The 57671-nt window shown below is 72.7% G+C and carries 45 protein-coding genes and 2 pseudogenes (1 of these 47 only partly in view); 22 read left to right on the top strand and 25 right to left on the bottom strand.

Annotated features, from left to right (window positions below):
• Nucleotides 1-31: 31 nt before the first annotated feature.
• The 6 genes from DRB89_RS43265 to hutU form a co-directional block, all read right to left on the bottom strand.
• Nucleotides 32-481 carry a hypothetical protein gene (locus DRB89_RS43265; protein WP_162688798.1) on the bottom strand — a complete coding sequence of 150 codons (450 nt, stop codon included), beginning with the start codon at nt 479-481 and terminating at the stop codon, nt 32-34.
• Between the two features lie 263 nt (nt 482-744).
• On the bottom strand, nt 745-1422 hold the full coding sequence (locus DRB89_RS30830; protein ID WP_112451614.1) for an LPXTG cell wall anchor domain-containing protein: 678 nt from the start codon (nt 1420-1422) through the stop codon (nt 745-747).
• Between the two features lie 154 nt (nt 1423-1576).
• Nucleotides 1577-2755, bottom strand: a complete 1179-nt coding sequence (gene hutI, locus DRB89_RS30825; protein ID WP_112451613.1) for an imidazolonepropionase — start codon at nt 2753-2755, stop codon at nt 1577-1579.
• Between the two features lie 40 nt (nt 2756-2795).
• Complete coding sequence (locus tag DRB89_RS30820; RefSeq protein WP_112451612.1) at nt 2796-4172, bottom strand: formimidoylglutamate deiminase; 1377 nt, start codon at nt 4170-4172, stop codon at nt 2796-2798.
• Complete coding sequence (locus DRB89_RS30815) at nt 4163-5368, bottom strand: allantoate amidohydrolase (RefSeq protein ID WP_112453956.1); 1206 nt, start codon at nt 5366-5368, stop codon at nt 4163-4165. Before DRB89_RS30815 ends, DRB89_RS30820 begins: the two co-directional genes overlap by 10 nt.
• A 35-nt stretch (nt 5369-5403) precedes the next feature.
• Entirely contained in the window at nt 5404-7089 is a 1686-nt protein-coding gene (gene hutU, locus DRB89_RS30810) for a urocanate hydratase (RefSeq protein WP_112453954.1), read from the bottom strand.
• Nucleotides 7090-7193: 104 nt separating this feature from the next.
• On the opposite strand from hutU, the gene DRB89_RS30805 reads away from it, so the two are divergent.
• Entirely contained in the window at nt 7194-8585 is a 1392-nt protein-coding gene (locus DRB89_RS30805; RefSeq protein ID WP_112453952.1) for a diaminopimelate decarboxylase, read from the top strand.
• A gap of 245 nt (nt 8586-8830) precedes the next feature.
• Here DRB89_RS30805 and DRB89_RS30800 read toward each other — a convergent pair whose 3' ends face one another.
• Entirely contained in the window at nt 8831-9673 is an 843-nt protein-coding gene (locus tag DRB89_RS30800; protein WP_112453949.1) for a MurR/RpiR family transcriptional regulator, read from the bottom strand.
• Nucleotides 9674-10069: 396 nt separating this feature from the next.
• On the opposite strand from DRB89_RS30800, the gene DRB89_RS30790 reads away from it, so the two are divergent.
• Complete coding sequence (locus DRB89_RS30790; protein WP_112451610.1) at nt 10070-10459, top strand: hypothetical protein; 390 nt, start codon at nt 10070-10072, stop codon at nt 10457-10459.
• A 361-nt stretch (nt 10460-10820) separates the two neighbouring features.
• Here DRB89_RS30790 and DRB89_RS30785 read toward each other — a convergent pair whose 3' ends face one another.
• Entirely contained in the window at nt 10821-12206 is a 1386-nt protein-coding gene (locus tag DRB89_RS30785) for a cystathionine beta-synthase (protein ID WP_112453947.1), read from the bottom strand.
• Between the two features lie 434 nt (nt 12207-12640).
• Here DRB89_RS30785 and DRB89_RS30780 point away from each other — a divergent pair, with 434 nt between their 5' ends.
• Nucleotides 12641-13852 carry an alpha/beta fold hydrolase gene (locus tag DRB89_RS30780; RefSeq protein ID WP_162688797.1) on the top strand — a complete coding sequence of 404 codons (1212 nt, stop codon included), beginning with the start codon at nt 12641-12643 and terminating at the stop codon, nt 13850-13852.
• On the opposite strand, the gene DRB89_RS43260 is transcribed toward DRB89_RS30780, so the two are convergent.
• The gene (locus DRB89_RS43260; protein WP_162688796.1) at nt 13849-14022 is read right to left on the bottom strand and encodes a hypothetical protein; all 174 of its coding nucleotides are present in this window, start codon (nt 14020-14022) and stop codon (nt 13849-13851) included. The two genes, DRB89_RS30780 and DRB89_RS43260, sit on opposite strands and share 4 nt — an antisense overlap.
• A gap of 114 nt (nt 14023-14136) precedes the next feature.
• Entirely contained in the window at nt 14137-16587 is a 2451-nt protein-coding gene (locus DRB89_RS30775; protein ID WP_112453356.1) for an XRE family transcriptional regulator, read from the bottom strand.
• Between the two features lie 193 nt (nt 16588-16780).
• Between DRB89_RS30775 and DRB89_RS30770 the strand changes: the two genes are divergently transcribed.
• Nucleotides 16781-17236 carry a carboxymuconolactone decarboxylase family protein gene (locus DRB89_RS30770; protein WP_112448440.1) on the top strand — a complete coding sequence of 152 codons (456 nt, stop codon included), beginning with the start codon at nt 16781-16783 and terminating at the stop codon, nt 17234-17236.
• Nucleotides 17237-17307: 71 nt separating this feature from the next.
• A complete protein-coding gene (locus DRB89_RS30765) occupies nt 17308-17799 on the top strand; it encodes a DUF1801 domain-containing protein (RefSeq protein WP_112448441.1) in 492 nt (163 codons plus the stop codon).
• A gap of 94 nt (nt 17800-17893) precedes the next feature.
• Here DRB89_RS30765 and DRB89_RS30760 read toward each other — a convergent pair whose 3' ends face one another.
• The 6 genes from DRB89_RS30760 to DRB89_RS30735 form a co-directional block, all read right to left on the bottom strand.
• Nucleotides 17894-18895: a TIGR03842 family LLM class F420-dependent oxidoreductase gene (locus tag DRB89_RS30760; RefSeq protein WP_112448442.1), complete on the bottom strand. Its 1002-nt coding sequence runs from the start codon at nt 18893-18895 to the stop codon at nt 17894-17896.
• A 13-nt stretch (nt 18896-18908) separates the two neighbouring features.
• A complete protein-coding gene (hydA, locus tag DRB89_RS30755) occupies nt 18909-20309 on the bottom strand; it encodes a dihydropyrimidinase (RefSeq protein ID WP_112448443.1) in 1401 nt (466 codons plus the stop codon).
• Nucleotides 20310-20327: 18 nt separating this feature from the next.
• Nucleotides 20328-21623 (bottom strand): aspartate aminotransferase family protein, encoded by a 1296-nt coding sequence (locus DRB89_RS30750; protein ID WP_239516406.1) that lies wholly within the window; start codon nt 21621-21623, stop codon nt 20328-20330.
• The gene (locus DRB89_RS30745; protein ID WP_112448444.1) at nt 21620-22462 is read right to left on the bottom strand and encodes a nitrilase-related carbon-nitrogen hydrolase; all 843 of its coding nucleotides are present in this window, start codon (nt 22460-22462) and stop codon (nt 21620-21622) included. Before DRB89_RS30745 ends, DRB89_RS30750 begins: the two co-directional genes overlap by 4 nt.
• A 173-nt stretch (nt 22463-22635) precedes the next feature.
• Nucleotides 22636-24309 carry a hypothetical protein gene (locus DRB89_RS30740; RefSeq protein ID WP_162689062.1) on the bottom strand — a complete coding sequence of 558 codons (1674 nt, stop codon included), beginning with the start codon at nt 24307-24309 and terminating at the stop codon, nt 22636-22638.
• A 45-nt stretch (nt 24310-24354) separates the two neighbouring features.
• On the bottom strand, nt 24355-24756 hold the full coding sequence (locus DRB89_RS30735) for a PPOX class F420-dependent oxidoreductase (RefSeq protein ID WP_112448446.1): 402 nt from the start codon (nt 24754-24756) through the stop codon (nt 24355-24357).
• 233 nt (nt 24757-24989) lie between these two features.
• On the opposite strand from DRB89_RS30735, the pseudogene DRB89_RS43860 reads away from it, so the two are divergent.
• A pseudogene (locus DRB89_RS43860) lies at nt 24990-25193 on the top strand (N-acetyltransferase); the annotation flags it as partial.
• A 38-nt stretch (nt 25194-25231) separates the two neighbouring features.
• Here the strand turns inward: DRB89_RS43860 and DRB89_RS30725 are convergent.
• Nucleotides 25232-26128 carry a dihydrodipicolinate synthase family protein gene (locus DRB89_RS30725; protein WP_112453039.1) on the bottom strand — a complete coding sequence of 299 codons (897 nt, stop codon included), beginning with the start codon at nt 26126-26128 and terminating at the stop codon, nt 25232-25234.
• A gap of 70 nt (nt 26129-26198) precedes the next feature.
• On the opposite strand from DRB89_RS30725, the pseudogene DRB89_RS30720 reads away from it, so the two are divergent.
• From DRB89_RS30720 to ilvD, 3 genes and pseudogenes are all read left to right on the top strand, one after another.
• Nucleotides 26199-26699 (top strand): annotated as a pseudogene (locus DRB89_RS30720) (LysR family transcriptional regulator); the annotation flags it as partial.
• Nucleotides 26696-27322, top strand: a complete 627-nt coding sequence (locus tag DRB89_RS30715) for a TetR family transcriptional regulator (RefSeq protein WP_112463499.1) — start codon at nt 26696-26698, stop codon at nt 27320-27322. The pseudogene DRB89_RS30720 and the gene DRB89_RS30715, both read left to right, overlap by 4 nt.
• A gap of 137 nt (nt 27323-27459) precedes the next feature.
• Nucleotides 27460-29310 carry a dihydroxy-acid dehydratase gene (gene ilvD, locus DRB89_RS30710; RefSeq protein WP_112452819.1) on the top strand — a complete coding sequence of 617 codons (1851 nt, stop codon included), beginning with the start codon at nt 27460-27462 and terminating at the stop codon, nt 29308-29310.
• A gap of 88 nt (nt 29311-29398) precedes the next feature.
• Here ilvD and DRB89_RS30705 read toward each other — a convergent pair whose 3' ends face one another.
• A complete protein-coding gene (locus tag DRB89_RS30705; protein ID WP_239516405.1) occupies nt 29399-31627 on the bottom strand; it encodes a serine/threonine-protein kinase in 2229 nt (742 codons plus the stop codon).
• Between the two features lie 107 nt (nt 31628-31734).
• Here DRB89_RS30705 and DRB89_RS30700 point away from each other — a divergent pair, with 107 nt between their 5' ends.
• The 5 genes from DRB89_RS30700 to proC all read left to right on the top strand — a co-directional run bounded on the left by DRB89_RS30700 (nt 31735) and on the right by proC (nt 35299).
• Nucleotides 31735-32037: an SH3 domain-containing protein gene (locus DRB89_RS30700; protein ID WP_112452473.1), complete on the top strand. Its 303-nt coding sequence runs from the start codon at nt 31735-31737 to the stop codon at nt 32035-32037.
• A gap of 225 nt (nt 32038-32262) precedes the next feature.
• Nucleotides 32263-32739: a hypothetical protein gene (locus DRB89_RS30695; protein WP_112454251.1), complete on the top strand. Its 477-nt coding sequence runs from the start codon at nt 32263-32265 to the stop codon at nt 32737-32739.
• Between the two features lie 54 nt (nt 32740-32793).
• Entirely contained in the window at nt 32794-33642 is an 849-nt protein-coding gene (locus DRB89_RS30690; RefSeq protein WP_112452472.1) for an ABC transporter ATP-binding protein, read from the top strand.
• Nucleotides 33639-34376: an ABC transporter permease gene (locus DRB89_RS30685; protein ID WP_112452471.1), complete on the top strand. Its 738-nt coding sequence runs from the start codon at nt 33639-33641 to the stop codon at nt 34374-34376. Before DRB89_RS30690 ends, DRB89_RS30685 begins: the two co-directional genes overlap by 4 nt.
• 113 nt (nt 34377-34489) lie before the next feature.
• Entirely contained in the window at nt 34490-35299 is an 810-nt protein-coding gene (gene proC / locus DRB89_RS30680) for a pyrroline-5-carboxylate reductase (protein WP_112452470.1), read from the top strand.
• Between the two features lie 65 nt (nt 35300-35364).
• On the opposite strand, the gene trpS is transcribed toward proC, so the two are convergent.
• Entirely contained in the window at nt 35365-36363 is a 999-nt protein-coding gene (gene trpS / locus DRB89_RS30675) for a tryptophan--tRNA ligase (protein WP_112452469.1), read from the bottom strand.
• A 930-nt stretch (nt 36364-37293) separates the two neighbouring features.
• On the opposite strand from trpS, the gene DRB89_RS30665 reads away from it, so the two are divergent.
• From DRB89_RS30665 to DRB89_RS30655, 3 genes are read left to right on the top strand one after another with little or no spacing between them, the layout of a single operon-like run.
• Nucleotides 37294-37686 (top strand): hypothetical protein, encoded by a 393-nt coding sequence (locus DRB89_RS30665; protein ID WP_162688794.1) that lies wholly within the window; start codon nt 37294-37296, stop codon nt 37684-37686.
• 31 nt (nt 37687-37717) lie between these two features.
• Nucleotides 37718-40879: a DUF87 domain-containing protein gene (locus tag DRB89_RS30660; protein WP_112463497.1), complete on the top strand. Its 3162-nt coding sequence runs from the start codon at nt 37718-37720 to the stop codon at nt 40877-40879.
• Nucleotides 40876-42045, top strand: coding sequence for a hypothetical protein (locus DRB89_RS30655; protein WP_112450460.1), 1170 nt, complete (start codon nt 40876-40878; stop codon nt 42043-42045). Before DRB89_RS30660 ends, DRB89_RS30655 begins: the two co-directional genes overlap by 4 nt.
• A gap of 248 nt (nt 42046-42293) precedes the next feature.
• On the opposite strand, the gene DRB89_RS30650 is transcribed toward DRB89_RS30655, so the two are convergent.
• A complete protein-coding gene (locus DRB89_RS30650; protein WP_112450459.1) occupies nt 42294-42896 on the bottom strand; it encodes a hypothetical protein in 603 nt (200 codons plus the stop codon).
• A 242-nt stretch (nt 42897-43138) separates the two neighbouring features.
• Nucleotides 43139-43531, bottom strand: a complete 393-nt coding sequence (locus DRB89_RS30645) for a hypothetical protein (RefSeq protein ID WP_162688793.1) — start codon at nt 43529-43531, stop codon at nt 43139-43141.
• 891 nt (nt 43532-44422) lie between these two features.
• Here DRB89_RS30645 and DRB89_RS30635 point away from each other — a divergent pair.
• The gene (locus DRB89_RS30635; protein ID WP_112453689.1) at nt 44423-45004 is read left to right on the top strand and encodes a dihydrofolate reductase family protein; all 582 of its coding nucleotides are present in this window, start codon (nt 44423-44425) and stop codon (nt 45002-45004) included.
• Nucleotides 45005-45403: 399 nt separating this feature from the next.
• Complete coding sequence (locus tag DRB89_RS30630; protein ID WP_112450457.1) at nt 45404-46258, top strand: DUF4132 domain-containing protein; 855 nt, start codon at nt 45404-45406, stop codon at nt 46256-46258.
• A gap of 3054 nt (nt 46259-49312) precedes the next feature.
• Here the strand turns inward: DRB89_RS30630 and DRB89_RS30620 are convergent.
• Nucleotides 49313-51229, bottom strand: a complete 1917-nt coding sequence (locus DRB89_RS30620; RefSeq protein ID WP_239516404.1) for a PucR family transcriptional regulator ligand-binding domain-containing protein — start codon at nt 51227-51229, stop codon at nt 49313-49315.
• Between the two features lie 199 nt (nt 51230-51428).
• Here DRB89_RS30620 and DRB89_RS30615 point away from each other — a divergent pair, with 199 nt between their 5' ends.
• Nucleotides 51429-52325, top strand: a complete 897-nt coding sequence (locus DRB89_RS30615) for a xanthine dehydrogenase family protein subunit M (RefSeq protein ID WP_112452602.1) — start codon at nt 51429-51431, stop codon at nt 52323-52325.
• Between the two features lie 217 nt (nt 52326-52542).
• Here DRB89_RS30615 and DRB89_RS30610 read toward each other — a convergent pair whose 3' ends face one another.
• The 3 genes from DRB89_RS30610 to DRB89_RS30595 all read right to left on the bottom strand — a co-directional run bounded on the left by DRB89_RS30610 (nt 52543) and on the right by DRB89_RS30595 (nt 55556).
• Complete coding sequence (locus tag DRB89_RS30610; RefSeq protein WP_112452601.1) at nt 52543-53022, bottom strand: RidA family protein; 480 nt, start codon at nt 53020-53022, stop codon at nt 52543-52545.
• Nucleotides 53023-53110: 88 nt separating this feature from the next.
• On the bottom strand, nt 53111-53992 hold the full coding sequence (locus tag DRB89_RS30605) for a zinc-binding dehydrogenase (protein ID WP_112452600.1): 882 nt from the start codon (nt 53990-53992) through the stop codon (nt 53111-53113).
• Between the two features lie 283 nt (nt 53993-54275).
• Nucleotides 54276-55556 carry a M6 family metalloprotease domain-containing protein gene (locus DRB89_RS30595; RefSeq protein ID WP_112452599.1) on the bottom strand — a complete coding sequence of 427 codons (1281 nt, stop codon included), beginning with the start codon at nt 55554-55556 and terminating at the stop codon, nt 54276-54278.
• 471 nt (nt 55557-56027) lie between these two features.
• Between DRB89_RS30595 and DRB89_RS30590 the strand changes: the two genes are divergently transcribed.
• Both DRB89_RS30590 and DRB89_RS30585 read left to right on the top strand, forming a co-directional pair.
• Complete coding sequence (locus DRB89_RS30590; RefSeq protein ID WP_239516888.1) at nt 56028-56648, top strand: TetR/AcrR family transcriptional regulator; 621 nt, start codon at nt 56028-56030, stop codon at nt 56646-56648.
• A 92-nt stretch (nt 56649-56740) separates the two neighbouring features.
• Nucleotides 56741-57671: the 5' portion of an MFS transporter gene (locus DRB89_RS30585; RefSeq protein WP_112450829.1), read on the top strand. The gene runs 608 nt beyond the window's last position; the window shows 931 of its 1539 coding nt (coding positions 1-931); it begins with the start codon at nt 56741-56743; the stop codon falls past the right edge of the window.

Here is a 57671-nt window from a genome sequence, read left to right as displayed (position 1 = left end):
GCTCTCGGAGCGAGCACCCTCGGCGGCAACATCATCCAGATCGGAACCGAGTCCTACCGCCTCGCTGCGACCAAAGCCCAGGCAGAGCGCGCAGCCGGCTGAGCGGCCGAGGAACTGAGTCCTGAGGCGCTGACAGGGATTCAGCTTCGATTTCCCGCAGCAGTTCCCCGTCATCGCCATAGAGCTCAAGACTGAACGGCAGACCGAACTGGGTCAGCAGCTCTGCCAGATCCTCGAACCGCTGAGGATCAACGACTCCGTTCAGAAGCGTGTCACCCTCGGTCGAGTCGACCTCGATGCGACACCAGCCAGTTTCGACCTCATACGACTCCCACGAAGCCGATCTGGAACTCCAGCCTGCCCCGATGAACTTCCCGGCTATCAACGAGGCACTCGGGGACCTTGCCAGGCCGCCACACACGTTGTTGTTGATCTCAAACCAGACGGGATCGAGCGGCTGGCCCTCATCGGATATGTCCACAGCTGGATTATGAAGCAGACCGAGACCTTCGACCGCACACGCTTTCGACATCAAAACTTGTCGATGTTGATCACTCAACCCGAGTCACGTGCCTCCCGAAATCCTCGGCAGACGACTCCCGAAGAAGTCGTCATAGCCAGGGGTTGCGATGCCGGTGAGGCGGCCAGGAGGCGGTAGGCGACCAGGCGCATGGTCGGGAGGGCGGGCGGGCCGGCGGGGAGCGCCGGAAGCGTGGGGCGCGGGCATGACCGGGGGTGCTCCGTTCAGGACCGGGCCCGCTGGCCGCGCCGGGTCAGCCAGAGCACGCCGGCGGCGCCGGAGAGCAGCACGGTGGCGCCCAGGGTGCCCAGCGCGATGGCGGAGTCCTCGGGACCGGTCTGCGGGAGCGTGTCGTCGGTGGGGCCGGCGCCGGACTGCGGGGCGGTTCCCCCGGATCCCTCCACGTCCAGCTCGAGGGAGGGCTTGGGGCTGTTGCCGGGGGTGCAGGTGGTGGTCGTGCCCATCGCCTTGATCGTGAGGACGCCCGCGGTGAAGGTGACCTTGCCGCTCTTCTTGGGCGTGTAGGTGCCCGAGAGGTCGGTGATCTTGATGGGCGTCTCGGCGGGCAGGGCCTCGGCGTTGGGCGGGCCGGAGACCGGGACCGAGACCTTCTCGGCGCCGTCGACGAGGATGACGGCGCTGGGGCTCATCGCGCCCTTGCCGAGCTCGATGGGGCTGGAGGAGACGCCCTTCTGGAAGGTCATCGTCAGCTTGTAGCCGCTGCCCTCTTCGACTGCCTTGATGTCGATGGGCGAGACCGCCGACTTGTCCCCGATGGGGGTCTTGCAGTCGTACTGGACGTCGATCACGGCGGCTTCGGCTGCGGGGGCGGCCAGCAGGACCGCCGTTCCCGCCAGCGCGGAGGCCAGCGCGAGCGCGGTGGATCGTTTCCGGTCGGACACCTTCGTCTTCCCCTCGACTTTCGGGCCACAAGTTACTGACGGCACATCAGATTGGTGGCTCAAGGTACGCCCGGGGCCTTACGGAGGGAAGACACAGGACAGCGCCGGATCAACGGCCCGCGGCCGCACCGACGCTGTCCTGTTACGGATGGGTTCAGACCGTCTTGCAGCCCTTCTGCCAGACGGCCGAAACCAGCGGGACGCCCGGCCGGTAGGCGAGGTGGACGTGGCTGGGGGCGTCCAGCAGGACCAGGTCCGCGCGGGCGCCGGGGGTGAGCGCCCCGATGTCGGTCCGGCGCAGCGCCCGGGCGCCGCCGGCGGTGGCGGACCACAGGGCCTCGTCCGGGGTCATCCGCATGTCGCGGACGGCGAGCGCGATGCAGAACGGCATCGAACTCGTGTAGGAGGACCCGGGATTGCAGTCCGTGGACAGCGCGACGGTGGCACCCGCGTCGATGAGCCGGCGGGCGTCGGGCCACTGGGCGCGCGTGGAGAACTCGGCACCGGGCAGCAGGGTGGCCACGGTGGTCGCGGCGGCCTGCGCGAGGGCGTCGACGTCGGCGTCCGTGAGGTGGGTGCAGTGGTCGGCGGAGGCCGCTTCGAGTTCGACGGCGAGCTGTACGCCGGGGCCGTGGGAGAGCTGGTTGGCGTGGACGCGCGGGATCAGCCCGGCGGCCGCGCCGGCGGTCAGGATCGCGCGGGCCTGCTCCCCGTCGAAGGCACCCTTCTCGCAGAAGACGTCCACCCAGCGGGCGTACGGGGCGCAGGCGGTCAGCATCTCGCCGGTGACCAGGTCCACGTAGCCGGCCGGGTCGTCGGCGTAGTCCGGGGAGACGATGTGCGCGCCGAGGTAGGTGACCTCCTCGGTGTGCGCGGCGGCGATGCGCAGTGCTCGTGCCTCGTCCTGGACCGTGAGGCCGTAGCCGGACTTGGTCTCGAAGGTGGTGGTGCCCTGGCGGCGGGCCTCGTCGAGGTGGCGCACCAGGTTGGCCTCGAGCTCCGCGTCGGTGGCGGCGCGGGTGGCGGCGACGGTGGTGCGGATGCCTCCGGCGGAGTAGGCGCGGCCGGACATGCGGGCGTTGAACTCGGCGGTGCGGTCGCCCGCGAAGACGAGGTGGGAGTGCGAGTCGACGAAGCCGGGGACGGCGGCGCGGCCCTGCGCGTCGTACGAGGCGTCGGCGGCGGGGGCCCGGTCGGCGGGGCCGACCCAGGCGACGCGGTCGCCGTCGATGACGACGGCGGCGTTCTGGATCAGGCCCAGGGGGGTGCCGTCGCCGAGGGCGGGGTCGTTGGTGACGAGGCTGCCGATGTTGGTGATGGCGGTGGTGGTCATGGTTCCTCGGGTGGTCGAGTGGATTCGTTCCCGGGGAGGGTCAGCCCCGGAGGGCGGCGATGGCTTCGGCCAGGGCCGACGGGACGTCCCCGATCAGCGCGTGCGCGCCGTCGCGGACGATGTGGCGGCCGGCCACGACCGTGTGGCGGACGTCCGCCGCCGTGGCGGCGAAGACGGCCGTCTCCGCACCGAGGCGCGGCAGCGCCCCCGCCGTCCGGACGGAGTCCAGCGCGATCGTGGTGAAGTCCGCGAGCGCGCCCGCCTCCAGGCGGCCCGCGTCGGGCCGCCCGAGGGCCGCGTGGCCGTCCTCCGTCGCCGCGGTGAGCAGCGCGTTCGCCGTCCAGTGCCCCCGGGTGCGGCTGCTGAGCCGCTCGTTCAGCTCCATCGCCCGCGCCTCTTCGAGCAGGTCGATCACCGCGTGGCTGTCGCTGCCCAGCGAGAGCGGGCTGCCCGCGTGCTGGAGCCGTACCGCCGGGCCGATGCCGTCCGCGAGGTCCCGCTCCGTGGTGGGGCACATGCAGGTGCCGGTGGTGGTGCCGCCGAGCAGCGCGATGTCCGCGTCCGTGAGGTGCGTGTTGTGCACGCCGGTGGTGCGCGGGCCCAGCACCCCGTGGTCGGCGAGCAGTTGCGTCGGGGTGCGCCCGTGGGCGGCGAGGCAGGCGTCGTTCTCGGCGGTCTGCTCCGAGAGGTGGACGTGCAGCGGGGCCCGGCGCTCCTCGGCCCAGCGGGCCACTGTGGCGAGCTGCCCGGCCGGCACGGCGCGCACCGAGTGGATCGCCGCGCCGATCAGGGCGTGCCCGCGGGGCTTGAGGGCGGACACCCGCTCGGCCCAGGCCTCCGCGGTCCCGTCGGAGAAGCGCAGCTGGTGCGGGTTGGGGGCCTCGCCGCGGTGCTCGTTCACGATGCCCGCCGCGAGATAGGCCGTGTCCAGGAGGGTGATCCGGATGCCGGCCTCGGCGGCGGCCTCGATCAGCGCCTCGCCCATGGCGTTGGGGTCGTCGTAGGGGACTCCGCCCGGCGCGTGGTGGACGTAGTGGAACTCGCCGACGTTCGTGATGCCGGCCAGCGCCATCTCGGCGTACACCGCGCGGGCGAGCGCGAAGTAGCTCTCGGGGGTGAGGTTCTGGGCGACCTTGTACATGAAGTCGCGCCAGGTCCAGAAGGTTCCGGAGCCGAGCTGCACGGTGGAGCGCAGGGCCCGGTGGAAGGCGTGGCTGTGCGCGTTGGCGAGGCCCGGGAGGGTCAGGCCGCGCAGGACCTCCGCGCCCGGGGGCGGGGTCTCGGACCCGGGCCCGGTCCGCAGGGCGGCGATCCGCCCGTCGTCCGCGACCTCCAGGGTGACGCCCGGCTCGACATGGGTGCCGAGCCAGGCGTGTTCCAGCCAGTACGTCTTCAGCACGTGCCCCTTCAACTGCATGCGAGGCCTTCCAGTACGTCGGCGAGGGCGAGGACGCCCGCAACGCAGTCGTCCTCGTCGGCGGACTCCCGCGGGGAGTGGGAGACGCCGGTGGGGTTCCGTACGAACAGCATCGCGGTCGGGACGGCCGCCGAGAGGATTCCGGCGTCGTGTCCCGCGCCCGTGCCGAGGACCGGGACGGCCCCGCCGAGGATCCGGTTGAGCTCGTCGCGCAGGGCGTGCTCGAACTCCACGACCGGGGTGAAGGACTCCCGGACGATGTCGAGGTCGATCCCGTCCTGCTCGGCGCGCTCGCGGGCGGCCTTCTCGATCGCGGTCACGACCGTGTCGAGGGTGGCCTGGTCGGATGCCCGTGAGTCGAGCCAGCCGCGCACCAGGGACGGGATGGCGTTGACCCCGTTGGGCTCGACGGAGATCTTCCCGAAGGTGGCCACGGCCCCGGCGAGGGCCGCCTCGGCGCGGGCCGCGAGCACGGTCTGCGCGTAGGTGAGCATCGGGTCGCGGCGGTCCACCAGGCGGGTGGTGCCCGCGTGGTTGGCCTCGCCGCGGAAGTCGAAGCGCCAGCGGCCGTGCGGCCAGATCGCGGAGGCGATGCCGACCCGGTCGCCGGACAGGTCCAGGGCCCGGCCCTGTTCCACGTGGAGTTCGACGAAGGCGCCGATGCGGGCCAGGCGTTCGGGGTCGGCCCCGATGGTGCCGGGGTCGTATCCGGCCGCCTCCATGGCCTCCGGCAGGCGTACGCCGTCCGCGTCGCGGAGCTCGTACGCCTTCTCCTTGGTCAGCTGCCCGGCGGCCAGCCGGGAGCCGACGCAGGCGAGCCCGAAGCGGGCGCCTTCCTCGTCGCCGAAGTTGGTGATGGCGAGGGGCCTGGAGAACTCCGCTCCCCTCCTGCGGAGTTCGTCCAGGGCCGCGAAGGAGGACACCACCCCGAGGGGGCCGTCGAAGGCCCCGCCGTCGGGGACGGAGTCCAGGTGGGAGCCGGTGACGACGGCGTCCCCCGCGAGGACGTCTTTGTACGTCTCAGCGCCGAGCCAGGCCCACTGGTTGCCGTTGCGGTCGGTCTCGTACGCGAGCCCGCGCGCTTCGGCCTGCGCCTGGAACCAGGTGCGGCAGTCGGCGTCGGCGCCGGTCCAGGCGTAACGGCGGTACCCGCCGCTGTCCTTGTCCCGGCCGATGGGCCGGAGCTCGGCCCACATCTCGTGGAACGAGGCTCCGGCGGCGGCTTCCTGGGTCACGCCTGGTCGCCTTCGCGCATCGGGATGCGGACGTCGCGCTCGTCGGCGACGGTCTCGGCGATGTCGTAGCCGGCGTCGACGTGGCGGATGACGCCCATGCCCGGGTCGTTGGTCAGGACGCGGCGGATCTTCTCGCCCGCGAGCTTGGTGCCGTCGGCGACCGTGACCTGGCCCGCGTGGATGGAGCGGCCCATGCCGACGCCGCCGCCGTGGTGGATGGAGACCCAGGAGGCGCCGGAGGCCACGTTGACCATGGCGTTGAGCAGCGGCCAGTCGGCGATCGCGTCGGAGCCGTCGAGCATGGCCTCGGTCTCGCGGTACGGGGAGGCCACCGAGCCGCAGTCGAGGTGGTCGCGGCCGATGACCAGCGGGGCGGCGAGGGTGCCGTCGGCGACCATCTCGTTGAAGCGCTCGCCGGCCTTGTCGCGCTCGCCGTAGCCGAGCCAGCAGATGCGCGCGGGCAGGCCCTGGAAGTGGACGCGCTCGCCGGCCATCTTGATCCAGCGGTGCAGGGACTCGTTCTCCGGGAAGAGCTCCAGCATCGCCTTGTCGGTCTTGTGGATGTCCGAGGCCTCGCCGGACAGCGCCGCCCAGCGGAAGGGGCCCTTGCCCTCGCAGAACAGCGGCCGGATGTAGGCGGGGACGAAGCCGGGGAAGGCGAAGGCGCGCTCGTAGCCGGCCAGCTGGGCCTCGCCGCGGATGGAGTTGCCGTAGTCGAAGACCTCGGCGCCGGCGTCCATGAAGCCGACCATGGCCTCGACGTGCGTGGCCATGGACTCGCGGGCGCGGGTGGTGAACCCGGCCGGGTCCTTGGCCGCGTAGTCCGCCATGTCGTCGAAGTCGACGCCGACGGGCAGGTAGGCGAGCGGGTCGTGGGCGGAGGTCTGGTCCGTCACGATGTCGATCGGGGCGCCCTCGGCGAGCATCTGCGGCAGGAGGTCGGCGGCGTTGCCGAGCAGGCCGATGGAGAGCGGCTTGCGGGCGTCGCGGGCCTCGACGGCCAGCTGGAGCGCGTGGCGCAGGTTGTCGGCCTTGACGTCCAGGTAGCGGTGCTCGATGCGGCGGTCGATGGCGCGCGGGTCGACGTCGATGCAGATGGCGACGCCGTCGTTCATCGTCACGGCCAGGGGCTGGGCGCCGCCCATGCCGCCGAGGCCGGCGGTGAGGGTGATGGTGCCGGCGAGAGTCCCGTTGACCCCTCCCTTGCCGATTGAATGCAGCTTGGCCGCGACGGCCGCGAAGGTCTCGTAGGTGCCCTGCAGGATGCCCTGGGTGCCGATGTAGATCCACGAACCGGCCGTCATCTGGCCGTACATGGTCAGACCCAGGTTCTCCAGCCGGCGGAACTCCTCCCAGTTGGCCCAGTCGCCGACCAGGTTGGAGTTGGCGAGCAGGACGCGCGGCGCCCACTCGTGCGTCTGCATCACGCCTACCGGGCGGCCGGACTGGACGAGCATCGTCTCGTCCTGCTTGAGGGTCTGCAGGGTGCGGACCATGGCGTCGTACGAGCGCCAGTCGCGCGCGGCCTTGCCGGTGCCGCCGTAGACGACGAGCTTGTCGGGGTGCTCGGCGACCTCGGGGTCGAGGTTGTTCTGGAGCATCCGCAGCGCGGCCTCCTGCTGCCATCCCAGGGTGCTCAGGTCGGTACCTCGTGCGGCACGTACGGGGCGGGGTCCTGACATGGCGGTGCCTCCTCCGGTGTTGGTCAATCCATTCACATCCTTGCTCCCTGAATAGATTCAGTCAACAGCTGCGGGCCGCCGCGCCGGATGATGGGATGGCGGACATGGCAGTCGAAACGCGTGGACGAGGCGCCGGCTCCGCCGCCGGGCGGCGCGACGAGGCCGTGCGGGCCGCCGTGGAGCAGGGCCTGATCGGCGAGGACCCGCCCCTGGTGTGCCTGCTCGACGTGGCCGGCATCCGCGCCTCCGCGGCAGCTCTGACCAGCGCTTTCGCCGGCGCTCTCGCTCCCGGCACCCCCGTCCTGCACGCCTTCGCGGTCAAGGCCGCGCCGCTCGTGCCGGTCCTGCGGCTGCTCGCCGACGCGGGGATCGGCTGCGAGGTGGCCAGCCCCGGCGAGCTGGCGCTGGCCCGCGCGGCCGGGGTCGCGCCGGAGCACACGGTCCTGGACTCCCCCGCCAAGACGGCCGCCGAGCTGCGCGAGGCCCTCGCGCTCGGCATCGCGGTGAACGCCGACAACCGCCAGGAGCTGGAGCGGCTCGACGCGCTCGTCGCCTCGGCCCCCACCGGGTCCCCGATCGGCGTACGGATCAACCCGCAGACCGGCGCGGGCACCATCGACGCCCTCTCCACCGCGACCGCGACCTCGAAGTTCGGCATCGCCCTGCGCGATCCGGGCGCCCGCGCATGGCTCGTGCGGGCCTTCCTGGACCGGCCGTGGCTCACCCGCCTGCACACCCACTCGGGCTCCCAGGGCGTTCCGCTGGCGCTGATCGCCGAAGGGGTGCGGGAGCTGTACGCGCTGGCCGAGGAGATCAACGCGGCCGCCGGGCGGCGGCAGATCGACACCCTGGACATCGGGGGCGGCCTGCCGGTGGACTTCTCCTCGGACGCCGGGGGCCCGGGCTACGGGGAGTACGTGTCGGCGCTGCGCTCGGCCGTCCCGGGGCTCTTCTCCGGCGCGTACGGGCTGGTCACGGAGTTCGGCCGGTCCCTGCTGGCCAAGCACGGGCTGGCGCTCTCGCGGGTGGAGTACACGAAGACCGCCGGCGGGCGGGCGATCGCGCTGACGCACGCGGGGGTCCAGCTGGCCACCCGCACGGTGTACGCGCCGGCGGCCTGGCCGCTGCGGATCCTGCCCTACGACGCCGAGGGTGCTCCGCTGACCGGGCCGCCCGTCGCGCAGGACGTCGCCGGGCCCGCCTGCTTCGCGGGCGACCTCCTGGCGGCCGCGCGGGAGCTGCCGCTCCTGTCGCCGGGTGACCTGGTCGCCGTCCCCGACACGGGGGCGTACGCGTTCACCGCCCACTACGGCTACAACAGCCTGCCGCGGCCGGCCGTGCACGGCTTCACGCTCACGGAGTCGGGCGGGGTCCGCTTCGCCCTGGTCCGCCCGGCCCAGTCCCTGTCCGACATCACCGCGGAAGCGGGCGGCTCGCTCCGCGACGCCCTGACCGGGCTCGGCGCGGCCTGCGACCCGACCGGGCGCGACCTCTGACCTGGCCGCGCCAAGCCCCCGGGGCTCCGCCCCGGACCCCGCGCCCTCAAACTCCCCCAGCTACCGCTGGGAGGTGCCCCCTGGCGGGGCTGGGTCTTCCAGCCCTTTGAGGCGCCGGGGTCCGGAGGCCGGCCCCCGGCAACGGCGCCGCACGGGTGGGCCCGGGCCCGTTCTCAGGCCGCCAAAGTGGCGGTCAGCGCCGGGGCTGGCGGAGCTCGACTACCGCTGAGCCGCGAGGGCCGGGCCTACTCCACGAACAGGCCGCGCGCCGCGGCCCGCGCGTCGAAGGCCTCCAGCCGCGCCTGCGCGTCCGGCAGCTCGTCCGCCATCGCCTCCAGCAGCACCCGCCCCAGCAGCATCGGCGCGCACGCCGTGTCGAAGGCCAGTCCGGTCCCGACCGGCGCCGGGATCAGCAAGTCCGAATGGCGGGCCACCGGCGCGAAGGCCGAGTCGGCGACCGTCACCACGGTCAGCCCGGCCGCCCGCCCGTGGTCCAGGGCCTCCGCGACCTCCTTCGGGTGCCGGGGCAGCGCGAAGCACAGCAGGGCCGAGGCCCCGGCGCCCGCCGCCGCGTCGATCCGGTCCGCGAGCATCGAGCCGCCCTCGTCGAGCAGCCGTACGTCGGGGTGCACCTTCGCCGCGAAGTACGCGAACCCGCGCGCCTGCGAGGACGCCGCGCGCAGCCCCAGTACGGGCAGCGGGCGCGACGCGGCCAGCAGCCGCCCCGCCTCCCGCACCGGCGCCGGGTCGGCGAGCATGGCGGACAGCTGCCGCAGGTTCTCGATCTCGCCCTGGACGGCCTGCTGGTACTCGTTGTACGCGTCCTCGTCCGCGGTCCCGGTCCGGGCGCCGGGCGCCACCTCCCGCAGGTGTTTGCGCAGCGCCGGATAGCCGTCGAAGCCCAGCGCCACCGCGAACCGGGTCACCGACGGCTGGCTCACCCCGGCCAGCTCGGCGAGCTCCACGCTCGACAGGAACGGCACCTCCGCCGCCCCGCGCACCATGCAGTGCGCGATGCGCCGCTGGGTCGGCGTCAGCCGGTGTCCCTCGAACAGCTTCTGCAGCCGCGCCGCAGGGCTCTCGCTCATCCCGTTCCCCTCCGTCCCGCCCGTCACCGGTGGGATATTCAGTCACGGAGCACTCTGCATGCGGTTATGCAGGACGGCAACCCGCGCCCGCGATCCGAGACCCCCGGAGGGGCGCCCGAAGGGCGCCCGGCACCGCCCGCGTCGTCTCGATGCCGGGCGACACGATGATGCCGGTCGCCATGGCCGTGGCCATGCGCTCGCTCGGCTACGGGGTGAGCGGCATCGGGCCCCGCCAGCGCCGTCTTCGGCGTCCGCCCCCTGCTGCTGGCCGGCTCCCTGATCAGCCTGGGCCGCGCCCTCGCCCTCCTGGTCGTCCGCCCCGTCCGCACGCTCGTCCGGCGCGATACGGGGGCTAACCCCAGTGCCGGTGGAGACGCCCGTTCCTAGGCTGGCCGCATGGAGTCCCAAGAGCTCAAGAAGGAACTCGCCGCCACGCTCGACGCCCGGCGGGAACTGGGGCCGGAGTACGAGGCCGCGCTGGTCGACTCGTTCGTCGAGAAGGTCGACACGCAGGTCCGCAGGCGCCTCGCGGAGGAACGCCTTTCGGCGGCGCGCGGCGAGTACCACGGCGGGGGCGCCGCGGCGCGGTCCTCGGCGGACGGCAACTTCGGCGAACGCTTCGGCTTCGCGATCATCACCCTGGTGCTGGCGATCCCGCTCTCCGCGATCGGAGCCGCCCAGGCCGATCTGAGCGGTCTGGTGGTCGTCTGGCTCGGCATCCTGGGCGTCAACTTCGTCCACGCCACCGGGTTCCCGCGCCGCCCCGCCCGGGATCCGCTGGACTGACCGGCCGGGAACGCGAAATCCCCCCGGACCGGGTCCGGGGGGATTCTCGGTGCGCTCCCCGCGGGGGCGCCGAAGGATTTGGCGCGGGAACCGCCGCACCCCGGTTGCCCGGGGGCGGGACGACGGCGGTCCCCGCGAAGGACACGGGCCGGGTCAGGGCCGTCCGCGCGTCCGTGGCGTCCACGCGGTCCGGGAGCCGCTCCGGAGTTGCGCTGACGCCGTTCGTGGTGCCGGCCGGTCCCGGTTTCCCGGGCTTCCCTGCCGACAACCACCACTGTGCCGGAGTCGTGTTAAGCGGGTGCTGCCGCCACGTGTCGGGCCCGTACCGTTTGCGCGTCGCCCTCACGCCGCCCCGCGAGGGCTACTTGGCGCCCTTGGCCAGGAACGCCAGCAGGTCCTGACGGCTCACCACACCGGTGGGCTTGCCCTCGACCAGCACGATCGCCGCGTCCGCCTCGCCGAGCACCGCCATCAGCTCGGACACCGGCTCGCCGGAGCCGACCTGCGGCAGCGGGGCGCTCATGTGCTTCTCCAACGGGTCGCCCAGGGAAGCGCGCTGGGCGAACAGCGCCGCCAGCAGCTCCTTCTCGACCACCGAGCCGATGACCTCGGCCGCCATCACGTCGGGGTGGCCGGCGCCCGGCTTGACGATCGGCATCTGCGAGACGCCGTATTCGCGCAGCACCTCGATGGCCTCGCCGACGGTCTCCTCGGGGTGCATGTGGACCAGGGAGGGGATGGCGCCCGCCTTGTCCGCGAGCACGTCCCGGATGCGGGCGGAGGGGCCCGCGTCCTCCAGGAAGCCGTGCCCGGCCATCCACTCGTCGTTGAAGATCTTGCTGATGTAGCCGCGCCCGCTGTCCGGGAGCAGGACGACGACCACGTCGTCCGGGCCCAGGCCCTCGGCGGCGCGCAGCGCGGCGACGACCGCCATGCCGCAGGAGCCGCCGACGAGCAGGCCCTCCTCCTTGGCGAGGCGGCGGGTCATCTGGAAGGAGTCCTTGTCGGACACCGCGATGATCTCGTCGGTCACGTTCGGGTCGTAGGCGGTCGGCCAGAAGTCCTCGCCGACGCCCTCGACGAGGTAGGGGCGGCCCGAGCCGCCGGAGTAGACCGAGCCCTCGGGGTCCGCACCGATGACCTTCACGCGGCCGTCGGAGGCCTCCTTGAGGTACCGGCCGGTGCCGGAGATCGTGCCGCCCGTGCCGACGCCGGCCACGAAGTGGGTGATCTTCCCCTCGGTCTGCTCCCAGAGCTCGGGACCGGTGGTCTCGTAGTGCGAGCGCGAGTTGTTCGCGTTGCTGTACTGGTCGGGCTTCCAGGCGCCGGGCGTCTCGCGCACGAGGCGGTCGGACACGTTGTAGTACGAGTCCGGGTGCTCGGGGTCGACGGCGGTCGGGCAGACCACGACCTCCGCACCGTAGGCGCGCATGACGTTGATCTTGTCCGCCGAGACCTTGTCAGGACAGACGAAGATGCACTTGTAGCCCTTCTGCTGGGCCACGATGGCGAGTCCTACACCCGTGTTGCCGCTCGTGGGCTCCACGATGGTGCCGCCGGGCTTGAGCGCTCCGCTCTCTTCGGCGGCCTCGATCATCCGGACCGCGATGCGGTCCTTCACCGAGCCGCCGGGATTGAAGTACTCGACCTTGGCAAGGACGGTGGCCTGCAGGCCTTCGGTCACACGGTTGAGCTTCACCAGCGGGGTGTTGCCGACGAGGCTGATCATCGAGTCGTGGAATTGCACCATGTTCTCCAAGGAGGGGACTCCACGGGTTCTCCGGGAGGCACCGCCAGACTATGCGGAAAGGGATTGGTCGACCGGCAGTACAGGGCAGGTAGGTCCACAGGACACGGGGACAGCGCAGGGAACCGGCCGTGAGGGCGAGGAGGTGGCTTGAAGGATGTCCAGAGCGAGGACGGCACGCCGGATCGCGGCGGGCCTTCCTCGCTCTGGACATCCTTCAAGCCACCTCCTCGCCCTCACGGCCGCTTCCCTGCGCTGTCCCCGTGTCCTGTGGATCTACCTGCCCTGTACTGCCGGTCTACCAATCCCTTTCCTCATCGCCTGGCGGTGCCTCCCGGAGAACCCGTGGAGTCCCCTCCTTGGAGAACATGGTGCAATTCCACGACTCGATGATCATCCTCCTCGGCAACACCCCGCTGGTGTAGCTCAACCGTTTGACCGAAGCCCTTCATGCCACCTCCCTTGCCAAGGTCAAGTCCTTCAACTCAGACTCTCCGGTGACGGTCCTGTATAAGGGGCGGTCCCCGCGTCGCCGCGCCGCGGCGCTGCTCGCCACCGCCGCCGCGCTCGTGATCGCGGCGCCCGCGGCCCCCGTGGGCGCCGCGTCCGTGCTGCCCTCGCTGCCCGCGCCCAACGCCGCCGGGCTGACCCTGCGGACCTGGTCCGCGGCCGCCGGCCAGAGCGAGCGCATGGGCGACGCCTCCGTGACCACCTCCGCGATCTTCGCCGCGCACGGCGGCACCCCGTCGATCAGTCCGGTCCAGGTGCCGGTGCGGGTGCGGATCCTGCTGCCGGAGGACTACCGGCGCGACCCGGCGCACCCCTACCCCGTGCTGTACCTCCTGCACGGCGGCTCGGGCGACGTCGAGCAGTGGTCGAAGACCGACGAGGGCAACGTCACCGCGAGCCTGAAGGACTCCGCCTTCAAGGGCATCGTCGTGATGCCGGAGGGTGGCAAGGCCGGCTGGTACAGCGACTGGCCAGGCCACACGGACGGCTTCTTCGCCCCGCAGTGGGAGACCTTCCACGTCAACCAGCTGGTCCCGTGGATCGACGCCAACTTCAACACCGTGAAGGCGGCCTCCGGGCGGGCGATCGCGGGCGTCTCGATGGGCGGCTACGGCGCCCTGCGCTACGCCGGCCGCCACCCGGACCTGTTCTCCGCGGTCGGCGCCCTCTCGCCCGGTACGGACATCTACGACCCGGGAGCGCAGAGCATCATCACCAACTCCACCTGGCAGGTGGGGGCGTCGATCCTGTGGACGGGCCTGTTCGACGGGAAGTTCCGGGTGACCGGCGACACCGCGTACCGGATGGCCACGGTCTTCGGGCCGCCGAGCACCTGGCCGGGGCAGAACCCGGTCAATCTGGCGCTCGACGGCAAGTACGCCTCGTACGGCGGGAAGACGGCCCTGTACGCGGGCGGTGTGGGCGGCACCGGCGAGCAGGAGATCGGCGCCATGACCGCGGCCCTGCACCAGGACCTGAAGGACCGGGCCGTCAGCCACCGCTACTGCCGGGGCGCCGGAGACCACTCCTGGCCCTACTGGGGCCCGGAGCTCAAGGACTTCGTGGCCTACGCCTACGGCCCCGCCCCGGCCACCCCGGCCGCCTGCCCCAACAACTGGGGCCCCGAGAGTCCCTAGTTCGTGGCGAGGTCGCCGACCACCAGGGTCCGTGGGGCCACGTGCTCGAAGGCCCCGTCCTGGCCCTGCGGCACGACGGCCACGTGGTTGTCCGCGAAGGCGGGGCCCGCGCCCAGCGCGGTCAGGGCGATGGCGGCGGTGACGGCTACGGCGGCGGTTCTGAAGGTCATGACGGTCCCCCGGGGTCCGGCCGGCCCTCGGGCGGGCCGGCTCGGGGACCAGGCTGTCAGGAGCGGGCGGCGTCCCGCAACAGCCGTTCCGGGCAGGGCTGTTGAGAAGGGAGCTCAGCGGGCTTCGGGGGCGAGCTCCCGCAGGACGGCCCGGCCCGCCGCGCGGTGCTCGGCGGCCGAGGCCGGATCCGACCCGTCGAGTACGACCGCGATCCCCTCGTGGGCCAGCACCTCCTCGTGCCGGTACCCCAGCCTCGGGGCCAGCTCCAGCGCCTGCCGGTGCAGCCGCAGGGCCTCCTCGGGCAGGCCCGCGAGCCGGCAGGTCTCGGCGTAGCCGTTGAGGAACCGGATCTTCCAGTGCTCCTCGAACAACGCGTCCAGCAGCGCGAAGGCCTCCCGGTGGCTGGTCAGCGCCTCCTCGTAGCGGCCCATCCGGCGCAGCGCGACGCCCTGGCAGTTCAGGCACCACGCCTCGTTGTTCATGTGCCCGTCCTCGCGGGCCAGTTCCAGCGCCCGGTGCAGGTGCTCCGCCGCCTCCTGCGGCGCCTCGCCGGCGATGGCCGTGCCGAGGGTGATCAGCGCCGTCAGCCTGGGCGGCCAGGCGGGGTCCGCGTGGGGGACCTCCAGCACCTCCCGGGCTCGGCGCGCCGCCTGCTCGCGGTGGCCCAGTTGGAGCAGCGCCCAGGCCTCCGCCGCCGCCGCGTGGGCCGCGCCCGCCGGGGATCCGGCCGCCTCGTACAACGTGCCGGCCAGGGCGAAGAGTTCGAGCGGCTCCTCGGCGCTCCCCTCCTCCCACCGCAGATAGCCGCGGCGCACGGCCAGTTCGGCCTGCGCGCGGGTGTCGCCCGCCTGGGACGCCCGCAGTCCGGCCGCCTCGTAGGCGGCGCCGGCTTCCGCCATCCGGCCCGCGTTGTAGCGGGCGAAGCCCAGGTCGCTGTACGCGTCGGCCAGCCGCAGCGGTTCGTCCAGGCGCTGCGCGGCGGCCAGGGACCGCTCGAAGAGGTGGTTGAGGTGCGTCGTACCGCAGCGCCGGGCGAAGTAGGCCCGCAGGAACCGCGGCAGTTCGCACACGTGCACATCGGCTCCGACGGCGTCCGCGGTCTCGAAGACGGCGATCAGGTTCTCGTACTCGGCGACGAACCAGGCCAGCGCCGCGTGCCTGTCCGCGAACGGCGGGAGCTCGGCCGGGGGCCGGCCCGCCGAGGGCTCCCGGCCGGGCGACAGGACCGGCATCGCGGCGTCCGCGGCGGCCGCCGCGTGCACGTAGTAGTCGAGGAAGCGGCCCAGCGCCCGCTCGCGCTCGGCCGGCGGGTCCTGCTCCGCGCAGGCCTGGCGGGCGTGCTGGTGCACCAGGTCGTGCAGCCGGTAGCGGTCGGCCGTCGGCTGCTGGACCAGGTGCGCGTCGACCAGGTCCTCCAGCATCTCCCGGGCGGCGCGCACCGGCACGTCCGCCAGGGCCGCCGCCAGGTACTCGTCGAAGGATCCCCCGGGCAGCAGCCCCAGCATCCGGAACAGCCGCGCGTGGGCCCGGTCCAACTGCCGTACGGACATGGCGAACGCGGTGTCGAACTCGCTCGCGCCCTGCGCGAGGCGCTCGACGAGGATGCCCACGGTCCAGCCCGGCCGGTGCCGCAGCCGGGCCGCGGCCAGCCGGAGGGCCAGCGGGAGGTGTCCGCACAGCCTGAGCACCTCGGCGGCGGACTCCGGTTCACGGGCGAGCCGGCCGCCCGGGCCGCCGGCGTCGCCGCTGGCGCGGGCCAGCAGCTGCGCGCTCTCCTCGGGGCTCAGCACGTCCAGCGAGACCGGGGGCACCTCGTCCAGGCCCACGAGCCGGTTGCGGCTGGTGATCAGGACGACCGAGGGGCCCGCGCCGGGCAGCAGCGGACGGACCTGGTCGGCGTCGGCGACGTTGTCGAGGACCACGACGGCCCGCCGCCCGGCCAGTTCGGAGCGCCAGCAGGCGGCCAGCTGTTCGAGGCCCTCCTGCGGGACCCGCTCGGACGGGACGTCGAGCGCGCCGAGCAGCATCCGCAGAGCGGAGTCCGGATCGAGCGGTTCGCGGCCCTCGGTGAACCCGTGCAGGTCCACGTAGAGCTGGGCGTCCGGGTAGTCGGCGGCGAGCCCGTGCGCGGCGTGCACCGCCAGGCAGGTCTTGCCGACGCCCGCCATGCCGTCGACGGCCACCACCCGGTGGCCCTCCAGTGCGGCGAGCACGGCGGCGAGCCGGTCCGCGCGCCCGGTGAAGTCGGGGGCGTCGCGCGGCAGGTCGTTGCGGGGCCGCGGCTGGACCTGGCGACTGGCCTTCGGGGGCGCCGGCAGCGGGTTGGAGGTGCGTTCCCACAGGGGGCGCAGCGGGCGGGGGTCCCGTTTGACGAGGCGGCACAGCGCGATCACCGCGGGCCAGGGCGGCACGGTCTGGCCGCCGAGGTAGCGCGACAGCGACGAGGAGCTGAGGCCGGCGTCCCTGGCGAGGGCCCGCACGCCGAGCCCCGACAGCTCCTGGAGCAGGCGCAGCCGGGCGGCCAGCTCTTCCTGCGGATCATCCTTGGCCGACCGCTGTTCCACGTCCACCGCTCCCCCGGTTCCCCGCTCCCCTGTCCCACTCCGGCAGAAGTATCCCGGGGCGGTTCTGCGCTGGTCAATGCCGTTCCGGGTGTCCCACGGCGTCCCACCGTCCTGGCCGCTGGGAGCCCTGGCGGCTGTGATGGAGCCATGCCCCGGGAGAACGGGGCACCACCGGGAAGAGGAGCCGATCCCCATGCAGTCTCGTATGCAGAACCCCGCCGTCGTACTGTCCGACGCGATGCAGCCCATCCAGGCCCTCATGAAGGCCGCGCAGTCCGGCGGGGTGGACGGCCAGACGCTGGAGCTGGTGCACCTGCGGATCAGCCAGATCAACGGCTGCAGCGCCTGTGTCGACGGCGGCGCCAAGACGGCCCGCCGGTCCGGAGTGAGCGACGAGCGGCTGGCCGCGGTCGCCGCCTGGCGCGAGGCCCCGTACTTCACCGACGAGGAGCGGGCGGCCCTCACGCTGGCCGAGGCCGCGACGCGGCTGGCCGACCGTCCCGACGCCGTGAGCGACGAGGTCTGGGACACGGCCGCCACCTACTTCGACGAGAAGCAGCTGGCCGCGCTCGTGCTGATGATCGGCGTCACCAACCTGTTCAACCGGCTCAACGCCACGACCCGCCAGATCGCCGGCGCCTGGGGGTGACGGGCGCCGCACGGCCCGCGCCCCCGCATGACGACCCGCCCACCGACCCGACTCCCGCAAGGACATCCGACATGACGAACACGCAGCAGTCCGCCAAGACCACCACCGCGGCGGGCACGCCGGCCCGCACGGGCTACGAGGGGTTCACGGCCGAGGAGCGGGATGCGATGAAGGAGCACGCCCGGGAGCTGAAGGCCGCCGCGCGCCGGGGATCGCGCGCCGACAAGGCGGCGGAGGAGGAGGCCTCCGTGGTCGCGAAGATCGCCGAGATGCGGGACTCGGACCGGGCGTTGGCCGAGCGGGTCCACGCGCTGGTCAAGGAGAGCGCGCCGCAGCTCGCGCCGAAGCTCTGGTACGGGATGCCCGCGTACGCCAGGGACGGCAAGGTGGTCTGCTTCTTCCAGAGCGCGGAGAAGTTCAAGGCGCGCTACGCGACGCTCGGATTCAGCGACCAGGCGCAGCTGGACGACGGCCCGATGTGGGCGACCTCCTACGCCCTGACGCGGCTCACCGAGGCCGACGAGGCCCGGATCGCCACCCTGCTGAAGCAGTCGACGGCCTGAGCCCGCCCGGGCGCCGGCGGCCGGTCCGGTCCCCGCCCGTCGCGGGAAGGGAGCCGCGGACCGGCGGCTGCGGACCGGCTGCGGACCGGCGGCCTCAGCCGTTCAACGCCGGGATGATCTGTGTGCCGTAGGTGTCGATGACGGCCTCGCGGGCGTCGTGCATGGCGTAGACGGCGAACTGGTCCACTCCCAGGGCCTCCAGGGCCCGCAGCTTCTCGATGTGGGCCTCCGGCGGGCCGAGCAGGCAGAAGCGGTCGACGATCTCGTCCGGGACGAAGTCGGCCGAGGGGTTCCCGGCGCGGCCGTGGTGGCTGTAGTCGTAGCCCTCACGGGACTTGACGTACTCGGTGAGCTCGTCCGGGACCATCGAGGAGTGCTCGCCGTAGCGGGAGACCAGGTCCGCCACGTGGTTGCCGACCATGCCGCCGAACCAGCGGCACTGGTCGCGGGCGTGGGCCACGTCCTCGCTGACGTACGCGGGGGCCGCCACGCAGATCGTGATCGAGTCCGGGTCCCGGCCCGCCGCCGAAGCGGCCTCGCGGACCGACTTGACCATCCACTCCGTGAGGTAGGGGTCGGCGAGCTGGAGGATGAACCCGTCCGCCTTCTGGCCTGCAAGGGCCAGGGCTTTCGGGCCGTACGCCGCCATCCAGACCGGGAGCTTCCCGTCCGTGATCCAGGGGATGCGGAGGGGGTTGCCGTCCACCTGGGCCTCGCGGCCCTCGGCCAGGTCACGGATGACGTCGATGGCCTCGCCGAGCCGGGCCAGGGTGTTGGGGGCCCGGCCGGCGACGCGCATCGCCGAGTCGCCGCGGCCGATCCCGCAGACGGTGCGGTTGCCGTACATGTCGTTGAGGGTGGCGAAGGTGGAGGCGGTGACCTCCCAGGTGCGGGTGCCCGGATTGGTGACCATCGGACCCACGTGCAGGCGCTGCGTATTGGCCAGGATCTGGCTGTAGATGACGAAGGGCTCCTGCCACAGGACCGCCGAGTCGAAGGTCCAGCCGTAGCGGAAGCCGTTGCGTTCGGCACGCTTCATGAGGCTGATGACCTGGGAGGCCGGCGGGTCGGTCTGGAGGACGAGGCCGAAGTCCATGCGTGGACTCTCCTTACAAGTACTGACAGGTGGAGCGGGGGATGAAGGCCCCGTGGCCGGCCCGGCCCGTGAACTCGCGCCGGTCGATGACGAGTTCGCCCCGGGACAGGACCGTGTCGACGCGTCCGGTGATCCGCTTGCCCTCGTACGCCGAGTAGTCCACGTTCATGTGGTGCGTCTCGGCGGAGATGACCTGCTCGGCGTGCGGATCGTAGAGGACGATGTCGGCGTCCGAGCCCGGGGCGATGGTGCCCTTCTGCGGGTAGAGGCCGAACATCCGGGCCGGGGTCGCGCAGGCGATCTCGATCCAGCGGCGGCGGCTGATGTGCCCGTCCAGGACGGCCTGGTGGAGGAGGTCCATGCGGTTCTCCACCCCCGGCAGCCCGTTGGGGATCTTCGAGAAGTCCCCGCGGCCCAGCTCCTTCTGGCCCCGGAAGCAGAACGGGCAGTGGTCGGTGGAGACCACCTGGAGGTCGTTCGTCCGCAGGCCCCGCCACAGCGCCGCCTGGTGTTCGCGGGGGCGCAGCGGGGTGGAGCAGACGTACTTGGCGCCCTGGAAGTCGGGCTCCTCCAGGTTGTCGGTGGACAGGAAGAGGTACTGCGGACAGGTCTCACCGAAGACCGGCAGGCCCTTGTCCCGGGCCAGCGCCAGCTCCGCGACCGCCTCCTCCGCCGAGACGTGGACCACGTACAGCGGGGAGCCGGCCACCCTCGCGAGCTGGATGGCACGGTGGGTGGCCTCGGCTTCGAGGAGCACCTTGCGGACCTCGCCGTGGTGGCGCGGGTCCGTCTCCCCGCGGGCCAGGGCCTGTTCGACGAGCACGTCGATCGCGATGCCGTTCTCCGCGTGCATCATGATCAGCCCGCCGTTGCCCGACGCCCGCTGCATCGCGCGCAGGATCTGCCCGTCGTCGCTGTAGAAGACCCCGGGATAGGCCATGAACAGCTTGAAGGAGGTGATGCCCTCCCCCACCAGGTGGTCCATCTCCTTCAGGGTCCGCTCGTTGACGTCCGAGAGGATCATGTGGAAGGCGTAGTCGACGGCGCACTGGCCGTCGGCCTTGGCGTACCAGGTGTCGAGGCCCTCGCGCAGGGCGTGGCCCGGCGTCTGCACGGCGAAGTCCACGATGGTGGTGGTGCCGCCCCAGGCCGCGGCCCGGGTCCCGGTCTCGAAGGTGTCGGAGGCCGCGGTGCCTCCGAAGGGCAGCTCCATGTGGGTGTGCGCGTCGACCCCGCCGGGGATGACGTACTTCCCGCCCGCGTCGATCGTGCGGTCGGCCGTCCACGTCCCGGCGGCCGCGGTGCCGTGCGCCGCGAGCGCGGCGACGCGGCCGTCCTCGATCAGCACGTCGGCGTGGAGTTCGTCGGCGGCCGTGATGACGAGGCCGCCTCGGATCAGGGTGCGGGTGCTCATGTACGTCTCCCCCGTGGTTCAGTCGAGGCCGTGCAGGGCCTCGGCGAGGATGTCGGCGCCCTCTTCCGCCTCGGCGACGGTGAGGGAGAGCGGCGGCGCGATGCGCAGCACGCTGGTGTTGTGGCCGCCGCCCTTGCCGAGCAGCAGGCCGCCGGCGCGGGCGGCCTCCAGTACGGCGGCCGCCGCGTCCGGGTCGGCCTGGTCGGTGCCGGGCTTCGTGAGCTCCAGTCCGGCCATCAGGCCCCGGCCGCGCACTTCCCGTACGGCGGGCACGGTCGCGGCGATGGCCCGCAGCCGCTCCAGCAGCAGGCCTCCGACGCGGCGGGCGTTGCCCTGGAGGTCGTGCTCCAGCAAGTAGCCGAGGTTCGCGACGCCGGCGGCCATGGTGACGGGCGAGCCGCCGAAGGTGGAGATGGAGTTGGAGTCGAGGCAGTTCATCACCTCGGCCCGGGCCACGACCCCGCCGATGGACATGCCGTTGCCGATGCCCTTGGCGAAGGTGAGGATGTCCGGCGGGCCGTTCTGGGCGTGGGCCTGCCAGCCCCAGAAGTGGTCGCCGGTGCGGCCCCAGCCGGTCTGCACCTCGTCGCTGATCCAGAGGATGCCGTGCCGGTCGAGGACCTCGCGGAAGGCCCCGTACAGACCGTCGGGCGGGGAGGTGAACCCGCCGACGCCCTGGACCGGTTCGGCGATGAGCGCGGCGACGCCGCCCCGGGCCTGCCCGAGGACGTCTTCGAGGTCGGCGACGGCGGCCGCGGTGAAGTCGGCGTCGTTCAGGTGCGCGAAGGGGCCGCGGGTGCGGACCGCGCCGTGGACGTAGTACGTCTGGAGCGGCGAGAGGCTGGTCGGGGACCAGCCCCGGTTGCCGGTGATCGAGACGGTGGAGAAGGACCGGCCGTGGTAGCTGTTGCGCATCGCCAGGATCTGGTTGGAGCGGCGGTACGTCGTCGCGAGCAGCAGGGCGGTGTCGTTGGCCTCGGTGCCCGAGGTGGTGAAGAAGACCCGGGCGTCGGGGATGCCCGACAACGCGGCGACGCGTTCGGCCAGTTCGACCATGGGCCGGTTCAGGTACAGGGTGGAGGAGTGGATGATCCGGCCGGCCTGTTCGGAGACGGCCTTGGTGACCTCCGGCAGGGCGTGGGCGGTCATCGTGGTGAGGATGCCGCCGAAGAAGTCGAGGTAGCGGTTGCCGTCCGCGTCCCAGACGTGGCGGCCCTCGCCGTGGGTGAGCTCGATGGGGCGGTCGTAGTAGAGCGCGAGCCATTCGGGCAGGACGGTGCGGTGCCGGCTGTGCAGGGGGATCGGGTTGGTCACGGCTGTACGAGCCCTCCGTAGGCGTCGGGGCGGCGGTCGCGGTAGAAGGCCCACTGGTCGCGGACCTCCTTGATCAGGTCGAAGTCCAGGTCCCTGACGAGGAGTTCCTCCTCCTTGTCACTGGCGACCTCCCCGACGAACCGGCCGCGCGGGTCGACGAAGTAGCTGGTGCCGTAGAAGTCGTTGTCGCCGTACTCCTCCTGGCCGACGCGGTTGATGGCGGCGACGAAGTACTCGTTGGCGACGGCGGAGGCGGGCTGCTCCAGCTGCCACAGGTACGCGGACAGCCCCCGGGAGGTGGCGGAGGGGTTGTACACGAGCTGGGCTCCGGCGAGGCCGAGCGCGCGCCAGCCCTCCGGGAAGTGCCGGTCGTAGCAGATGTACACGCCGATCCGGCCGACGGCGGTGTCGAAGACGGGCCAGCCGAGGTTGCCCGGGCGGAAGTAGTACTTCTCCCAGAAGCCCTTGACCTGGGGGATGTGGTGCTTGCGGTACTTCCCGAGGTAGCTGCCGTCGGCGTCGATGACGGCGGCGGTGTTGTAGTAGAACCCCTCGGACTCCAGCTCGAAGACCGGTACGACGATCACCATGCCGGTCTCGCGGGCGAGCGCGCACATGCGCTGGACGGTGGGGCCGTCGGGGACGGCCTCGGCCCAGCGGTAGTGCTCGGGCTCCTGGACCTGGCAGAAGTAGGGGGCGTTGAAGACTTCCTGGAAGCCGATGATCTTCGCGCCCTGGGCGGCCGCCGCGCGGGCGTGCTCCTCGTGCTTCGCGATCATCGACTCGGTGTCTCCGGTCCAGGTGGCCTGGACCAGTGCGGCGCGGACGACTTGGGCCATGAGCTGCTCCTCGCGACGGGTACGCCGACTTCTACGCACGTAGAGGGTGTACGACGGCTGCGCGTAGGGAGTTGAAGGTAGGCCTCGGCCAGGCCCGGGGCAAGACCGCCTTGCGCGGTTGGAGTAGTCGATCACCAAACGCAGGAGTTACGTCGCTGCGCGGTCGCTTCCGGTCATGAGACGGGCAGATTCGCGACGCGAAGCGCATGCAACAGGTCACGGTGGTGGGTCCCCGAGAGGGCTTCGGCCGCGCGCAGCAGCCGGGGCGCGAACCACCTCGGATCCCGGCGCGCGAGGCGGGCCGACTCCTCGGCGGTGCGGACCCGGACGAAGGCCCCGAGCAGGACGTCGGCCTCCCGGGTGCGGCCGGCGGCGCCGAGCGCGAGTGCGACTTCGGCGAGCTCCGCGGCGGGCCGGGCCGCGCCCTGGCGCAGCAGGGCGTCGCAGTCGGCAGGGCCCAGTGCGGCGGCGGCCGCGGCGAACCGGGCGGGCGGCAGCGAGGCCGCCTCCCAGAGCAGGGTGGCCCAGTCGGCGGCCAGCCCGGCCCGCGCCAGGCCCTCGCCCAGCCCTGGCAGCCAGTGCGCGGGCCAGGCCGCGGCCTCGCAGAGCAGCGCGTGCGCCTCCCCGCTGCGGCCCTGCGCCCGCAGCCCGATGAGCGCCTCCACGAGCCCGCCCACGGGATCCCCGTCCCGCGCCGCACCGCCCCCGGCGGCCGGCTCCGCCCCGTCCGCCGGATCCGTGGCCCAGGCCGGATCCGTGGCCCAGGCCGGACCCCCGGTCCCGGCCGGACCCCCGGTCCCGGCCGGACCCCGGCGGTGCCCGGAGCCGGAGTCAGAGCCGGACTCGCCTCGGGAGCCGGAGTCAGAGCCAAAGCCCGCGCCAAAGTCGCCTCGGGGGCCCCGTACGGCCCCGCCGTGGCCGCCCGCGTCGGTCGGCGGCGCCTCGTCCGCAGCGGCCGGCCGGACCTGCTCCACGACGGCGGACCGGGGCTCGGGGCGGCCGAACCGGGCTCCGCACAGCGGGGCGTCCCCCGACGGATGGCCCGGGGGCAGGGCGAAGGCCCGGTCCTGCGACTCCGGGGCGCCGGCGAACCGGGCTCCGCCCGCCCGCCGCGCACCGCGCAGCCACCGCCCCTCGGCCCGCCCGACCGGCTCGTGCGATCCGGCCTGCGATCCGCCCTGCGATCCGTCCTGCGATCCGGCCCGCGTCTCCTCCGGCGCGCCGGCCTGCGCTCCCACCGCCGCCACACCCTGCGCCGCACCCCCGGCCGCGCGCTGCGCGGGGACCGCGCCCAGGGGACCGGCTCCGGCCGGCCGGCCGGCACCGTCCACCCGGGCCGCCGGCTCCGGCGCGACCGCCGCGAGCCGGGAGGTCAGGTCCCCTTGGCGGGCCGCCGCCCGGGCCGCGTCGTCGCGGGTCCAGGACAGTTCCCGGGACAGGGCCCCGGCCGCCTCGGGGTCCGCCGTCTCCACGAGCCGCGCCGACAGCTCCCGCAGCGCGGTCTGCGCCTGCGTCCACTGCGCGGCGGCCGTGGCCAGCAGCGTGCGCAGCTCCTCCTCGCCGCCGGGCAGCCGGTCCCAGACCTCGACGGCCGCCGCCCGCAGCCCGGCGGCGTACTCCGCCTCCCGGGCGAGCGCCGCCGGGCCCACCGAGCCCGCCAAATCACCGAGCAGGGAGTCCAGTACGTCCCACGGCGGCATCGCCGCTCCGTCCAGACAGGCCCGCATTCCCTCCGGGTCCCGCCGCATGAACTCCCCGCACCAGCCCGCCCCTGGATCCAGCCTCTGCATCAACCCCCGCATGTAGCCGGAGAGTTGACCGATCACCTGTGAAGTCGCGGTCTCCATCCCCGCATTTGATCCCACCCGTGTTACGGGCGGGCTACAGGAGTCTCAAAGCTTGACGGCGGGCGGGGCAATCCTGACCTCGATCGCGGTGTGCGGCCGCTTGCCCCGGCGGAACACGGCGGCGGGCACGTCCACCATCCAGAACTGCCACGTGTACTTGCGCGACATGAGCTTGCGCACCCGCCTCAGCCCCGCCTCGTCCAGCAGCCGCGCCTCGCCCTCGGCCACCGGAGCCCCCTCGACCACGCGCCCCCGTACGTCGCACGCCGTGACCGCGACCCGGCCGTTGTTGCGGATCCGCTTCACCTTCCACGAATCGCTGCGCGTCCACACGTACAGCTCACCGCCGTCCGCCACCGCCCACACCGGTGTGGCCACCGGGGTGCCGTCCTTGCGGAAGGTGGTGAGACTGACGTACCGCGCCCTGCCCAGCTCTTCAACCGTCATGCGCCGACCCTACGCGGAGCCGTCCGCGCCCCCGGGCGGCGCGTGCCGGCCTGAGTACTCCACCACCCCGCGTCTGAGTACGACAGCCGGTCCCCGGGCCGGGCCGGGCGTGCGAAAGTGCATCTCGGCGCAGCCCGGGGGCGGGCTCGGAAGAGGGGGAACGCGGTGGATCTGTTCTCTGGAAGGCTTCGGAACCGGAACAAGCGGTGGCGACGACGGGCGATGTGCGATCGATGGGGTTCACACTCGAAGGACCGGTCCTGGAAGGCCGGCTCGTACGCCTGGAGCCACTGGGCCACCGGCCCGCGGCGGACCTGGCCCTGGCGGCCGAGGAGGACCGGGCCGCCTACGGGTTCACCTGGGTGCCCGCCGCAGCCGACGTAGGGGGTTACGTCGCCGTCCAGCCTGCACGGCCCGCCGCCGGGCACGCGTCCCCGGACGGGTAGGGAGACCGGGCGGCGGGTCGCGCCGGGGGTCACCGCAGGCGCGCCAGCTCCCGCCGCGCCGCCGCGACCGACTCCCCGCCCGCCGGCAACAGGGGCAGGCGTACGTCAGGGGTCGGGATCCGGCCCTGCGCGTACAACACCCCCTTGACGACCGTCGGGTTGGGCTCGGCGAACGCCGCCGCGGACAGCCGGGCCAGCGCGTGGCCCAGGGCCCGGGCCCGCTCCACGTCGCCCGCCCGCCAGGCCGCGTCGAGCTCGACGAACCGGGCCGTCGCGAGGTGCGCCGAGGCGAGGATCCCGCCCGCCGCGCCGAGCGCGAGCATGGGCGAGACGTGCGCGTCGTCGCCCGCCATGACCGCGAAGCCCTCCGGCAGGTCACCGAGCAGCGCCACCGTGTCCTGGTCGACCGAGCCGACCGCGTACTTCACCCCGGCCACCCCGGGCAGCGCCCCGACCGCTCGCAGCGCGGCCGCGTCCAGCGGCTGCCCGGTGCGGTAGGGGATGTGATAAACGATCAGCGGTACGGGGCTCACCTCGGCCAGCCGCGTGAAGTGCGCCAGCACCCCGGCGGCCGAGGGCCGGACGAAGGCCGGCACGGTCACGAGCGCAGCCCGTGCCTCGGGCCAGTGCTTCAGCCGGGCCAGGGAGTCCTCGGCGGCCCGGGTCCCGCTCGCCCCGGCGCCGATGCTCAGGTACGCCCCCCGCTCCCGGCAGACCCGGGCGCAGACGTCGGTGACGAGGTCGCGCTCCGCCTCGTCGAGCGAGGCCGTCTCGGCGGTGGTGCCCAGGGCCGCGATCCCGGCGGCGCCGGCGTCGAGCACCTCGTGGGCGAGCGCCTCCAGTGCCCCGGAAGCCACCTCCCCGGCGGCGGTGAACGGCGTGATCAGCGGGACGTGGATCCCCTGCGGTGCCAGGTTCTGTGTCATGCGTCGAGCCTGGCGCGATCCGAGCGTCGAATCCAGTTCGCGTTTCTTACCCGAAGCGTAAGCTGATCCGATGCTCGATGTACGACGCCTGCGCCTGCTGCGCGAACTTGCCCGCCGGGGGACCATCGCCGCCGTGGCCGAGGCGCTCTCCTTCAGCCCTTCGGCCGTGTCCCAGCAGCTCGGGGTCCTCGAGCGCGAGGCCGGCCTGCCCCTGCTGGAGCGCACCGGCCGCCGGGTGCGGCTCACTCCCGCCGGGCAGAACCTCGTCCGGTACGCCGAGGAAGTGCTGGAACTGCTGGAGCGGGCCGACGCCGATCTCGCCGAAGCGCGCAGCGGCCTGGCCGGAGCGCTGCGGATCGGATCCTTCCCCACCGCCACCAGGGCCATCGTCCCGGCGGCCCTGGTGGCACTGGCCCGCCGCCATCCGAGGCTCGAGCCGATGGTGTCGGAGACCGACCCGGCGGCGGTCGCGCACGCGCTGCGCGCCGGGGACCTGGACGTGGCCCTGATCCACGAGTACGACTTCGTCCCCGCACCGGACGAGCCCGGGCTGGCGGCGGAGCCGCTCTGCCGGGAGGCGATGTACCTGGCGGCCCCGGCCGCCCCCGCCAGGACGAGGCCGACGACGGCCCGGGCACCCAGGAGCGCATCCGCCTCGCCGCCCGCTCCGAGTTCGCGGCGCGCGGCTACGACAAGACCTCCGTGCGCGGGATCGCCAAGGCCGCCGGCGTGGACCCGGCGCTGGTGCACCACTACTTCGGCAGCAAGGACGACCTCTTCGCCGCCGCGATCGAGCTCAGCATGGAGCCCGCCCTCGTCGTCCCGGGGCTCCTCGCGGAGGGCCCCGACGGCATCGGCGAACGCCTGGCCCGCTACTTCCTCGGCATCTGGGAGAACCCGGTCACCCGGACCCCGCTCCTCGCGGTGATCCGCTCGGCCCTCACCCACGAGGCCGCCGCGAAGGTGCTGCGCCGGCTCGTCCTGCACCGGCTCCTGGAGCGCATCGCCGCCGACCTCGACGTCCCCGACCCGACCTTCCGCGCCGAGCTCGCCGCCTCCCACATGGTCGGCATCGCGATCCTGCGGTACGTCGTCCAGGTCGAGCCCCTCGCCTCGGCGGACCCGGAGACCATCATCGAACTGGTGGCCCCGACCCTCCAGCGCTACCTGACCGAAGAAACACCGCGCCCGTGACCGAGTACTGAACCGTCCGTCCCGCCATCCGGACGCGCTGTCCACATCGCGGGCGAGGGGCGTAGCCTCGTAACCGAGCCATATCCACAGTCGCGGCAGGCGTACACGCGCCACCGCACTCATGGGGAGTGAACCCGATGCCCGAGCTGAGGTCCCGCACCGTCACCCACGGCCGCAACATGGCGGGCGCACGTGCCCTGATGCGCGCCTCGGGCGTAGCGAGTGCGGACATCGGGAAGCCGATCATCGCCGTCGCGAACTCCTTCACCGAGTTCGTCCCCGGCCACACCCACCTGGCCCCGGTCGGCCGCATCGTCTCCGACGCGATCCTCGCCGCGGGCGCCGTCCCCCGCGAGTTCAACACCATCGCGGTCGACGACGGCATCGCCATGGGCCACGCCGGCATGCTGTACTCCCTGCCCTCCCGCGACCTGATCGCGGACTCGGTCGAGTACATGGTGGAGGCGCACTGCGCCGACGCGCTGATCTGCATCTCCAACTGCGACAAGATCACCCCCGGCATGCTGATGGCCGCCCTGCGCCTCAACATCCCGGTCGTCTTCGTCTCCGGCGGCCCCATGGAGGCCGGCCAGGCCACCCTCGTGGACGGCACCGTCCGCAAGCTCGACCTGATCGACGCGATGGTCGACGCCTCCAACGAGAACGTCTCCGACGAGGACGTGCTCCGCATCGAGGAGAACGCCTGTCCCACCTGCGGCAGCTGTTCCGGCATGTTCACCGCCAACTCGATGAACTGCCTCGCCGAGGCCATCGGCCTCGCCCTCCCCGGCAACGGCTCGGTCCTGGCGACGCACACCGCCCGCCGCGCCCTGTACGAGGAGGCCGGCCGCACGATCGTCGAGATCACCAAGCGCCACTACGAGCAGGACGACCACTCGGTCCTGCCCCGCTCCATCGCGAGCCGCCAGGCCTTCGAGAACGCCATGGCCCTCGACATCGCCATGGGCGGCTCCACGAACACGATCCTCCACCTCCTCGCCGCCGCGCAGGAGGCCGGGCTGGACTACGACCTCACGGACATCGACGAGATCTCCCGCCGGGTCCCGTGCCTCTCCAAGGTCGCGCCGAACGTGGCGCCCGGCGGCACGTACTACATGGAGGACGTCCACCGGGCCGGCGGAATGCCCGCCATCCTCGGTGAGCTGCACCGCGGCGGACTCCTGAACAAGGACGTCAACTCCGTCCACTCCGCCAACCTGGAGGAGTGGCTGGCGAAGTGGGACCCCCGCTCCGGCACGGCCTCGGCCGAGGCCATGGAGCTGTGGCACGCGGCCCCCGGCTGCGTGCGCTCCGCGACCGCCTTCTCCCAGTCCGAGCGCTGGGACACCCTCGACCTCGACGCCGAGGGCGGCTGCATCCGCTCCGTGCAGCACGCGTACTCCAAGGACGGCGGCCTCGCCGTCCTGCGCGGCAACATCGCGCCCGACGGCTGCGTCGTGAAGACCGCGGGCGTCGACGAGTCGATCTGGACCTTCGAGGGACCGGCCGTGGTCTGCGAATCGCAGGACGAGGCCGTCGACAAGATCCTCCGCAAGGAGATCAAGGCGGGCGACGTCGTCGTCATCCGCTACGAGGGCCCGCGCGGCGGCCCCGGCATGCAGGAGATGCTCTACCCGACGTCCTTCCTCAAGGGCCGCGGCCTCGGCAAGGTCTGCGCCCTCGTCACGGACGGCCGCTTCTCCGGCGGCACGTCCGGCCTGTCCATCGGCCACGCCTCCCCGGAGGCGGCCTCGGGCGGCAACATCGCGGTCGTCGAGGACGGCGACCTGATCCGCATCGACATCCCGAACCGCGGCATCGAACTCCTCGTCGACGACGCCACGCTGGCCGCCCGCCACGCGGCCCTCGGCGGCGTCTACGCCCCGAAGAACCGCGAGCGCAAGGTCTCCGCGGCCCTGCGCGCCTACGCCGCGATGGCGACCAGCGCCGACCGGGGCGCGGTCCGCGACGTGAGCCTGCTTCCCTGACGGCCCCGTTCCGGAGTTCCGGACCCGGCCCGACCCGGTACGGCAGCGGCCCCGCCCGATTCCCCGGGCGGGGCCGCTGCCGTACGCGTCACCACCCGGCGGGAGCCCCCGCCGGCACGGCGAAGACGCTCCCGTCCGGCGCCGACGCGTACACCCGCCCGCCCCCGGCCGCCGGCGCCGGCAGGTTCGCCGCCTGCTTCCCGCTGCCCATACGGGGCTTCGTCTGCCCGGCGAGCCGCCTGCTCGCCGTGTCCACGGCGAGCAGCCGCCCGTCCAGCGCGCTGAGGTACACCAGGCCGTCGCCCGACACCGGACGCGAGGCCGCGCTGACGCCGGTCTCCAGCCGCCACTCCTCCCGTTCCGGGCCCACGGCGGCCAGCGCCCCCGAGGTGCCGAAGACGTACACCTCCCCGTCCGGCCCGGCCGCGGCCTGCGCCTGGAGCAGCGGGGCCAGCAGCCGCGTCGTGCGCACCGCGCGGGAGCGCAGGTCGATCCGTACGACCGCGTGGGTCATCAATTCGGCGTCGCTGTCCAGCAGGTGCAGGCTGCCGCCCGCCACCGCGAACGGCTCCACCGTCCCGGCCACCCGCACCTGCCCGCGCGGCGCCCCGTTCGCCGGATCGACCTCCGCGACCTGCGTCGACTTCCCGTCCCCGGCCGGCGTGGAGACGTAGAGGGCGACGGCCGCGCCGTCCGCCTCCGCGGGCCCCGCGCACCAGACGGAGCCGACCCCGCCGATGTCCTTGGTCCACCGCACCGCCCCGGTGGCCGCGTCCAGCGCGGTGGCCTTCCCGTCCGCCCCCGTCACCACGACCCGGTCCCCGGCGGGCACGGCCTTCGCGCCGGACGGCAGCGCGTGCCGCCACCGTTCCGCGCCCGTCGCCGGATCCAGCGCCTGGAGCACCCGGCCGCCCGCCGGCGCCGTCAGGACGAGCCCGCCGCCGTACAGCGGGGCGTCGGTCCTCGCGGCACCCTGCGCGGAGCGCACCGACCACAGCACCGTCCCGTCGGCGGGGTCGATCCGGGCGGCCGCGAGACCCGCGCCCGAGCAGTAGAGGGCCGCCGCCTGCCAGGAGCACGCCGCGGCCCGGTCACCCAGCGAGGTCTGCCACGGAGCGACGGCAGGGGCCGCCGGGGGGACCGGCGGGGCCGTTCCCCGCGCGGTGGCAGGCCCGGGGGACCCGCCGGCGGAGCCGGTCAGCAGGTACGTCCCGAGCGCCCCGCCCGCGAGCAGCAGCCCAGCCCCCGCCAGTGCGGCCACCCGGGCCCGCCGCCCGCCCCAAGCCGCCCGGCCCGGTGCCCGGCCCCCGGCCCGACCTCCGATCCGACCTCCGATCCGGCCACCGATCCGGCCACCGATCCGGCCCTCGCCACGGTCATCGCCCCGGTCATCGCCACGGCCCTCGCCCCGGCCCTCGATCCGGTCCCGCCGGTGCGTGACCTCCTCCGCCTCGGCCGGCCGCCTCGGCCTGGGGACGAAGACCTGCGTGTCCAGGTCCGTCGGGTACACCAGCGCCCGCAGCGCCACGATCAGCGCGCCCGCGCTCGGCCGCTCCGCCGGGTCCTTCGCCAGGCACTGCGCGACGAGCGGTACGAGCCGCTCCGGCAGCCCGGTCAGATCGGGCTCGCTGTGCACCACCTGGTACGCCACGAGGTAGTGGCTGTCGGAGTCGAACGGCCCCCGCCCGGTCGCCGCGTGCACCAGCACCGCCCCCAGGGCGAACACGTCGGCCGCGGTCCCGACCTCGCGCGGCCGCTGGAACTGCTCCGGCGCCATGAACGGCGGGGTCCCGATCAGCTTCCCGGTCTCGGTCCGCAGATCGCTGTCCGCGGGCCGCGAGATGCCGAAGTCGATGACCCGCACCCCGTCCGGGGCCATCAGCACGTTGCTGGGCTTCAGGTCCCGGTGCACGACCCCCGCCCGGTGGATGTCCCGCAGCGCCTCGGCCAGTCCGGCGGCGAGCCGGGTCAGCTCCCGGGCCTCCAGCACGCGCTCGCGCACCCGCTCGGCGAGCGTCGGGGCGTCGATGAACAGGGTCGCCATCCAAGGGCGTTCGGCATCGGGGTCCGCGTCCACGACGGGCGCGGTGAAGGCCCCGCTCACCCGCCGGGCGGCCGCGACCTCCTGCCGGAACCGGGCCCGGAACTCCGGGTCCACGGCGTGCTCGGCGTGCACGATCTTGACGGCGAGTTTCAGCCCCGACTCGGAGGTGGCCAGGTGGACGACGCCCATGCCGCCGGAGCCGAGCACGGATTCGAGCCGGTACTGCCCGGCGTACTCCGGAAACCCCGCGTAGTCCGCGCGCAGCGAATGCACCGCTCACCACCCCCGCCGGAGCCTAGTCGATGGCCCGTGCGAATCTCCAAGGTCCTGCTACCCTGCGCGAGTTGCGCAGGGCAGCGCCCATGGGGGGAAACCGAGTCATGTCCGTTGAGAACGAATCGAGCCACATCGTCGCCCTGGCCGCGGGGTCCGGCTATCAGACGTTCCCGGTCGCCCCGGGCTACCGGGTGAACGTCCGCAGCGGTCCGGGCACGAACTTCTCGGTCGAGAAGGTCCTGCCCTACGGCGCGAGCGTGACCATCCGCTGCCAGACGCCGGGCGAGCGCGTCAGCGGTCCGTACGGCACCACCGACATCTGGGACTGCATCGGCAACGGCCTCTTCGTCTCGGACGCCTACGTCAAGACCGGCAGCGACGGCTACGTGGCCAACCACTGCGCCTGACGTCCCGCCGCGCCTGACGTCCCGCCGCGCCTGGGGTCCCGACGCGCCTGAGGTCCCGCCGCGCCTGGGGTCCATCCGGGCCATCCGCGCGGTCTGACCCGTGAGACAGCCCGGGCCCGGACCGGCCGGCGGGGGATAATCGCTGGTGTGAGCGACGACCAGCGAGACCAGACCCCCGCCGAGCCGGCCGCCGAGGCCCCTGACCAGGCCCAGGCCCAGGCACCGGTGACCACCGGCCCCGAACCCGAGCCGCTCCGGTTCTTCGGCACCACCTGGGTGAACCACGACGGCGGCTACGGCCTGCGCCGCGTCGGTGTCGCCGCGGGCGCGCTGGCCGCCGCGGTCATCGGAGCCTTCCTGCTCCGCTTCTCCTACGAGGGCCTGGAGATCGGCAACGTCGGCCCGTTCCTCAGCATCTCCGTCGTCGTCCTCTTCGCCATCGCGAGCTCCATCGCCTTCGTCAAGGCCTGGGAGTCCTTCTCCCGCCGCCCCGCTCCCTCCTCCGACGAGGCGGCCCTCAAGGGCCTCAAGGCGATCGGCTTCATCGGCGGCCTCATCGCCTACTTCCTGCGCTGCTTCGTCGAGGCCCCCGGCGAGAAGCTGGCCCGCGCCGAGTACGAGCGCGCCACGGCCGAGTTCGCCCGCCGCCGCAGCTCCCGTACCGGCAACCCGGCCGCCCGCCGCACCAAGCGCAAGAAGTAGGCGCCGGCTCCCCGAGGCTTGCGCCCCGGCACCGCCGGGAGCATTATTCATCACATGATGAATAACGAGGCGGCCGCCACCGCACCAGCCGTGCATGCCCACGGCCTGACCGTCCGCCGCGGCACCGGCCGCAACCCCCGCACCGTCCTCGACGCCCTCGCCTTCGACGTCCCCCGCGGCCGCATCACCGGCCTCCTCGGCCCCTCCGGCTGCGGAAAGTCCACCCTCATGCGCGCCGTCGTCGGCACCCAGGCCCACGTCACCGGCACCCTCGAAGTCCTCGGCCGCCCCGCCGGCCACCCCGAGCTCCGCTCCCGCATCGGCTACGTCACCCAGGCACCCTCCGTCTACGACGACCTCACCGTCCGCCAGAACCTCGACTACTTCGCCGCCATCCTCGACCCCGGCCGCGCCGCCGCGGACCGCCGCCGCGAGACCGTCACCCGCGCCATCGACGACGTCGACCTCGCCAGCCACGCCACCGCCCTCGCCGGCAACCTCTCCGGCGGGCAGCGCAACAGGGTCTCCCTCGCCGTCGCCCTCCTCGGCAGCCCCGAACTCCTCGTCCTCGACGAACCCACCGTCGGCCTCGACCCCGTCCTGCGCCGCGACCTGTGGAACCTCTTCCACGACATCGCCGCCACCCGCGGCGCCACCCTCCTCGTCTCCTCCCACGTCATGGACGAAGCCGAGCGCTGCCACGACCTGCTCCTCATGCGCGAAGGCCGCATCCTCGCCCAGGACACTCCGGACGCACTGCGCGCCCGGACCGACGCCGACACCGTCGAGGAGGGCTTCCTGCGCCTCGTCGACGCGGCCAACGCCAACGCCGCTGCCGCTGCCACCGCCGCTGCCGCCTCCGGCTCCGCTGCCGCCGAAGCCACCCAGGGGAGCACCCGATGAGCACGGCCCGCACCGCCGCCACCGCCGCCCGCGTCCTGCGCCAGCTCCGCCACGACCCCCGCTCGATCGCCCTGATGCTGCTGGTCCCCGTACTCATGCTGATCCTGCTCCGCTACGTCTTCGACGGCAGCCCGCAGACCTTCGACGGCATCGGCGCCAGCCTCCTCGGCATCTTCCCGCTGATCACGATGTTCCTGGTCACCTCCATCGCCACCCTGCGCGAGCGCACCTCCGGCACCCTCGAACGCCTCCTCGCCTTGCCGCTCGGCAAGGGCGACCTCATCGCCGGCTACGCCCTCGCCTTCGGCGCCGTGGCCGTCGTCCAGTCCCTGCTCGCCACCGGCGTCGCCCTCTGGGTCCTCGGCCTCGACGTCGTCGGCTCCCCGTGGCTGCTCCTGCTCGTCGCCCTGCTCGACGCGCTCCTCGGCACCGCGCTCGGCCTCTTCGTCTCCGCCTTCGCCGCGTCCGAGTTCCAGGCCGTCCAGTTCATGCCGGCCGTGATCTTCCCCCAGCTCCTGCTGTGCGGGCTCTTCGCGGCGCGCGACACCATGCAGCCGGTCCTCGAAGGAATCTCCAACGTCCTGCCCATGTCCTACGCGGTCGACGGCATGACCCAGGTCCTCACCCACACCGACATGACCGCCGACTTCGTCCGCGACGCCGTGATCGTCGCCGGGTGCGCCCTGCTCGTCCTCACCCTCGGCGCCGCCACCCTCCGCCGCCGCACCCCCTGACCGCAGTCCGGACACCGCGCCGCCGCTCCCCGCCCGGGTGCGAGGATGACCACGCGGACACCGCACACGCGGCGCGCGTACACGCACCAACAGTTCGGCGAGGTGAATCGGGCATGACCCAGACAGTCGCAGTCCTCGGTACCGGCAAGATCGGCGAGGCCCTGCTCAGCGGAATGATCCGCGGCGGCTGGCCCGCCTCGAAGCTCCTCGTCACCGCCCGCCGCCCCGAGCGCGCGGCCGAGCTCGTCGCCCGCTACGGCGTCGAGGCCGTCTCCAACGCCGAGGCCGCCAAGCGTGCCGACACCCTCATCCTCACCGTGAAGCCGCAGGACATGGGCAAGCTCCTCGAAGAGCTCGCCCCGCACGTCCCCGCCGGCCGCCTGGTCATCAGCGGCGCGGCCGGCGTCCCGACCTCCTTCTTCGAGGAACGGCTCGCCCCCGGCACCCCCGTCGTCCGCGTCATGACGAACACCCCCGCCCTCGTCGACGAGGCCATGTCCGTCATCTCGGCCGGCAGCCACGCCACCGCCGAGCACCTCCTGCACACCGAGGAGATCTTCGGCGGCGTCGGCAAGACCCTGCGCGTCCCCGAGTCCCAGCAGGACGCGGCGACCGCCCTCTCCGGCTCGGGCCCGGCCTACTTCTACTTCCTCGTCGAGGCCATGACCGACGCCGGCATCCTCCTGGGCCTGCCCCGCGCCCAGGCCCACGACCTCATCGTCCAGGCCGCCATCGGCGCCGCCGTGATGCTCCGCGACAGCGGCGAGCACCCGGTCAAGCTCCGCGAGGCCGTCACCTCCCCGGCCGGCACCACCATCAACGCCATCGTGGAACTCGAGAAGCACGGCGTACGGGCCGCCCTGATCGCCGCCCTCGAAGCGGCCCGCGACCGCAGCCGCGAGCTCGCCTCCGGCAACAGCTGACGCCGTGCCGGTACGGGGCCGCGCGCGCGGCCCCGTACCGGCACGGCGCGCGCGGCTCCGCGCCCTCAGGGCTCCAGCAGCCCGATGGCCCGGTACGCCTCGTCGACCACGGGCCGCGCCAGCGCCCGGGCCCGCCCGGCGCCCGCGCGCAGCACCGCCTCCACCGCGCCCGGGTCGGCCGCCAGCTCCGCGTGCCGCGCACGGACCGGCCGCAGCAGCTCCACCACGGCGTCGGCCACGTCCCGCTTGAGCGCCCCGTACCCGGTGTACCCGTCGGCGAGCACGGCCGGCTCGCCCCCGGTGCACGCCGCGAGGACGTCCAGCAGGTTCGCGACCCCCGGCCGCGCCTCCCGGTCGTAGACGACCCCGCCGTCCCCGCTGTCGGTGACGGCCCGCATCACCTTCTTCCGCACGGCCTCGGGCTCGTCGAGCATGAACACCACCCCGGGGCCCGCGTCCCCGGACTTCCCCATCTTCGAGGTGGGCTCCTGCAGGTCCATGACCCGCGCGGCCACCACGGGATGCGTGGCCTTGGGCACGGTGAAGGTGTGCCCGTAGCGCTGGTTGAACCGCACGGCCAGATCCCGGGTCAGCTCCACGTGCTGGCGCTGGTCCTCACCGACCGGCACCTCATCGGTCCGGTAGGCCAGGATGTCGGCGGCCATCAGCACGGGATAGGTGAGCAGCGACAGCCGTACGCCTTCCCCCGAGGCCTGCGCCTTCGCCGCCTTCTCCTTGTACTGCACCATCCGGCGCAGCTCCCCGTCGGAGGCGGTGCACTCCAGCAGGTAGGCCAGCCGCGCGTGCTCGTCCACATGGCTCTGCACGAACAGCGTGCACGTGTCGGGGGTCAGTCCGGCGGCGATGAGCAGCGTCGCCGCCTGCCGACTGAGCCGGCGCACCCGCGCCGGATCGTGCTCGACGGTCAGGGCGTGCAGGTCGACCACGCAGAACAGTGCCTCGTCGGGCTTCTGCTCGGCGGCGACCCACTGCCGCACGGCGCCCAGGTAGTTGCCCAGCGTCAGGTGCCCGGTCGGCTTGACCCCGCTGAAGATCCTCGTCATGTTCCTGTCTCCCTGCTCGTGCCGGTGTGGTCCTCGAAGCCGCCGCGTCGGGCGACCGAGCCACTCCCGGGAGGGAGAAACGAAAACGGCCGCCCCGGGAGGCGGCCGTCGAGCGCATGCGTGCTCGCGTGGATGGTCGGCCGCCGTCAGGCGGCCCACCAGCGAAGGTCGAGCGTGAGCGCACGCGTAGTCATGGGTACGAGCGTAGCGCGGAGGGTGGCCCCACAGCAGGGGTTGACACACCCGTACCCGATCCGTAAGGTTCTTCGAGTTGTCCGAAGTGAGCGCCGACCCCGGTCGGTCCCCGGACAGCCATCCCGCACTACACATTTCGAACGAACGATGCACTTTGTCGTCTCGTTTTCATGCGTATTTGCGAATGAGGAATCCGCGTCCACGGACGCAGCCGCCGATTAGGTTCGGGGGCAGGGAATCCGCTACTGTCTCACTCGCCGCAAGGGCCCAACAGCCCGAACGGCAAATCCCACTGACTGGGAGTCAGGCCCGAAAGGATCTGATAGAGTCGGACTCGCCGGAAAGGGAAACGCGAAAGCGAAGAACCGGAAGGCGGAAAACAAGCGAGACTGACTCTGATAGAGTCGGAAACGCAAGAACGAAGGAAGCGCCCGGAGGAAAGCCCCAGTAAACATTACTGAGGGTGAGTACAAAGGAAGCGTCCGTTCCTTGAGAACTCAACAGCGTGCCAAAAATCAACGCCAAAAAGTTGATACCCCGTCCATTTCGGTGGATGAGGTTCCTTTGAAAAAGACCTGTGAGGTCGCGGTTCTGCCTGAGCATGAGCTGGGGTCAGTGGTAAATGCTGAATCGTAGTCCACTTTTTTTTTGTGTATGGTGCGCAGACCACCGGGGTTTAAACAGAGGAAATCGTCGGCGGCGTCAAGTGTGTGTAAGAGACAGGTCGAGGGACAGGTGCGCAATCTCCAAGCGCGTACCGAGCAGCGCGGGCAATCGGAATACGAGTCGGTGTGGACCTTCCGCCTGGAGCGCTACGACGCCGCGGGACAGCGGGTGACGCTCGTCCCGGTCGAGATGCGCGGCATCTCCTTCGAGGGCGGACTCGGCGAAGGCGACTGGGTGCGTGCCCACGGCACGATGAAGGCCGGAACCTTCCGCGTCAAGCGCGTCGAGAACGAGACGACCGGCGCGGTCGTCACCGCCAAGGGAATCCCGAAGGTCCTCCTCGTCATCGCCGGTGTCTTCTTCGCCGCCATCGTGCTGTGGATCGCCTACATCGCCTTCCAGCTCATCACCGCACCCACGGGGCCGCCGCCGGACTGGCCGCCGTCGGACTTTCCCACCTGACCGCGCTCGGAGACATCCAGGGGCATCGACCATGGGGATCGAAGAACTCACCGCCGAGGACCTTGACCACCTCCAGCGCGCGGATTTCGAGCCTCCGCGACCCGGCCCCGGAGCCCGGTTCACCGAGGCACCCGCGGACCTGCGCGACCTCATGCGCGTCAACGGCATCGGACGGCTGCACAAGGGCGCGGCCGTACGCCCCGACCCACAAGTGAGCGGCATCGACGGTTCCGCTGCCGCACCCCCCACCCGGGACCTGCTGGTCAGCCTCTACCAGTGCAAGGTCCCCCTCGCGTTCGAGATCGGCGCGGAGTCCGGCCGCGCCCGCATCCGCTTCGGGACCTGGCTGCCCGCCGGGGGCGCCCCGGCGGTCGTCGCGCGCAACCGCCGTGTCCTGGAGAGCGCGTTGCGCACCCTGTACCCCGTCCTCGACCTGACCGACGGAGGCCCCGGCAGCGACGATGCCCACGAGCCGGCAACAGCCGCCGGCCCGTGGGCGCGCGGCGGTCTCGCGCTCGGCGTCCCGACCGCCAAACCCCCGGACGAGAACGACGGCGTCCGCCAGGTCGATCGGCTCCTGCGCGCACTCGGGCAGGCCCGCTGGTCGGCGCTGGTACTCGCCCAGCCCGTGGGCGAGGCGGTGGTGCGCAACCTCAAACTGCAGGTCATCAACCAGATGCGCAGGGCCCAGACCGCCGCCAAACTGGGCGGGGCACCGAGCCCCCTCGCCGACCACTACGTCGATCTGCTCACCGCCCAGCTGAAGAGCCTCGGTGACGCCCAGGGCACCGGAGCCTGGCGCACCGCCGTGTACCTCCTGGGCGACGAGGAGAGCTACCCGCAGGTCGCCAGCCTGTGGCGGGGGTTGTTCTCCGGCGAGCGCTCCTTGCCCGAGCCGGTGCGGGTCTGGGACCGGGAAGAGGTGCCCGCGCTCACCCGCTCCTGGGCGCTGCCGGACCCGGACCCGTCGGCCGACACGGCATCGAGCCGGTACCGGCACCCCTTCCAGCACCAGTCGCTGCTCAGCTCCGCGCAGCTCGCGGCCTACGTGCACCTGCCGACCGTGGAGACCAACGGGTTCGCGATCACGGAGGTACCCGACTTCGACACCGTGCCCCCGCCCGTGAGCGCCGACTCGCTGCTCCTCGGATCCGTGGTGGAACGACGGCGCGTCACCGCCGTCCCGTACGGCATCCGTGCCGCACAGCTGACCCGTCACGCCTTCGTCACCGGCGTCACCGGCTCCGGCAAGACCAACACGGTCTTCCACCTGCTGCGCCTCGCCGCCCGGCACGACGTCCCCTTCCTGGTCCTCGAACCCGCCAAGACGGAGTACCGGGTGCTGCTCCGGGACGAGGAACTGGGCAGCCGGCTCCAGGTGTTCACCCTCGGCAACGAAACCGTCTCGCCGCTGCGCCTGAACCCCTTCGAAGTCCCCGAAGGGGTTCCCGTGGCGGTGCACCTGGCCCTGCTCCGCTCGGTCTTCCAGGTGAGCTTCGGCATGTGGACCCCGCTGCCCCAGGTGCTGGAGGCGTCCCTCCACGAGGTGTACGCCGACCGGGGCTGGGACATCACCGCCGGAACCAACCGGCGGCTGGCCGCCGACGGAGACCGCTCCCTCGCCTTCCCCACCCTCACCGACCTCGTGCGCAAGGTGGAGGAACTGGTCCCCCGCCTCGGCTACGAGGAGCGGGTCACCAGCGACCTGCGGGCGGCACTGCGGACCCGCCTGAACAGTCTGCGGACCGGAGGAAAGGGCCGGATGCTCGACTCCGGACGCCCCTTGTCGATGGACGAGCTCCTCGCCCGGCCCACCGTCCTGGAGCTGGAAGGCATGGGGGACGACGACGACAAGGCCTTCATGATGGGCCTGCTGCTCATCCGCCTCGCCGAACACCGCCGCATCCAGGGTGACGCCGAGGGACTGCGGCACCTGCTGGTGGTCGAGGAGGCGCACCGGCTCCTCGCCGGGGCCTCGGCAGGCGGCAGGCGGGGCGAGGAGGCCGAGTCGGACGCGCGGGGCAAGGCCGTGGAGACCTTCACCCACATGCTGTCCGAGATCCGTGCGTACGGGCAGGGCGTCGTGGTCGTCGATCAGGTCCCGACCAAGCTCGCGTCCGACGTCCTGAAGAACACCAACCTCAAGGTGGTGCACCGGATCGTCGCCGGCGACGACCGGGACCTGCTCGGCGCGAGCATGGCGATGACGCCGGCGCAGAGCCTGGCCCTGGCCACCCTGCCCATCGGTCGCGCAGCGGTCTTCACCGACGGTGAGGACGCCCCGCTGCTGATCCAGGTGCCACGGTCCAAGGGCGGTTCGGGGACCTGGCCGTCGCACCCGGAGGTGCGCGAACACATGGCCTCGCACCCCGCCCACGGAGAGCAGTCCGAGCTGCTGTCGGCCTCGGTGGCCTGCGACCACCGCTGTCTGGCCTCGGCGCCCGCGTGCGCGGCGGCGCGGTCCGTCCTGCTGGTACCGGCGGTGGTGCGGGCGCTGGGGCGGGTGGCACTCTCGGCCGTCCTGAACCAGAACGGTCTGCAACGCGCCTGGCGGGACGTGGAGGCCCTGGTCGAGCCGGGCCGACCGCGTGACCTGGACCGTCAGGCCTTGCTCGGTTGTCTGGCCCGGCACGGCGCATGGCACCTCGCCGACGTTCGCGGCGCGCGAGCGGGGTGGACGTACGCCGAGGTCAGGGAAGTCGCGGTACTGCTCGACGCGGCGCTGACGGGACACCTGGCGGGCGTGGCGACCTCGGACGAGGTGGCCAGACTGCGACTCGTGCTGCTCGCCCTCCAAGGCGGCGGGCCGGGACCCTTCCAGGGCTGCGCCCGTATCTGGGCAGGCAGGCCTGCGCCCTGCCTGTGCGCCCTGCCGGTGGCGGAGCTGGTGGCGGAGGGAGGCTTCTCGGGAGTGTGGGGGGAGGCCCGCGAAGCGGACCGGACCTCACCGGAAGGGCGCCCTGCCGCCACCTGGGACCTTTGCCGGGACGCGGCCTACCAGCTGGTGGAGTTGCCCGAGGAGGACGCGCCACCGGACCTGACGGAGCAGTTGCGGGGGACGGCCGACCGCACGGCCCTGTGCTTCGCCCAGCAGATGCTCGCCGCCGAGAAGTGGGCCCACCCGGGGAGGGACCGGCGGGTGCTCACGCAGCTGCTGGCCCTGGCCGAACGCACCGAGGAGCGTGGGCCATGACGAAGGACAAGTCGTCGCCGAAGGACGACCAGAACAAGGACAAGGACAAAAGCAAGGACAAAGACAAGGACAAAGACAAAGACAAGGACCACAGCATGCGCGGCGTCGACACCCGCATGACGGCCGGCGACTCCTCCCAGGGCTCCTCCAGCTCGGACGCGGGCAAGCACGGCACCAGCAGCGAATCGTCCTCCTCCGGCTACAACGGAGCAGGGGATTACAGCTCGAAGAGTGAGACGAAGACCGGGGACGGTGGCACGGACAAGACGACCACCACCCAGAAGCAGGACGGTACGGTCATCACCGCGACGGATCACTTCGACGCCGACGGAAAGTTGACCGGTTCGACCACGACGACCCAGTCGACGGATGTGAGCCGGGGGACGGTCACGACGGACTCGGTGAACAAGGACGCCGACGGCAAGATCACCAGCACGGAGCACGACGTGGCCGAGCGGCTGTCGGACGGATCCTGGACCGATACCCGCACCGAAAAGGACTTCAAGGACGGGAAGCTGACGGGCACGGAGACGACCACGACGACGGCCAGACCCGACGGCACGCGCACCGTGGACACGGTGCGCGAGAACGCCAACGGCAAGGTCACCAGCACCGAACACACCGAATCCCACCAGGACAAGAACGGCTGGCACGAGACCCGCACCGAAACGCGGTACGCGAACGACAAGGTCACCGGAAGCGACACGACCAAGACGACGGTGACGAACGACGGACAGCGCACCGAAGACACGGTGACCAGAGGCGCCGACGGAAAGGTCACCGGCAAGGAGCACGTCGAATCGCACGCGACGAACGACGGCCGGACCGAGACGCGCACGGAAACCAACATCCACAACGGGCACAAGACCAGCAGCGAGACGAAGACGACGACGGATCTCAACGACGGATGGCACCACGAGACAACGGTCCGCAGGGACGCACACGATCACGTCAAGGGAAGCGTCGAGCGGACGACCACGCCCACCCAGGACGGCAGGACCATGGAAAACACGGCCAGGGACGCCGGTGGCCATGTCACTCGGTCCAGCACCGTGACGGAACACGACAGGCCCGACGGATCCAAGACCAGGGACATCACGAGCAAGGACCGCCACGGCGACGTCACATCCACCTCCCACACGGAGGTCCCCCCGAGGTCCCGGTGAAGGAGGACCGGGACCGTCATCTCCACCCGGACACCAGCAAGGCGACCGAGCCGCACCCCCCGGCGGAGGCTCACACTGAGCCCCCCTCCGCGCCGAATCCTGTGTGGCAATGGTGGCAATCGAGCCGCCGTGACCGCCGGGCCGGTGACGGATGTGGCGCGCCCCGGTCCCCGTCCCGATCCGGCCCTCCGCGGGCACCCACCGTGGGCCGACCAGCTCCGCCCGACGATCTGCTACGGAAACGGGTCCTACTCGCCCGCTGAGCCGTCGTCTCCTGAGCGCAGATCGCGAATCGGGAACGTCGCGAGTGAGAGGTGCGCCTCGCATCCCTCTCCGTGCAGTTCCTCTGGCCGCAGTGCCCAGGCGATGGCCTCGCCCGGGCCGAAGTACGAGGGATCGAGGTGGAACGTCGTCCTGGTTCCGTACGGCCTCCGCACGGGGCACTCCTCCCACACGCCGACGGGAGCCACCCCAGCCAGCTCCTGGTGGTGACCACGGCCGTCCAGCCAGACCTCAATGACCGTGCGGACGCTGAGCGCGGCTGCCGCTGCAGGAGCCCATCGATCCTTGTCGAGCAGCGATTCACAGAACCCGGGAAGGAGCCTTTGCTCCTCGTCGACGCTGCGAAGTTGATCGTCCTCCACCGTGAAGCTGAGGTCAGATGTGATCTCCACACTGATCTGCCCATGCATACCGTCACGGCGGTGCAGCGCGTCCCAGACCACCCGCTGAAGCACCTCAGTGGGTAGCTCGGGGCTATCCCGCTCAACACGGAAGTACATGGCCGGACGGGCCCGCACGTGCTCCTCGAACACCATCACCCGAAGCTGATCGGCTGTGTAGTGCTCCACTCACCCTCCCCCGACATGCGCCAAGGCACGATCATGGCACCCGTTCACGTCACGCTCCATGCTGTTCACTCACCGAAAGTCGTGACGCTCTGTCATGAGCCGCAAGAAGTGGACCGGAGCCTTTGAGATGGATGGAAGTCCAGGTCAGCCCAGGGCTGACACGCACGCAAGGAAAGGGGGCCTCCCCGGTGCTTCTCGCACCGGGGAGGACCCCTCGTATGCGGCCCGATCAGACGGCCCGTTCAGGCGGTCCTGATCGCACGGTCGATCTCCGCGCCGGTGCGGGCGACGACCACCGGGCAGTGGTCCACCATGGCCTCCGGCAGCTGGTGCCGGGCCTCGTCTCGCGTCAGCACGACCGGCCCGCCCGGAACGACGAGGACGGCGTCGAGGCGTCGCAGCAGGTCGGCGAGGAGGTCCATGATCCCGCCGCCGCCGAAGCGGTTGAAGGTGATGCCGTCAGGGGGCTGGAGGTAGACGTCCGCCTCCTCGCCCTCTGCCGTCCTCACCCACAGGACGTCCGTCTCGGGGTCCCGCGCCACCGCGTAGGGGTCGAGGACCTCGTGGGCGACGGCCATGTCCAGCGGAGTCGTCTCGCCCTTGTCGAACCGCATTACGAAGATGTCAAAACTCATGTCTCTCCAGACGAGGGAACTCGGTCGTGATCGCCGACCCGCACCATGCGCATGCGTCACTCATATCCGGAGGATTCCCCCGTCATCCTGTGACAGGCACCCGTCCGGGAGTCGTTCCGGTCCTGCGTCGCGGTGGCAGAGAACCAGAACGGCTGCACCCGTCCCATCCGTCACCACTCCAAATCCTTCAGGGAACCCTTCCAGGAAATCCCGTCGGGTCGCTGATCAGGCGACAGTTGGCTGAACAGATGGGCGACACCCTCCAGCACCTTCACGGCATCGTCCGGTCCATCTGTTCGTCTTCGCTGCCCTCGACGAACCACAGGACACTGACCAAAGCCTCGGCCAGGGCGCGGGTCAGAGACGGATTTGCGGGCATCGCCGTGGCCTCCCCGGCAGGTCAACAGCAGAGTCCGGCCATACCATCACACCCCACTGACATCACTTTCCGTGAGCCCCACAAAGAATGGACCAGCGCCGCTACTGACCAGCAAAACTGCCGGCGCGGACCGGATCCGCCGGATCATCGGGGCGGCGCTGCGGCAGGCCGAGCAGGCGCAGACCGCCCGGATCTCTTCCCGGATCCCGGCCGAGACGATCCCGCGGCTGCTGGCGCTGATAGCCAAGAGCGCCGACCCCGGTGACGAAGTCGAGGACCGGGGCGAGGACGACGGTGCTCTGTTCGGCGCCGCGGAGGCCGCCGCGGTGGACGGACCGCACGAGATCCTGACGCTGCTGGAGGAGGAGCTGATGCGACGGCTTGGCGAGACCGCTGGCCTGGGGCTGGTCCGCCATACGAGCAGCGTCATTGCGGCCGGCCGATTGATTTCTTACGAGAGCGGCAGCTCACGGCACGCTAATTTTGGGCACCCCAAAGCAGAGGAGAGCCCCGTGGGCAAGGTGGTCATGTACAGCTCGGTGTCGGTGGACGGCTTCGTCGCGGACGAGAACGACCAGCCCGGACCGCTGTTCGACTGGTTGTCCAGCGGTGACGTCCCGTTGGACGAGAGCGGCGCGCTGAAGGTGTCGCAGACGTCCTACGACTACACCCGGCCGTACTGGGACCAGATCGGAGTCACGATCGTCGGCCGCCACGTCTTCGACCTGACGGGCGGCTGGGACGGGAAACCTCCGGGCGGGATCGACCACGTGGTCGTCGTGTCACACCGGCCGGAGCCCGAGGGCTGGGACCCCGAGGCGCCGTTTCACTTCGTCGACGGCGTCGAGGCAGCCATGGCCAAGGCGCAGGAGCTCGCGGGTGACCGCCTGGTCGAGGTCGCCGCTGGCGACGTCGGTGGCCAGGTGCTTGCCGCGGGCCTGATCGACGAGGTGCGCATGGACGTCGTACCCGTCGTGTTCGGGTCCGGCAAGCGCTACTTCGGGTCGGTCCACGCGCAGCACCTGTTGGAGGATCCCGACGTGGTGATCCAGGGCAACCGGGTGCTTCACCTGCGCTATCGGGTGCGCCGTTGACGATCTGAGCGGGTACGCGAAGAAGTCCACTGCGAACGGTGACACAGGATCGGGCCTCCGGCTGCGGTTGCGCATCGCTGTCCCTGGTCGGGCAGCCGACGCCGATCCGCCCCAGCGCCTCACCTGTGGCAAGTTCAACTCAAGATCACTGGTTGCCGGTTTCATCACCACGCCGAGAGTCGTCTCACAGGCGACCTCCGGCGGCTCGATCTTCTGCTCGAGACATTCTGCCGGGACGAACCCTCACACGCGTGATCCGCCCTCCCCGTGGTGCTGCCGGAAGCATTGTCCGAGCCTGCCCCTAGAGTCACCCCAACGTGATCGCGGCGGCGCTGCGAACGGGGGTGTGCCATGCCGTGCCATGCCCCGGACCAGGCCGTCTGACCGAGGAGACAGCACATGGGGTGGGTTCCGGCCGGCGACTACGAAGTCGCCCTCGACGACGGGAAAGTGGTCTGCCGCAACGCGGCGGGTCGCCGGCTGAAGACGGTCCCGGGGAAACTCGCGGACGACCCGGCCGTGGTCGGACTGCGCCAGCTGGTGGAGTGGCTGGACCGGCACGAACGCCAGTGCGTCACCGACGTGGAGCGCTGGATGGTGCGCTCGCTGCCCGTCCCCGTCGCGGCCATCGCCCAGGTGTGGCAGGACACGGCCTGGCGCTCCGCGCTGCGCGACCTCGTCGTCACGGGTGAGGACGGCGAAGTCGCGGGATTCCTGCGCGACGCCGACCCCGTCCGGGGCCTCGGCCTGGTCGACCTCGACGGCGACACGGTGCGCATCAGCCCCGAACTGGTCCGCATCCCGCACCCGGTGCTGCTGGCGGACCTGGAAGAACTTCGCGAGTTCGCGGTCGAACTCACCGTGGACCAGCGGGTGCAGCAGCTCTTCCGCGAGGTCTGGCACCGCCCGGCGGACCTGGACCCGGAGACCGCCTCGGTCGACGACTACGCGGGCGGCGCCTTCAAGGAACTGCGGTTCCTGCACGGGCGCACCACCCAGCTCGGCTACCGGGCCCGCGGCGGCCAAGCGGTCTGCCCGGTCGTCGAGGACGGTGCGACGGTCGAGGCGCGCATCTGGATCGGAGACTACGACAGCTACGAGCGGACCGAGACCGGCTCGCTGACCTGGACCGACGCCGCCGGCCGGGCCCTGACCGCCGGACAGGTCGGCCCGGTCGCCTGGTCGGAAGGCATGCGCATGGCGGCGGCCCTGTACGCGGGACGCGACATCGAGGACGAGGAGCAGGCGGCATGAACACCGACACCACCACCCGGGCCGCGGCCCTGCTGGACGCCGGGGCGATCCTGCGCGCCGGCACCGTCGCCCGCGACGACGCCGACAGCCTCACCGCCCGGACCTACACCCACCCGGCCCTGGACGACCGGCGCGTGGTGCGCCTGGTGGCGGGCACCCTGGGCGAGGCCGAGGACCTGGCACTGGACTTCCTCGGACTCGCCCGCGAGCCCGACGCCCCCGAGGTGGGGCAGGTGCGCCGCGAGACGCTGGGTTTCCCCGCCTGGGCCCTGGTCAACGATCCGGCCAACGGCCACCACGCACTGGCCCTGGTCAAGGACATGGAACGGCTGGCCCGCCAGGCCAAGTCCCGGGCCGGCGCCGCCAAGGACGGCTTCGAGGCACTCGCCACCCGGCTCGGCCGCGCCGTACCGCACTTCCTGCCGACGTTCTACGAGCAGGCCGCGCGCGTCTTCCTCCAGCACGACAACAGCACCTACGCCGCGACGCTCTTCGGCAAGGCACGCGCCGCCGAGCGCGTCCACGGCCTGCCGGTCGACGAGGAGCGGCAGCGGGCGGTCTTCCTGGAGTTCGCCTTCGCCGGTGCCCTGACCGTCAAGGCGCTCAAGGACCACGCGCAGGACCTGTCGCGCCGCCTCGACCCGGCCGAGGCCTGGGCGCAGTTCCGGCAGCTCGCCGTCGAACGCTGCGGTGCGGGCATGGCGCCGTACGCCGCCCTGCCGCAGGACGCCCGCGCGCTCATCAAGGCCGCGGGCCTGGACCGGGAGACCGCCGAGAGCGCCTTCGTCGGCGACCTGATCGCCTCACCGAGCATCGTCCGGGCCCCCGCGTCCTTCTGGACCGCCTACCGCCCGACCCTGGTGGCGCTCGCCGCCGCACGACCGGAGATCCGCACCCGCCTGCTGGAGATCATGCCGGCCGGCCTCGGCGACGACCGGAAGGCCGACGAGGCCTGGCTGTCGCTGCTCGCCGAGACGGGCGCGGACGCCCTGCTCACCGACGCGCGGAGCACGGACGGCGTCGACCCGGCGGACTGGCTCAGCCGCTGGGCACTGCACCGCAAGCACGGTTCGTCCAGCTCGCAGCGCTGCGCGCGCACCCTCGCCCTAGTCGAGCGCATGGCCCCCCGGCTGCGCTCCGACGGCCGCCCCGCCGACCTCTTCCAAGGACGCTGGCACGCGGGGGCCGACCTGGACCTGCTCGACGCCTGCGTCGCCTGGGACATCCCCGTCACCGAGCCGGCGGCGGGTGCCAACGTCCACCTCCCGCTGGAGCGCTGGATCGGTGACGACACCCCGGGCCGCCGCGACCTGACGGCCGTCGCCGGCCGCCCCCGCTTCCGCGGACTGCTGTACGACGCGCTGAACGGCCTGAACGGCCATCGGTTGAACGATTCCGTACTCGCCGCGATCGCCGCCCACCCGGTGCTCGGCGCCGTGCTCCACGACTGGCTGCGCGATCGCGCCGCGGAGCTCACCGGTGCGGCAGGACTGCCCGGTTCGCGAGCGGCGCTCCGGCGCCTGTCGTCCTTCCGCGCGGTCGCCGGCCAGGTCAACCCGGAGGCCGTCGCCGAGGTCGCCGCTCACGACCTGGCGCCGGTCCTCGGCGCCACCCTGCGCGCCGGCGTCCTGGACGAACTGGGCTGGCCCGCCCTGGAGGAGACCTACCGGCGCCTCGACACCGACCGGGCCGACCAGAACCACTGGATGGTGGTCGCCGAAGCCTGGCCCGCCCTGGTCCTCGCCAACCGCCACACGGCCGTCGTGGTCGGCCCCGAAGGGGTGCTGCTCGAACACGACCTGCGTCTGCCCGCCGACCTGGACCGCTGGCGGCGCCCCCGCTTCCGGTACACCGACGGCGAACTGCTGGTCATCTGGGCGGAGGACGGCAAGCAGCGCGCGTACTGGTCGACCCGCCCCGCCGAACCCTTCACCCTCGGCGGCGAGCAGTTGCCGCAGTGGTGGAACGGGCAGGAGGTCGGCTCCCCGTCGCTGCCGCTGCCCGGCGGCGGCCGCGCCACCGGCGGCCGCACCCTGCACGCCGGCGACACCACCCTGCCGTCCACCCGCCCCGTGCTGGGCGACGGCACCGGACACTGGCGCCAGGGCAAGCAGGGCCGCGACCACTGCTGGGTCGAGTACGACCCGGCGGGCGGCACCCACGGGCGTGCTTCGCTGCCCGCCTTCCTGCAGTCGGGAATCCGCGACGGCGCCCGCCTCGTGACCGAGGAATGCGAGGTCCTGCCGCTGCTCCCGGGCCTGGAGACCACGCCGCTGGGCACCGACGGCACCGTCCTGGGCCGTTGGGTACGCACCGAGGGCGAGGACCCCGACCGCCGCGTCACCTCCGGGACCCCCGACGGGCGGACCGTCACCCTGGCCGTCGCGCCCGGCCGCCGGGACCACCCCGTACCGCTGGGCGCCCTGCGGCTGCCGGGTGGAGCCGCGCCCCTCGCCGCCGTCGTCGGCGGCAACGTCGAGCTCTATCCGGCGGGCGCCGTCACCACCGACGCGCTGGGATCGGTCCCCCTCGGCGAGCAGGGCGGCGAGTACGCCGCCGGCACCCGGTACGTCCCGCCGCCCGCGTTCTGGCACGCCCTGCGCCCGCGCGACGAGCGGGGCCCGGCCGCCCTGCGCGCGGTCACCGACGCGCAGATCGCGACCCTCCTCGACGCCGTCGACACGGCACTGGCCGGGCGGAAGGCCGCGGTCGCCGCCGACAAGTCGTACGACGGCCCCACCGCGGACGAGCTCATCGAGGCAGCCGTCGCCACGGCGCTCCCCGCGCTGACCGACGCCCGGCTGCTCACCGGCGTGAGCGCACTGGTGCGGACGGCCGCCCACCACCGCGCCGCCACCGCCGCGTACGCCACGCCCCCGCAGGACAAGGCGCACGGCGGGAAGCGGCACGGCGACGGGATGTACGCCGACCACCGGCCCGTCCACGGGGACGACACCACCCTGACCGCCGCCGTGGACGGGATCGCCGCACCGGGCGGATACCGCTACTGGGGGCACGAGGCGAAGTGGAGCGGACTCCAGCAGATCCTCTCCGTCAACCAGGTCCTGTCCGGCAAGCCCGCCGACGGCAAGCCGCTGCCCGACCCCACCACGTTGCCGGCCCTCGGAGACGGCTGGACGAGCGAGACCCGCACCGTCCCCGGCATCGACCTGGCCTGGCTGCCGTTCCTGGACGCCCTGGGCCCCCTCGCCTTCCGCCGCCTCCGCCCGCTCCGCCCCCGCCGTCCCCTTCCATGCGCAGCGCCGCCGCGAAGTCCATCTTGTCCTCCAGCCGGGTCAGGCTCCGGCCGGTCAGCGCCTCGATGCGGCCGATCCGGTAGCGCAGCGAGTTCACGTGCAGGTGCAGGGCCTCGCCGCAGCGGGCCCAGGACCCCTCGTGCTCCAGGAAGGACCGCAGCGTGGGCACCAGGTCGGAGCGGTAGCGCCGGTCGTAGTCGTGGAGCGGGGACAGCAGCCGGCGGCTGAAGGAGCGCCGGACGTCGGCCGGGAGCAGCGCCAGCAGCGACATGACGTGCGCGGCCAGGTCCTCGGGCCCGCAGGCGGCGACCGGGTCCGAAGCGGCCGTGACCCGCCGGGCGTTGCGGGCCTCCGCGAGCGCGTGGCGCAGGTCCGCGGCCTCGCCCACCGGGGCGCTGACGCCGAAGCTCAGCCGCTCCCCGGCCCGCAGCGCGCGCGGCAGCGAGCCGCCCGCGGCCCTGCCGACCGCCTCGGGGGTCAGGTCCCCGTCCTCCCCGACGAGGACGAAGGCGACGGCCTCCGCGCCCGCCGGGTCCCCGTTCCCGGAAGCACCCGCCTCCCCGGCCGGGGCAACGGCGATCCGCTGCCCGGCGCCCGCTCCCAGGCAGTGCGGATGCAGCAGCACCTCCTCCAGGAGGTCCCGTACGGCCGTCCCCACGGGGAACCCGGGCGCGGGCCGCACGTCCAGCCGCGCCGAAACGGCCTGCCAGCGTACGGAGTCCTCCGGGCCCACGGCTCCGGTCGCGAGCCGGGCCGCCGCGTCCTCGAACAGCCCCGGCCCGCCCCCGCCCGACCAGCCCTCACCTGGCCCGCCTCCACCCGGCCCGCCCCCGCCGTGCGGCTCCAACAGGGCCAGCAGCCGCCCGGCGGTGCTCCGGCGCGCCGTGCGGTCGGTGTCGCGCCCGGACCGCTCCACCGCGACCAGCCGCGCGAGCCGCTCCACGAGGTCCACGCGCTCGCGGCCCCAGTCGGCGCAGTCGGCCTCGACCGCGATCAGCCAGTCGGTCGGCGCGGCCCCGGCGTCCGGCCCGGTGCGCACCGGAAACAGCGAGTACGCCGTGGAGCGGGCGACCGTGCGGTGCGGGGCGGGCCCGCCCGCCCGCTCGGCGGCCAGGAACCGGCCCGCCAGCGCCGAGGCCGTCTTCTCCGGCAGCGGCGGCCGCGCACCCGCGATCTGCCGGCCCGTGGGGGAGAGGATGTACGCCCGCAGGTCCAGCTCGGCCAGCATCAGCTCGAGGAGGGCGTCGGCCCCTGCCCCGGCCTGCCGGTCGGCGGTGAACCGCCGGTGCCGGTCGACCAGCGCGGCGAGGTTCCCGACCCGCGCCCCGGCCCGGCTGCGCGCCACGTACTCGGTGACGGCCGTGAAGGGCACCTCCACGCCCACCGCGAGCAGCGGCAGCCCGTGCCGGTCGCAGGCCTCCACCAGATCGGCGGGCACGTGCCCGAACTTGGCCTCGCCCGCGCCCAGTGCGGCGCAGCCGGCTTCCACGAGGACGCGTACGAAGGCGTCGCACTGGCCGGCCCCGGCGTCCTTGCGGCGCCAGGCCAGCCCGGACAGCACCAGGTCCCCGGGGGACACGAAGCGCCCCGGGTCGGGCAGGTCGATGGTCACGGCGGCGAGCACGGGCCGGTCGAGGTGCCCGCCGCCGCCGAGCAGGCGCAGTTCGGGCAGCCCGGGGAGAGCTTCGGACGACAGCAGATCACGCAGCCTCATGGCTCCACCCTGCCATGCGCCGCAACCGGGCCGATCTGTTCGACATCCCACAGAACCGCAGGTCAGGACTTTACGTTGGGGTAATTCCACGGAAATCGGTTTGAGTCCGCTCGCCATGGTTCATGGGATCGGTGACTGTCGAACACCCGCCCCGGGGGCCGCACTTGCCCCACAGGTACGACGAATGAGAGCCCCCCACATGGACTTCCTTCGCCCCGCCAGCTGGGAGGAGGCGCTCGCCGCGAAGGCCGAGTACCCCACGGCCGTCCCGATCGCGGGCGGCACGGACGTGATGGTCGAGATCAACTTCGACCACCGCCGGCCCGAACAGCTCCTGGACCTCAACCGCATCGCCGCGCTGCGTGAGTGGGAGGTCGGCGGGGACGCGGTCCGGCTGGGCGCCTGCGTCCCGTACACGCGGATCATGGAGAGCCTGCGCGCGGAGCTTCCGGGACTCGCGCTCGCCTCGCACACGGTCGCGTCCCCGCAGATCCGCAACCGGGGCAGCGTCGGCGGCAACCTCGGCACCGCCTCGCCGGCCGGTGATGCGCACCCCGCGCTGCTCTCGGCGGGCGCCGCGGTCGAGGTGGAGTCCGTACGCGGATCCCGCCTGATCCCGATCGACGCGTTCTACACGGGCGTCAAGCGCAACGCGCTCGCCCCGGACGAGCTGATCCGGGCCGTCCACATCACGAAGGCGGACGGCCCCCAGCAGTACTCGAAGGTCGGCACCCGCAACGCGATGGTCATCGCCGTCTGCGCGTTCGGCCTCGCCCTGCACCCCGCGACCCGCACGGTCCGTACCGGCATCGGCTCCGCGGCCCCCACTCCGATCCGGGCGAAGACCGCCGAGGAGTTCTTGAACGCCGTGCTCGAAGAGGGCGGCTTCTGGGAGTCCGGCGAGGTCATCACCCCGTCGGTCGTCAAGCAGTTCGGCGACCTCGCCTCCGGGGCGACGAACCCGATCGACGACGTCCGCGGAACGGCGAAGTACCGCCGCCACGCGGTCGCCGTCATGGCCCGCCGCCAGCTCGTCTGGACGTGGGAGCAGTACTGCGGCTCGCGCGGCGGCCGCTCGCCCCGCGGGGGTGCGTGATCGGGCGCGTCGATCCCACCGTCAACAGCCGTCAAACGAAAGAGCCGGCCACAGCACTAGTGTTGTGACCGGAAAGGTTCACCGGGTCGCGGCGCCCGGCACGGCACCTCGCCGCGTTGTCGGACCACACCGGTACGTCCAGTACGAGGCGTGGTCCTCCGCCTTGCGATGCACCGCACCGGACACCGCGACCCGGCAAACCTTCCCGGCCACAGCACTAGACGCCCATAGGGGTGTGCAGTTCCACGACGAGCTCGACCTCGACGGGGGCGTCCAACGGCAGCACGGACACGCCGACGGCGCTGCGGGCGTGGATGCCGGCGTCGCCGAAGGCGGTGCCCAGCAGCTCGCTGGCGCCGTTGAGCACGCCCGGCTGGCCGGTGAAGTGGGGATCGCTGGCGATGAAGCCGACGACCTTGACCACGCGCTTGACGGCGGACAGGTCCCCGGAGACGGAGGCGACGGCGGCCAGCGCGTTCAGCGCGCACTGCCGCGCCAGCTCCTTGGCCTGCTCCGGGGTGACTTCGGCGCCGACCTTGCCGGTCAGCGGGAGGGAGCCGTCGACCATCGGGAGCTGGCCCGAGGTGTACACGTAGTGGCCGCTCTGGACGGCCGGGACGTAGACGGCGACCGGCGAGGGGGTCGGCGGGAGCTTCAGTCCGGCGGCGGCGAGGCGTTCTTCGGGGGTGCTGGGCATGACGGGGGTCCCTTCACGGAGCGGGCTCCGGACGGCGGATCGGGTCGCGGGTCGGGTCGTGGCTGGGGGGCGCGGATCAGGCCGCGGATCAGCTCGGGCGGGGGAAGAGGATGACCGGTTTGATCATGCCGGGCTCCCGGGCGACGAGCCGGGCGAAGGCCTCCTCGACACGGTGGAAGGGGAATTCGTGGGTCGTGATCACCGTCGGGTTCACGAGCCCCTCGCCGATCAGCCGCAGGGCCCGCGCGAACCGCGCGCCGCTGCTCTGCGGCGGCCGGCAGCGGGCGTAGGTGATCCGGCCGCCGCCGGAGAGCCCTTCGCGGGCCGCCCTCGCGGCGGCGGGCGAGGCCGTCGCCATGATCGCCCGGTCCGCGCCGGCGCCGCCGGTCAGCTCCAGGATCCGCTCGGCGGTGTCCTCGTAGGCCGGATCGATGACCACGTCCGCCCCGAACCGCAGGGCGAGGCGCTGCCGCTTCATCTCCGGCTCGACGGCGATGACGCGCGCACCGCGCAGCCGCCCGGCCGCGATGGTGGCGCCGAGCCCGACGGCGCCCTGCCCGAAGACCACGACGCTCCCGCCCGGGGGCGGTCCGGACTCCTCGGCGGCGGCGAAGCCGGTGGGCAGCGAGCCGGCCGCGTACAGGGCCTGGTGGTCGCTGATGCTGTCGGGGAGCGCCACGAGCCCGGCTCCGGCCGCCGGGGCGCGGAAGAACTCGGCGAGCCGCCCGTGGCCCTCGACCCCGACGCGCCGGCCGACGTAGGACGGGCAGACTCCGGGGCCGATGGCCTCGACGGTGCCGACGGCCTCGTGGCCGAGCCCGGTGGGCGCTCCGGCGGCGGTGTGCCCGTCCCAGGCGCAGATGAGCGCGGCCGAGGTGCGTACGAGGACTTCGCCCGCCCGGGGTTCGGGAACGGGCCGGTCCGCCACGGCGGGCGGCTCGCCGGTCCGGCGCAGCGCGAAGGCCTTCAAGGGGTCTCCCTACGGTGTGACACGGCTGGTCCACTCAACCATCGCCGCCCGGATCCGGTCGGGCAGGGGGCCGGAGGTCGCGAACCGGCGGGCCGAGCGACTCGACCTCGCGGCGCTCCCGGCAGGCCACCGCGGCGGCCTGCCGGGCACGAGGGCCGGTCCGGCCCGGGCCCTTCGGCCGGGCCCAAGGGCTGCGGGCGGGACGCCGGGCGGGACGCCGGGCGGGACGCCGGGCCGGACTCCGGGCCGGACGCCGGGCCCGACGCCGGGCGCGGGCGCCGGGTCACGGCCGGATGACCCGCACCTGGTAGCTGCCGTTGCGCAGTTCGCCCACGACCGAGACGCTGATGCCCGCCTTGTCGTCGGTGAAGGTCTCGCCCGGCCGGAACGGCGCGTCCGAGAGCTCCGCGTGCACATTGGGCCGCCGGGTGCACCCTCCGCTCGCATGGGAGCTGTCGGAGACGGTGACGGGCCCGCGGCCGGTGTCCACCTCGGAGTCCACCTTGTAGATGAGGACCCCGGGCTTGCAGATGGCCTCGTCGTTCCCGGCCCGGGTGCGCACCTCCACCGCGTACCCGGCGCTCTCCGACACCGGGATGAAGGCCAGCTTGGTGCCGCCCTCGACGGCGAGCGGGGACAGCACGTGGTCGCTGACGCCGGACTTTCCGGCGCAGCTGATCTGGGAGCCGTCGAGCCAGCCCAGCTTCCACTTGTGCCAGCCCAGCAGGTCGTTGTTGGCGCCCCAGTCCTCGCTCATGATGTCCCAGTGCCCGACCGTGCCCCCGCCGTCGGCGGTGTAGAGGTCGGGCAGGCCGAACACGTGCCCGTTCTCGTGGGGCAGGACGCGGTAGCCGGTCTCCCGGTAGGAGCCGGAGCCGTCGTCCTGGCGGCTGTAGACGAAGGACGTGTTGGCGAGCGGGACGCCGTCGGCCACGGGGGCCTCGGGGTTGCCGGAGAAGGTGACGGACAGGACCGTGTCGAGGGCGGAGGGCCCGGCGTTCGGCGTGACCAGGATGTTGATCAGGTCATACCGGGAGAAATCGACCTCGGCGTCGGCGGTTTTGACGATGTGTTCCACGAGCTGGCGGTAGCCGGGCTCGTACGGGGAGCCGCGCCCGATCCCGTACGCCGCGAAGGGCATCGGCATCCGCAGCCAGTTCCTTATGGGCGCCTCGGCGCGGTAGCTGAGCCGCCCGTAGGAGCTGGTGCGAAACCAGTCGGAGGTCTGCGGGAAGAACTCCGCCAGCCGGTCGGTCGCCGTGCCCTCGCCCTTGGCGTCGGGGAAGTCGATCATCAGGTTCAGCGCCCGGACCTCGCCGGTCGAGCGCGAGTACCCGGGAGGCGTCGGCAGCCCCTCGGACATCTGCACGCCCATGGCTCCGGAGATCCGGCAGGGCGCGAGCATCGATTCGGCGGAGGTCGCGGCCTTGGGGCCGGCCGCCGAATGGCCGCGGCTGGATATCCCCGCGCTCGCGGTCGCCGTGACGCCGAGGGCCAGCGCGGTGATGCCGATGTAGGCGCTGGTGCGGCGTGGCTTGCGTATCCGGTGGCGCGTCTGCGGCATGGAGATCGGCCTTCGGGTCCGCGGCAGCCGGCCGGGTCCGGACTGCGCTCTGTGCGATCACCCTCCGACGGCCCGGGCGTGCCCGCGCGCCGGGAGAGGCCAAACGGGACCGGAGGGGCTGCTGTGGTGTGACCCAGGTCACACGGGAGGGTGAAATAACCGGGGACCCCTTCCCCGTTTGAACGAGAGTCCCCACGAACCGGGGGCCTGCTCCCCGTTTCGACCGGACGGACCGAGCGGACGTACGCGTCACCGCGCCAGGGAGGCCCCGGAATGAAGCGCCCCACCGCCACCGCTCCGGCGGCCCTCCCCCTACCGGACCCGGAGGCGGCACTCGACCTCACGGCCCCGGCCGGGGTCTCGGCCGCGGGTTCGGTCAAGGCCCCGGCCCCGGCCCCGGCTCAGGCCCCGGCCCCGGCTCAGGCCCCGGCCCCGGCTCAGGCCCCGGCTCGGACCAAGGCTCCGGCCAAGGTGCCCCGCCCGCGGGCCGACGCCGTGCGCAACCGGGAGCGCATCCTGACCGCGGCGCGCGAGGCGCTCGTGGAGTTCGGCTCCGCCGCACCCCTCGACGAGATCGCCCGCCGGGCCGGCGTCGGCAACGCCACGCTCTACCGGCACTTCCCCGACCGGCCCACGCTCGTCCACCACGTCGTGCTCTTCGTGATGGACCGGGTGACGGCGCTCGCCGAGGACGCCCTGTCCCAGGAGCCGGACGCCTTCGCCGCCCTGTGCCGCTTCACGCACGGTGCGGCGGACGAGCGGATCGGCGCCCTGTGCCCCATGCTCTCCGGCGACTTCGACCGTGAGCACCCCGAACTGCTCGCCGCCCGCACGGCCTTGGAAGAGGCCGTCGACACCCTGCTCGGCGCCGGCCAGTCCTGCGGGCTGCTGCGCACGGACATCGGGGTCGGCGACCTGATGATCGCCCTGTCCCAGCTGAGCCGCCCCCTCCCGGGCACCGCCTGCTTCGACACCGACCTCTTCGTCCACCGCCATCTGCAGCTGTTCCTCGACGGCTTGAGGGCTCCGGCACGCTCCGAACTGCCGGGCGCGCCGACCACGCTGGAGGACCTGAGGCGGAAAACCATGTGACGCCCCGGGGCGCACCCGGTAGCGTCGCAAACCGCCCAAAATACCTTTCCTGATTCATTTCAGTCATCACGCACCGCGAAGTGGGTATCCCCATGTCCAAAACAGCCGCGAATCCGCCGCTGGCTGCCGCCGCCGACCCCAGCCGCTGGAAGGCCCTGGTCTTCATAGCCCTGGCGCAGCTGATGGTCGTCCTCGACGCCACCATCGTGAACATCGCCCTGCCGTCCGCCCAGACCGACCTCGGCATCTCGGACGGCAACCGCCAGTGGGTCATCACCGCGTACGCGCTGGCCTTCGGCGGACTGCTCCTCTTCGGCGGCCGCATCGCCGACAAGTGGGGCCGCAAGAACGCCTTCATCGTCGGCCTCATCGGCTTCGCCCTGGCCTCCGCGCTCGGCGGCGCCGCCCAGGGCGAGGCCATGATGCTGGGCGCCCGCGCCCTCCAGGGCCTCTTCGGCGCGCTGCTCGCGCCGGCCGCGCTCTCGCTGCTGGCCGTCATGTTCACCGACGCCAAGGAGCGCGCCAAGGCCTTCGGCATCTACGGTGCGATCGCCGGCGGCGGTGGCGCCGTGGGCCTGATCCTCGGCGGCTTCCTCACCGAGTACCTCAACTGGCGCTGGACGTTCTTCGTCAACATCCCGTTCGCGATCGTCGCCGCGGTCGGCGCCTGGATGATCATCCGCGAGCCGGCCGGCGGCCGTAACCGCGCGCCGCTCGACATCCCCGGCGTGCTCCTGTCCACGACCGGCCTGGTCGCCCTGGTCTACGGCTTCACCCGCGCCGAGTCGGCCGGCTGGTCGGACGGCCTGACCGTGGGCATGTTCGTCGCCTCCGTGGTGCTGCTCGCCTCGTTCGTCCTCGTCGAGTCCCGTACGACCCACCCGCTGCTGCCGCTGCGCGTGCTGCTGGAGCGCAACCGCGGCGGTGTCTACCTCTCGCTGGGCCTCGCCGTCATCTCGATGTTCGGCCTGTTCCTCTTCCTCACGTACTACCTGCAGGTCGTGAAGGGCTTCTCGCCCGTCA

It is taken from the genome of Streptomyces sp. ICC4 (genome assembly GCF_003287915.1).
Classification (GTDB): Bacteria; Actinomycetota; Actinomycetes; order Streptomycetales; family Streptomycetaceae; genus Streptomyces; species Streptomyces tritrimontium.
This window is presented reverse-complemented; position numbering and strand designations above follow the sequence as displayed.

Coding starts and splice junctions, on each gene's coding strand:
- hutI (WP_112451613.1), bottom strand. CDS start 2,755: ATGACCACCACCGCCATCACCAACATCGGCAGCCTCGTCACCAACGAC.
- DRB89_RS30820 (WP_112451612.1), bottom strand. CDS start 4,172: ATGCAGTTGAAGGGGCACGTGCTGAAGACGTACTGGCTGGAACACGCC.
- DRB89_RS30815 (WP_112453956.1), bottom strand. CDS start 5,368: ATGTGGGCCGAGCTCCGGCCCATCGGCCGGGACAAGGACAGCGGCGGG.
- hutU (WP_112453954.1), bottom strand. CDS start 7,089: ATGTCAGGACCCCGCCCCGTACGTGCCGCACGAGGTACCGACCTGAGC.
- DRB89_RS30805 (WP_112453952.1), top strand. CDS start 7,194: ATGGCAGTCGAAACGCGTGGACGAGGCGCCGGCTCCGCCGCCGGGCGG.
- DRB89_RS30800 (WP_112453949.1), bottom strand. CDS start 9,673: ATGAGCGAGAGCCCTGCGGCGCGGCTGCAGAAGCTGTTCGAGGGACAC.
- DRB89_RS30790 (WP_112451610.1), top strand. CDS start 10,070: ATGGAGTCCCAAGAGCTCAAGAAGGAACTCGCCGCCACGCTCGACGCC.
- DRB89_RS43260 (WP_162688796.1), bottom strand. CDS start 14,022: ATGACCTTCAGAACCGCCGCCGTAGCCGTCACCGCCGCCATCGCCCTG.
- DRB89_RS30770 (WP_112448440.1), top strand. CDS start 16,781: ATGCAGTCTCGTATGCAGAACCCCGCCGTCGTACTGTCCGACGCGATG.
- DRB89_RS30765 (WP_112448441.1), top strand. CDS start 17,308: ATGACGAACACGCAGCAGTCCGCCAAGACCACCACCGCGGCGGGCACG.
- DRB89_RS30760 (WP_112448442.1), bottom strand. CDS start 18,895: ATGGACTTCGGCCTCGTCCTCCAGACCGACCCGCCGGCCTCCCAGGTC.
- hydA (WP_112448443.1), bottom strand. CDS start 20,309: ATGAGCACCCGCACCCTGATCCGAGGCGGCCTCGTCATCACGGCCGCC.
- DRB89_RS30745 (WP_112448444.1), bottom strand. CDS start 22,462: ATGGCCCAAGTCGTCCGCGCCGCACTGGTCCAGGCCACCTGGACCGGA.
- DRB89_RS30740 (WP_162689062.1), bottom strand. CDS start 24,309: ATGGAGACCGCGACTTCACAGGTGATCGGTCAACTCTCCGGCTACATG.
- DRB89_RS30735 (WP_112448446.1), bottom strand. CDS start 24,756: ATGACGGTTGAAGAGCTGGGCAGGGCGCGGTACGTCAGTCTCACCACC.
- DRB89_RS30725 (WP_112453039.1), bottom strand. CDS start 26,128: ATGACACAGAACCTGGCACCGCAGGGGATCCACGTCCCGCTGATCACG.
- ilvD (WP_112452819.1), top strand. CDS start 27,460: ATGCCCGAGCTGAGGTCCCGCACCGTCACCCACGGCCGCAACATGGCG.
- DRB89_RS30700 (WP_112452473.1), top strand. CDS start 31,735: ATGTCCGTTGAGAACGAATCGAGCCACATCGTCGCCCTGGCCGCGGGG.
- DRB89_RS30690 (WP_112452472.1), top strand. CDS start 32,794: ATGATGAATAACGAGGCGGCCGCCACCGCACCAGCCGTGCATGCCCAC.
- DRB89_RS30685 (WP_112452471.1), top strand. CDS start 33,639: ATGAGCACGGCCCGCACCGCCGCCACCGCCGCCCGCGTCCTGCGCCAG.
- proC (WP_112452470.1), top strand. CDS start 34,490: ATGACCCAGACAGTCGCAGTCCTCGGTACCGGCAAGATCGGCGAGGCC.
- trpS (WP_112452469.1), bottom strand. CDS start 36,363: ATGACGAGGATCTTCAGCGGGGTCAAGCCGACCGGGCACCTGACGCTG.
- DRB89_RS30660 (WP_112463497.1), top strand. CDS start 37,718: ATGGGGATCGAAGAACTCACCGCCGAGGACCTTGACCACCTCCAGCGC.
- DRB89_RS30655 (WP_112450460.1), top strand. CDS start 40,876: ATGACGAAGGACAAGTCGTCGCCGAAGGACGACCAGAACAAGGACAAG.
- DRB89_RS30645 (WP_162688793.1), bottom strand. CDS start 43,531: ATGAGTTTTGACATCTTCGTAATGCGGTTCGACAAGGGCGAGACGACT.
- DRB89_RS30630 (WP_112450457.1), top strand. CDS start 45,404: ATGGGGTGGGTTCCGGCCGGCGACTACGAAGTCGCCCTCGACGACGGG.
- DRB89_RS30620 (WP_239516404.1), bottom strand. CDS start 51,229: ATGAGGCTGCGTGATCTGCTGTCGTCCGAAGCTCTCCCCGGGCTGCCC.
- DRB89_RS30615 (WP_112452602.1), top strand. CDS start 51,429: ATGGACTTCCTTCGCCCCGCCAGCTGGGAGGAGGCGCTCGCCGCGAAG.
- DRB89_RS30610 (WP_112452601.1), bottom strand. CDS start 53,022: ATGCCCAGCACCCCCGAAGAACGCCTCGCCGCCGCCGGACTGAAGCTC.
- DRB89_RS30595 (WP_112452599.1), bottom strand. CDS start 55,556: ATGCCGCAGACGCGCCACCGGATACGCAAGCCACGCCGCACCAGCGCC.